We start from the raw sequence: 55,665 nt of genomic DNA on the forward strand, positions 1-55,665 counted from the left end.
CAGCCAGGCAATCAAATCGTCGTCAATCGACGAAAATTGGCTCGAATCTATCCCCGGCTATTTCAGTAACTTCAGTAACCAGGCGACAATTAAGCCCTCTTTCGCGTCGCAAATTGATCCGGCAGCCCCGCGGTAAAACGGTCCAGCCGTTCGCTGACCTCGGTAACTGCCCAAAGCGGAGCGCGGTGCAATTGCTGGTCGTAGTTGGTAGCGATCTGTGCAAATATCGCGAATCCGTTTTCATCGAGCATCCATCTGCCGGTATCTCGTCCGGTGTCGAATACCTTGACTATCGTGCGCTCGGCCTCGCCGAGTTGCTCGCCAGTTGCGGAGCCGAAACCCGATTCGGCCAGAAAACCCGTCAGCAGCATTACTTGCGTCAGTGTCTGAGCATCACCTATCCCGCCGTCGCCTCGTCGCAACGCGTCGAGCGCCAAATGCACGCGCAACGCGAGCTCGTCGGCGGTTTGGCGTGCCATCGGAAGGAGCATCGCCTTGGCATGCCGGGCGCGTGCCGCGCCGGTGTTTCGGGAGAATGGAATAGGTTGTGCCATGAAGGTCCCATGAAGGTGCTGTGCAGATGCAATAACGGCGCGCCCGTCAAAAGGTTGAGCTTTCTTGCCGTCAGGGAGGTGTCAGGAATTTTGTGTGCTGAGGTCGGTTAAAAATCTCAGCTGATGGCGGCGGTGAATCGCTCGCCGAAGAGGATGGCGAACTGATTGACTGCTTGCCGCCAGGTGATAGGTGGCATCTTCCAATCCTTTTCGATGTTGCGCCAGGCCAGGTACAGCAGTTTGCTAGCGGCTTCGTCGCTCGGAAAGTGACCGCGGTTCTTGACGATCTTGCGCAACTGCATGTGCATGCTTTCGATCGCGTTGGTTGTGTATAGGATTTTGCGCACCTCCGGCGGATAGGCCAAGAACGGGATGACTTGCTCCTATTGGCTCTGCCACATGGCAGCCACCGTAGGCAGTTTCCTGCCCCATTCGCTTTGAGAGAAAGCTTGCAGCGCCGCCTCGGCGGCTTCGGCGGTGGCGGCCTGATAGATCGGCTTGAGCGCAGCCGCCAACGGCTTACCGTCCTTCCAGCTCGCCAGATTCAGCGAATTGCGGATCAGATGCACGATGCAGGTCTGGATCCGGGCAGCCGGATATCATTGGGCTGGTGGCGGGGGTGCCTGGAGGAGGCGGCGGCTGACGGCTGTCAATGCCGCGCCCGAGCCTGTCAGAATTTTAGTGTGCCGAGGTCATGAGACGATAACGGAATTACGTCCTATGACCGAAGCAACTGTGACCAGGAAGAGCAAGAGCCCGAAGGCGCCGAAGCTGTTCCCCCGATGAACTGATCGACCAACTACCGGGGCAGATCCAGAACAAGGATGCCGAGTCGGTTCTCGGCGAATCGGGCCTGGCCGGGCAACTGAAGAAGCAACGGGCTGAGCGCATGCTGGCAGCGGAGCTGACGCATCACCTGGAGAACGGGGCGGAGCAAGGCAAGGCGGGCAACCTCGGCCACCGACCTCGGCGACCAACCGTTACCACCAACCTGCACCACCACCAACCCCGCCGTCACACCCCGCCGTCACACCCCGTCACTCCCCGCCATCACCCCCATCGGCCTCCGCATCCACGGGACCAGCACTGCGCGCCCGCACCCGGCGGCGGATCTCCGAGTCGAGAATAAGTCGCCCGCGCAGCTTCCCCTTCATCCGTTTCACATATCGCGGCGCCTCGGTCATATGGACCGTCATCAGCTCGCGCACTTTGTCGACGTCACGCTCACGCGCCGCTTTTGTGATCGCCTTATGAATTTTGACGTTGGCCTGGCCGAACCGCTCGTGCTCTGCCTGCGGCGTATCGTTACGAAACTCGATGAGCTGCCGGATCATCTCGTTGATCAGCTCGCAACTGAAACGCAGGAACGGATTCGGGTTAGCCGCCGCGAGAATGTCGTGGAAGTTCACGTCCTCCTGGCGCTGCCGGACGATGTCCTGCCCGCCGTGCGCCGAAGCCGGCCGATCGCAGCAAGCAATGCTCGCCTCGAGCGCTTCGAAATCCTGCTCTGTCAGGTGCGGCACCGCGCCTGCCGCGAGTTCCGGCTCGAGCAGTTTGCGCACGGTGTAAATGTCGTCAATCGAAACGTCCTTGAAGAACAGATAGTTCTGCAGAAGCTGCAATGTCCGATCGAGCGGCACTTCCACCACCATGCCCCCGCCGGCAGGGCCGGTCGTCACCTTGATGAGCCCTTGAACTTCGAGCGACTTCAGCGCCTCGCGGATCGTGCTCTTACTTACCGAGAAGAGTTGCTGCAACTCGACCTCGCGTGGCAGGCGATCGCCCGGCTTCAGGTCCTTTTCCGTAATCAGTCGCTTGATTTCTTCCGCGACCAGATCGCCGCGTTTCTGCTGCTTGATCTCAATCGCTGCGCCAGCCTTGGTTCGATCCATGGCCATCTTCATGCTCCCATTTGTGTACCGCACCATCGGCGTTCCGCCGGCGCCCACTGCGGCGCAAGCAAAGCTGCGTCGTTGCCCGCCAGGAATTTTGCCTTATTGACACCGGAATTTATTGTACCTACGATCATATTCAACGTATTTATCATGATAAATAGAACAAAGCCGATGTGGTGGAAAGTTCACCGTGGCCAGCAAGCTTTCGCAGTCGTTCAGTGCGTGTCTCTTCCAAGGAGCGTCATTTTGAATCGCCGAAATATGTTGAAGCTGGCCGCGTTGTCGGCCGTTCCGGGCACGTTGGGGTCGCTCGTCGCGCGCAGCGCCTTCGCACAGGCAGGCAGCGTGCAGTTCGCTTGTCCGGTGCCGATGTCGGGTGCGTTCGCCGCCAACGGGAAGTATGCAGACCTCGGTATGAAGCTCGCCATCGAACAATATGGCAAGGTTCTCGGCGAACCGCTCGCCTATTCGGTGCTCGACACGGAAGGCAAGCCGGCAACAGCGGTGCGCCGCGTTCAGGAAATCGCGCAACAGAAGAATGCACGATTCTTTGCTGGCGGTATTTTGTCGTCCGAATCATTGGCGATGGGCAAGGAAGTCCAGAAAGCCGGCGGCGTCTTCATCACCACAGCGGGTGCGGACGAAATCACGGGGAAAGACTGCAACGATGCGACCTTCCGCTGGTCGGTGCCCACGTATGGCGCAATTGAACAGACCGTGCGTCCGCTAATTCAGATGATGCCGAAGGCCAAACGCTGGTACACGATCACGCCGCAATACGTGTTCGGCGACGGCCTGTTGTCCGCCGCAAAAGCCGTCTTCAAGGAGAAGGGCATCGAGCATGTAGGCAACAGTTATCACTCGCTGAACGAGAAAGAGTTCAGTGGTTATTTGACGAACGCAGTCGCCGCCAAGCCGGACGTGTTGCTCATCCTCAACTTCGGTTCGCAATCTTCCGACACGCTGCGCCAGGCGGTCAGCTTCGGCATGAAGAACAACTGCACGATTCTGCTCGCGTGGGCTTCCGGTCTCGAGCAGTTCGAATCGCTCGGTGCGGACTTGTGCGACGGCGTGTATTTCGGCGCACAGTATTGGCACGCAATCGACTCGCCGCTCAACCGCGATCTCGTCAAACGCACGCAGGCGGCCTTCAAGACGAATCCGAACTACAGCCTGGCGGGCTCGTACATCTGCACGAAGATTCTGCTGGACGGCATTGTGAAAGCCGGCAACGTCGATCCGAAGAAAGTGGTCGCCGCGCTCGAAGGCATGAAATACGATGGTTTGACAGGACCCGAAGAGGTTCGCAAAGGCGATCATCAGGTGCTGAAGAACTATTATCTGTTGAAGGGCAAGGCGAAGAGCAAGATGAAAAACGCCGACGACTACGCGGATATCGTCAGTTCAGGGCAATCGTTTCTGCCTCTCGACAAGACCGGTTGCAAGCTGGCGTGATTCGCGCGGGCGCCGCGGTGTCTCGCACACCGCAGCACATACACATGCGAGCGCATGTGAGCACGAAGCGTACGCACAAGCGCACGCACACGCAGTGAATTTCGCCAATTCCTCACACGGACGCCATGAACGTTTATCTCCTGCAGATCGTCAACGGCATCGGGGTCGGGATGCTGTATTTCCTGCTCGCGGTGGGCTTGTCGATCGTGTTCGGCCTCTTGCGCTTCGTGAACTTCGCGCACGGCGCCTTCTATCTGCTTGGCGCCTACTTCTGCTATCAGGCGATGCAGTGGTCGATGAGCTTCTGGACAGCACTGATCGTCGTGCCGATTGCGGTCGGCGCCTTGGCATGGGTCGTCGAAAAGCTGATTTTGCGGCACGTCTACGCGCAGCAGCACGAGTTCCATATTCTCGTGACCGTAGGCCTCGCGCTCGTCGTGCAGGAATGCGCGATCCTCGTGTGGGGGCCGCTCGGTGACAACGTGGCCGTTCCCGACATGCTGAACGGCGTGGTGATCTGGGGCAGTTTTGTTTATCCCAAGTACCGTCTGTTCGTGATCGGCTTCACTGCAGTGCTCGCGGCGTTGCTCTGGTGGGTGCTCGAGGGCACGCGTCTCGGCAGCGCGGTGCGCGCCGGCAGCGAATCGACGGAGATGGTATCGCTGCTCGGCATCAACGTGTTGCGGGTGTTCAGCCTCGTGTTCGCGCTCGGTGCCGCAACCGCCGCGCTCGCCGGCGTGCTCGCCGCGCCGATTCGCGGCGTCGATCCTTTTATGGGCATAGAGGCGCTCGGTGTTGCGTTCGTCGTCGTGGTGGTGGGTGGCATGGGCAATTTCCTCGGCGCGCTGGTCGGTGGCCTGCTGGTTGGCATCGTGCAAAGCGTCATGAGCACGCTGTGGCCCGAAGGCGCGCGCTTGATGATCTACGTCGCGATGGCGGCCGTCCTTCTGCTGCGGCCCAATGGCCTACTCGGGAGAGCCGCGTGATCGATACTTCCAAAGCCGCTGCAACGAAAGCAGTTTCGCGCGCATCGCAGCCCGTTCTGCGACACGCGCTGCATCGCTATCGGTTCCTGTTGCTCGCGCTGCTCGTCGTGTGCATCTTGCCCCTAACGTTGCGCTCCGGCTCGCTCGCGACAGAAGTGCTCGTGTTCGCGCTCGCCGCATTGGGCTGCAATCTTCTGCTCGGTCATACGGGACTGCTGTCCTTCGGGCAGGGCATTTTCTTCGGACTCGGCAGCTATAGCGCGGGGCTCGTGCTGACCAGGGCCGCGTTGCCGGTGCCCGTCGCGCTGCTGGCGGCAATCGCGATCGGCGCGATAGCGGCCGCATTGGTCGGATGGTTTTCGATCAGACAGCGCGGCACATACTTCGTGATGCTGACGCTTGCATTCGGACAACTGTTCTACTTCCTCGCCTACACCACGCCGGACCTGACCGGCGGCGACAACGGACTGCTCGACATTCCGCGACCGGCGCTCGGGTTGCCCGGCAAAGCGCTGATTCCGCTCGCTTCCCCGTGGCAGTACTACGGATTCGTCGCGGTACTTTTCCTCGTCGTGTTCTGGCTGTTGATGCGCGTCTCGCACTCGGTATTCGGCCGCACGCTGCTTGCGATCCGCGACAACGAAGCACGCGCCGCCGCCGTCGGCTACGACGTCAAGCGATTCAAGCTGATGGCGTTCGTCATCTCCGGTGCAGTAACCGGACTCGCGGGCGCACTGCATGCGTTGATGACCGGCATCGCGCCACTGTCCAACATCGATTACCACACGAGCGAGATGATCCTCGTGATGACCGTGATCGGCGGCACCGGCAACCTCTTCGCGTCCGTGCTGGGCGCCGCTTTCTATGTGCTGTTCGCCGACTGGCTCTCGACGTTGTGGCCGCGCTGGCTGCTGTTGCTCGGTATCGTGCTGATGGCGGTGAGCCTGTACATGCAGCGCGGCCTATGGGGACTCGGCGAGCGCATATGGCATGCCATGCGCCGCAATGACGGCGCCGATGCAAACGCAGCAGCCGACGACACCGCAAAGGAGCGCGCATGAGCGAGGCGATTCTGAACGCAAGCGGCCTCGTGAAACGCTACGGTAAATTCACGGCGCTCTCCGAGGTCAACCTGCGCATCATGCCGCGCACCGTGCACTCGGTAATCGGTCCGAACGGCGCGGGCAAGACCACGCTTTTCCATGTTCTGACCGGGACTCTGCCGATCACCGCGGGGACGATTGTCTTCGACGGACACGACGTGACGCACGAGCCCGATCACAAGCGTGTGCGTCGCGGCGTCGCGAGATCGTTTCAGGTGACGAGTCTGTTCGCCAATCTGAGCGTGCAGGAAAACTTGCGGCTCGCTGCGCAAGGTGTCGACTCCGTGCGTGCGCTCAATGCATGGACGCCGCCGCGCGGCGCACTGGCCCACACCGAAACCGTCGACGACATACTCGAACGCCTCGCGTTGCAGCGTTTCAGCAAAGTGTCAGCAGGCGCTCTGTCGCACGGTCAGCAGCGGCGGCTCGAAGTCGGCATGGCACTCGCGGCGCGTCCCAAGGCGATCTTTCTCGACGAGCCGACGTCGGGCATGGGTATCGACGATCTCGACGACATGAAGCAACTGATTCGCGGCCTGCGCGAGGACTACACCGTCGTCCTGATCGAGCACAACATGGGCATTGTGATGGACATCTCCGACACGATCACCGTCATGCAACAAGGGCGCGTGCTGGTGGAAGGGCGGCCCGATGAAATTCGCGGCGATGAGCGCGTGCGCAGCGCCTATCTCGGCAACATGATTACCGGAGGCCGCGCATGATTCTCGACGTGCAGCAGATTCACGGCTTCTACGGCAAAAGTCACATCCTGCAAGGCGTTTCGTTGCAGATCGCGGAAGGTGAGACGGTCACGCTGCTGGGCCGCAACGGCGCAGGAAAATCCACCACGCTCAAGGCGATCGCGGGCGTCGTCGCGCCGAAGAACGGCAGCGTGACGTTCAACGGCGCGACCATAAGCGGGCTGCAGCCGCATAAGATCGCCTCGCGTGGTGTGTGTTTCGTGCCCGAACACCGCGGTGTTTTCCGGTTGCTCACCGTGGAAGAAAACTTGCGGCTCGGCGCGCGCAAAGACTCGCCGTGGCAACTCGACGACATCTACCGCATTTTTCCGCGGCTGAAAGAGCGACGTGCGAACGGCGGCGGACAGCTGTCCGGTGGCGAACAGCAGATGCTAGCGGTTGGCCGTGCGCTGATGAATCATCCGCGCCTTCTGATGCTCGATGAACCGGTAGAAGGTCTCGCGCCGGTGATCGTCGAAGAAATCGTCGCGCAACTCAAGCTCATTCGCGAGGCAGGTGTGGCGATCTTGCTCGTTGAGCAGAACCTCGAAGTCTGCACGCAACTCGCGGATCGTCACTACATCATCGAACAGGGCGTGATCGTTTATTCGGGCGACAATGCGTCGTTCGCCGCCGACGACTCGATCAAGGACCGCTATCTGGGCGTCGGCGTTGTCTGAGTCAGCGCCGACTTCACTATAAGGAAGCACTGATGCAAGTTCATGAATCGCAACCTACGGAGGCAGTGAGTCGTTTGCGCGTCGATGGCGAGCGGCTTTGGAACAGTCTCATGCAGCTCGCGAAAATTGGAGCGACCGAGAAGGGCGGCGTCTGTCGGCTCGCGCTAACGGAACTGGATCGCATCGCGCGCGACCGGGTCGTTAGTTGGGCGAAGGAAATCGGCTGCACGGTTCGCATCGACGCGATCGGCAACATTTTTGTGCGCCGCGCCGGTTTGCGCGACGACCTGCCTCCGGTGATGACCGGCAGCCATATCGATACACAGCCGACCGGCGGCAAGTTCGACGGCAACTACGGCGTGCTCGCCGGCATCGAAGTGCTGCGCACGCTGGCCGGTGCGAACATTACAACGCTCGCGCCGATCGAAGTCGCGGTCTGGACCAACGAGGAAGGCTCGCGCTTCGTTCCTGTGATGATGGGCTCAGGCGTGTTTGCAGGCGCTTTCACGCTCGAACATGCGCTTGCTCAGCGGGATCGGGACGGCGTGTCCGTGCGCGACGCGCTGACCGCAATCGGCTACGTTAGCGAAGACACGAAGCCGCATACCGTTGGTGCGTATTTCGAAGCACACATCGAGCAAGGCCCGGTGCTGGAAGCAAACGATAAAACTATCGGCATCGTGCAAGGCGCACTCGGTCAACGCTGGTACGACGTGACCGTGCACGGCATGGAGGCGCACGCAGGGCCGACGCCGATGGAATTGCGCCGCGATGCGCTGCTCGTTGCCGCCGACCTCATTCACGCCGTGAACCGTATCGCGCTCGATCATGCGCCGCATGGGCGCGGCACCGTAGGCTGGGTCGATGTGCATCCGAACTCACGCAACGTGATTCCGGGCCGCGTCAAATTGACGGTCGATCTGCGCGCCGCCGACGACACCACGCTGACCGCAATGGACAGCGCGCTGCGCAGCGCCTGCACGGTCGCGAGCGAAAAAGCGGGCATCGCGGTTGATGTCGAGCCGGTCGTGTACTTCGCGCCGCAACCGTTCGCGACGGAACTGGTGGCCGCCGTCAAACACGGCGCGGAGATGCTGGGCCTCTCGTCAATGGACGTGATCAGCGGTGCCGGCCATGACGCCGTGTATCTTGCGCGCGTCGCGCCTGCTGCGATGATCTTCGTGCCCTGCAAGGACGGTATCAGCCACAACGAAATCGAGGACGCGCGCGCTGATCATCTGGAAGCCGGCTGCAACGTGTTGCTTCACGCAATGTTGAGAGCGGCGCAAATTGTCCAGACAGCGCCGATGTCGGAGGGTTCGAACGTATGAAAATCCTTATTGCGCGGATGAATCACGAGACCAACACGTTCTCGCCGGTGCCGACGCCGTTGTCCGCTTTCGGCCAGAACGGTGCGAACGCCGGCCCGAGCTTCAACGACGACGCGTTCAACGACAACAACGGCATGCAGACCGCAATGGCCGCATTCATCGACGCCGCTGCGCGCGAAGGCGCGCAGATCGTTACGCCGGTGTCGGCGGCGGCCAACCCGAGCGGGCCCGTCGAAGCGGCCGCATACGACGCAATCTGCGACGCAATTCTGGCAGCCGCGAGCGGATGCGATGCAGTGATGCTAGACCTGCACGGCGCAATGGTCGCGGAAAATTCGAATGACGGCGAGGGCGATCTCCTCGAACGCGTGCGCGCGGCATTGCCCAATGCCCCGATTGCCGTCGCGCTCGATCTGCACGGCAATGTCACGCAGAAAATGATCGACAACGCGGACGTAATCGTCAGCTTCAAGACCTATCCGCACGTCGATATGTATGAAACCGGCGCGCACGCCGCGCGTCTGCTGTTTGCTCTGATACATGGCGAGGCGAAGCCGGTCATCGCCTGGCGCCAGCCGCCGCTGCTCACGCACACGCTGCGCAGCGCAACCGCTGAGGGCGCGATGAAGCGTGCCGTCGACGCCGCGCGCGCCGCCGAGGCCGACGGCATGCTCGCGGTCTCGGTGTTGTCCGGCTTTTCGCTCGCGGATATCGCTGCGCCGTGTATCAGCGTCGTGGTTGTCGGCAATGGAGAGCGCGCGCAAGCGGAAGCAGTGGCCGAGCGAATCGCGCAACAAATCTGGAACGAGCGCGAGGAGTTCGTCTATCGCAGCGCGCCGCTCGCCGAATCGGTTGCCCAAGCCGCCGCTCTAGCGAAAGACGCCGACAAGCCGGTGCTGCTGCTGGATCATGGCGACAACTGCATGTCGGGCGGCACGTGCGACACGATGGATCTGCTCGAAGAAGCGCTCCGGCAGAATCTGGAAGGCATCGTCACTGGGCCGTTGTGCGATCCGCAGGCGGTGGCCGCATTGATGGCCGCGGGCGTCGGCAGCGCGGTGACCGTCACGATCGGCAACAAGGTTGGAAGCAGTGCGGTGACGCCGCGCGCGCCCGTCGCGATGACCGGTGTGGTGCGCGCCTTGACCGACGGCGAATATGTGATCAGCGGTCCGACTTACACCGGACAGCGAGCACACATGGGACGCGCCGCGGTTCTCGATACGGGCACGGTGAAACTGGTCGTGACCGAACACACGCATGAGCCGTGGGACCTCGGCGTGTTCGAAAGCGTTGGTATCGACCCGCGTCGCGCGCGCTTCCTGCTACTCAAATCGCGCATGTATTGCCGTCCGGTTTTCGTGCCGATCTCCGCCGGGCTCGTGGAATGCGATAGCCGGGGCGTGACGAGTTCGGACTACGGCCTGTTCGCTTTCCGGAATATCCGGCGCCCGGTCTTTCCGCTTGATGCAAATACCGAATGGAGCGCGTCGTAATGCGTGGCGCGAGCGTCGACAACAAGAATGCCGTCTGACTCTTGTACAGTTTCGACAGACTCTCTATAATTCGCGCCTCTACAGGCTCGTAGCTCAGTTGGTTAGAGCACCACCTTGACATGGTGGGGGTCGTTGGTTCGAATCCAATCGAGCCTACCAACGCATCAGTGAGGTGGACGAAAGCGGCTCCGCTTTCGTCCACTGTCCTGTCAAAACAGTCGCTGTAACTCCTCGCTTTCTTCTCTCCGCATTCAATACGTCGCGCGTTGCACGGCGGCCGTCGTTGCGGACGCATTCACGACAGACTCAACGTCGAATCCATAGAACGAACGAGCAGTGGTGCGCAAGATCGCGCCGAGAGCGGTCGAATCGAGACCGGCGTCAAGCAGCGTCGACAAGGTGTCGCCATAGCTCGTCACCGCTTCGTATTGCGTGTGCGGCCAGTCGCTGCCCCACATCAAACGGTCCGGGCCGAATTGCTCGATCAATTGCTGTGTTGCATCTGCAACGAACCGCGAATCCGGTGCGGTACAGCGATATGCGCCCGACAGCTTCACCCACACACGCCGCGTCTTGCCAAAGCCGAGCAGCGCTTGGAACCCCTGATCCTGCGTGCCCAAAGCCGGATCGGGCCGGCCGAAATGATCGACGACGACTCGCACGCCGCGCTCCAGAAGCTGGTCGATCAGCGGTGCCAGATCGGCTGCGTTTCTGTGCAACTCGACATGCCAATCCAGTCGCGCAACGTGGTCCAGCAACGACGTCCACGGTCGCGCGCGCAAATCCGGCAGCGTCTGCTCGATAAGGTTAAGGCGAACGCCCGTCACGCAACGCCTATGCAGATCGTCAAGATCATTCGCGCTTATGTCTGGGGCAACGACAGCAACGCCGCGCAGACGCTCGGTGTCCGCGGATAACGCTTGCAACAGATAACTATTGTCGGTGCCGAGAAAGCTCGGCTGCACGAGTACCGCATGCGTCATTCCATGCGCGTTCAGCAGCGGCAGATAGTCGTCGAGCGTTGCGTCGTAGGCGGGCGCGTAGCGGCGGTCGCCGGTCAACGGCAAGCCCTGCTCGAAAACGTGTGCGTGGGTGTCGACGCCAGCGTGTGCAAACGACGGTAAGGATGCGTGTGCGTTCATATTCAACTGCGCGGGGAGTTCAGGTTGAGGCGCGCTGCGTCGGCGGCATCGGCGGCATCTGCGGCCCGCTCCGGCGCGCTATCACGCAGACGCTTGCCGCGCGTTTCCGGAAGCAGCAGTACCGCGGTCATCGCAAGCCCGTAGGCAATGGCTGCGTCGATGCCGATGGCCGCGCCGAGCGACATCGAATGGCTCATGTAGCCGACCAGAACCGGAAAGCCTGCGGATGCAATGCGCCCGAAGTTGTAGCAGAAGCCGACGCCGGTGCCACGCATGTCGGCGGGATACAGTTCGTTGAAGAGCGGGCCGAGGCTCGCCGGAATGCCGGCGGCAAAGAGGCCGAGCGGGAAGCCAAGCACGAGCATCTGCATATTCGTCAACGGCAACATCACGTATGCGAGCACGGTGACGATGCAGCAGAAAGCGAATAACGCGATGTTGCGACGCCGGCCGATCCGGTCGAGCAGGTACGCGCTCAGCATGCAGCCGCACCAGAACGCGACGATTACGACAGCGAGGTAACCGCCGGTATTCAACACCGACAGATGCCGTTCCTTCGCGAGAAACGTGGGCAGCCACGTCATGATCGCGTAGTAGCCGCCGTGAGCGCCCGTGCCGAGCACCGCACCGATGATCGTGGTTCGAAGGACGCGAGGCTGAAACACTTGCAGGATCTGACCGAACGCTGAGACCTTGGGACCGACTCGCGCGCCGGCGGGCTCAATGCGCACCGGCTCTTTCAGATTGCGCCGCACAAATAGCACGAGGCCGGCGGGCAGCAGGCCGACTGCGAACATCACGCGCCAGGCGGTGTCGGCGGGAAGCCATGAGAATACGGCTGCGTAGACCAGCACCGCGGCGCCCCAACCCACGGCCCACGCGCTTTGCACCGCGCCCATTGCCTTGCCGCGATGTTCGGTGCGGATCGTCTCCGCCATGAGCACAGCACCGGCAGCCCATTCGCCGCCGAATCCAAAGCCTTGCAGCGCTTTAAGCAGCAACAGCTGCGGGAAATTCTGAGCGAATGCGCACAGGAAGGTGAAGCCGGCGAACCAGAGAATCGTCATCTGCAAGGTGCGCACTCGGCCGAAGCGGTCCGACAGCGCGCCAGCAATCCAGCCGCCTAGCGCCGACGAGACCAGGGTCACACCGCTGATCGCGCCCGCCTGCGTGTGGTCGATGCCATACGCCGCGATGATCGCTGGAATGGCAAGCGTGAACATCTGCACGTCGAGCGCGTCCAGACCCCATCCCGCGAAACACCCCCAGAAGGTGTTGCGCTCCACAGGCGTGCCCTGCCTGTACCAATTGAACATAGCCATCTCCGTCCGTTCGTCCTGCTGTTCCAGTGATTCATATATATGACTGTATGAATCTTGCGCCCATTCGGACTGCTGGTCATTGGGTAATAACCCTTGCTCGCTTTCGATCGATTCAATGCGGTACAGTAGTTACTCCTCTGCATAACTGTATGAATCCATGAATACGGCGTCTTTCGTGTCCAGGCCGGACGACCGGCTGCCCCGTTATCAGCAATTGCGCGACGACCTCGTGAGCCGCATTGCCGCCGGCGAATGGGCGCCCGAAGAGGCCATCGCTACCGAGGCGGAACTAGGCCAGTTCTACAACGTTTCGACCGGCACCGTGCGCAAGGCGATCGACCTGCTGGTCAGCGACGGCGTGCTTACCCGCACTCAAGGCAAAGGCACGTTCGTGCGGCGGCCGCGCTTCGATTCGTCGCTGTTCCGCTTCTTTCGTTTTGTCTCGCGCGACGGCCAGCCGGTGCGCCCCACCGCGCGCGTCCTGAGGCGCGAGGTGGTGAAGCCCAATGAAGAGATTCGCAACGCTCTGCGGATGAAGGCCTCGGAGAAGGCAATTCATCTGTCGCGCGTGCGAATGATCGAAGGGCAGGCGGTGTTGTCGGAGGAAATCTGGCTGCCGCGCGCCCGCTTCGAAGCGCTTGCCGCGTTGCCGCTCGACAAATTCGAAGACCTGCTGTACCCGCTCTACGAACGGCTCTGCAAGCAGATGGTGGCCTCGGCGACCGAAATACTCCGCGTAGAACAGGCTACCGCCGAAACCGCCTCACTGCTCGGCATGAAAACCGGCAGCCCGGTGATTCTGGTTCACCGCGTCGCCTCCGACTTCGCCGGCACGCCGTTCGAATGGCGCAGCACGCGCGGCGCGGCCGATACGTTCCAGTACCAGGTCGAAATTCGCTAGACCCGCGTTAGCCCGCCGGTTTCCGCCGAACACAGCTTCCCACTCAGGGTGGCGTTGCCCGTCATGCGGGTATCACCCCATGGCGTCCGGCTGAAATTCCTACAATCATATATATGACTGTATCAATTTTTATTTGCCGGGCAGTCGGGCAAGCGGAGAAACCATGTCCACACAACTAACATTCGAGCAGCAGGTCATGAAAAAGATGGCGTGGCGGTTAATGCCGCTGCTCATCGTCATGTTCCTGATTTCGTTCATCGACCGCCAGAACGTCGGCTTCGCCAAGCTGGAGATGGTGCACGACCTCGGCATGACCGAAGCGTCGTACGGATTGGGCGCGTCGCTGTTCTTCATCGGCTATCTGCTGTTCGAGGTGCCCAGCACGCTCGCGCTGCATCGCTTCGGCGCGCGTGCGTGGCTCGCCCGCATTATGATGACGTGGGGCATCGTCACGGTGCTGATGGCGTTTGCCCGTTCGCTGCCGGTGTTTTATTCGTTCCGCTTTGCGTTGGGCGTCGCTGAAGCCGGGTTCTATCCGGGCGTGATCTATTACCTCACGCAGTGGTTCCCGCAGAGCTATCGCACGAAAGTGCTTGGCTTCTTCACGCTCGGCAGTTCGCTCGCCAATATGCTCGGCTCGCTGATCGGCGGCCTGTTGCTCACGTTGGGCGGCACGTGGGGGTTTGCCGGCTGGCAGTGGGTGTTCATCGCGACCGGTCTGCCGGCCGTGGTGATCGCATTTGTCGCGCTGAAGTATCTGCCGAATTCGGTGAGCGACGCACCGTTCCTCTCGCAACAGGAAAAGGATGTGGTGCTCGCCGCGCTCAAGCGCGAAGCAGCGGAGGATGCCAAGGCGACGCATCCGTGGGCTGCGCTGCTCGATCCGAGGGTGCTGATGTTCGCGCTGACCTACATGCTGATGTCGACGTCGCTGTACGGCGTGACCTACTGGATGCCGACGCTGCTCAAGAGCGACGGTGTATCGTCGTCGCTCAATGGCGTGCTCAATATGATTCCGTGGGCGCTCGCCACGCTGCTGTTGCTCTGGCTTCCCGGCAAGCTCAAGCGTGAGCGCGTGGTCTTGAGGGCGATGAGCATTGTTGCAGCGGTTGGCGTGGTGGGCTTCTCGTCGAGCCTCGTGCTGCCCACCGCAACGCTGCGCTTTGCGGCGCTATGCGTGGGCGGGGCATGCATTCCGTTACTGTATCCGTGCTTCTGGTCGCTGCCGCCGCGCTTTTTCTCGGGCGCACGCGCCGCTGCGAGTGTCGCGGCGATCAATGCGATCGGCAATCTCGGCGGCTTCGCGGGGCAGAACCTGATGCCTTATGTCGGCAAAGCGGCGCATAGCCAGATTGCGCCGATGCTGGTGCCCACTGCATGTCTTCTGACGTTGGGAATTGGTACGGGCATCGCTGCTTTGGTCAGCGCCCGCCGTCGCACAACACTTGCAGCAGCAACGGTACGTTAGCGCGACTAGACGCAGTGTGACGCGGCCGTGTCTATGCAGGGCCGCTAGCACGCATTGTTAAGCCCGCCTCAAGGACGAAGCAGGTCGAAGCTCGCCAGCACGAGCACACCGGTCACCGCGATCAGCGCCACCGAATGCTGACCGAAGTAGAGAAGCGCCGCAGCCGACCACGACGCGAGCGTGAATACCGCGAGCTTTTTCATCGGAACCCCAGGGACGCGGCGAGCAGGCCGCTCACTATGCCGCAGACCACCACGGCCAACGCGACGACGGTCAGGACCCGCTTCGGAAACGAGCGACCCAGCATCGCCATAGACGGTACGCTGATTAGCGGCAGCGTCATCAGCAGCGCGCCCGCAGGCCCGGCTGCCATGCCGAAAGACAGCATCGCCTGAATGATCGGCACTTCGCCCGCCGTCGGAATCACGAACAGCGTGCCGGCGATGGACAGCGCGACGATCCACAGCACGCTGTTGTCGATGTCCGGACCAACGTGCGAAAAGAGCCACGCGCGTGCCGCGCCGAGAATCAGCACCAGCACGATGTATTCGGGCACGAGACGCAGCGTCATCGTGCCGAGTATTTTCACCCAGCGGGTGAATGCGGTGCCCGGTTCATCCGTCGTGACCAGTTGCGCGATGGCTTCGCGCGACGCCTCGGCTTCCTTCGGCGTCACCATGCGGTTCACGAGATAGCCGAGGCCGAACACCATCACCAGGCCGAGAGCGAGCCGCAAGCCCATCCACTGCCAGCCGAGCACGAAACCCATGAAGATCAGCGTGGCCGGATTGAGCGCTGTATTGCCGAGCCAGAATGCGATTGCCGCGCCGGGCGCCGCCTGCCGCGCGCGCAGTCCCGCCACCACCGGCGCTGCGCAGCAGGTGCACATCATGCCGGGCAACGACATCAGGCCGCCTTTCACGACGCTGCTGAAGTCGCTGCGACCGAGCGCGCGTGCGACCCATTGCGGCGGAATCAGCGCCTGCACCGCGGAGCCGAGCAACAGACCCAGCACCATTGCCTGCCAGATGGCCTTGCCGTAGGCAAGCGCGTAGTCGATCGCGGACTGCCACGACGCTGCGGGCGCGCTTGCCGACGTACCCATCAGGATCGACTTGCCGATCGAATGCTGGCTTGCGGCGACAAAGGCCCGGTTGTAATACGGAAACCACTTCACATAGAAGAGTCCGACGACGGCGATCGCGAGGAATACGATCCAGCCAAGCGCGACGCGGGGCTGCCGAAGGGTTGATTGCATGTTGTTCGTAACGTTAAGGTTGGGTCAGACTAGCGCGACTGAACGCTTATCGAGTTGCGCGAGGAGCGCTTTAGCCTGATCGACGACGTCTGCGTCGTTCGGCCGGAACCTGATTTTCAGCGCCTGCGGCAGTTGCGTGAAATGCTGATGGCTGCTGCGCGCGTATGCGGGATCGTAGTGCAGTTCAATCAACTCGTTCGCGAGTTCCGCGCGCCGGTTTTCGTCGACGAGTTTTTGCCAACCGGCGACGCGTTCGCGGCTATGCAAGCCGATCAAACGTTCCAGCTGCGCCTTCAACGACTCGCGATCGTCGAACAGTTGCGCGTAGTCGTGAAGCAGAAACGCCGAGCGGTCCTCGCGGCTCGCCGCCACTTCCACACAATCGCCGCGATGAAACGTGTCGAGCAGAGCGAGCGGCAGCGTGATTGCGCCGATGCGACGGCTCTCCGCTTCAACGAACACCGGGCGCGCGGGATCGAAGCTGCGCAGCGCGCTCACGAGCAAGGTGTCAAAGCCCTTTTGTGACGGCTGCGCGACGCCGGCCCATGCGCCGAGCAGCGAGCCGCGATGCGCGGCGAGCGCTTCGAGGTCCAGCGTCTGCGCACCTGCTTCGTGGAGCGCGGCGAGGAGCCGCGTCTTGCCGCTCCCGGTCGGACCCACCAGTGCGACGTAACGGAATTGGCTCGGCAGCGTGGTGAGCGCCTCGACGGTTGCGCGCCGATAAGTCTTGTACCCGCCGTCGAGTTGACGCGCGGGCCAGCCGATCATGTTGAAGAGCGTGGTGACGGAGCCCGAGCGTTTGCCGCCGCGCCAGCAATAAACCAGCGGCCGCCAGTTGCGCGGCCGGTCGGCGAACGTCGTTTCCAGATGAAGCGCGATGTTGCGGGCCACCAGCGCCGCGCCCACCTTCGTGGCTTCGAACGGCGACACCTGCTTGTACATCGTGCCGACCAGCACGCGTTCCTCGTTGCTGAGCACCGGCGCGTTCATTGCGCCCGGAATATGGTCCTCGGCAAACTCGAGAGGCGTGCGTACGTCGATGATTTCATCGAAATCACCTGCTTGATCGAGGCTGACGAGTAGGTTTTTCAAGGGCGTACGGAGGAAAAGCGGACGAAGCGGTGCCGGATAGACCGAAATTATCGCATGCGGCGCGATTGGCGGCAGGGCGCGGCTTTCTGCAACCTTTCACCGCGCCTTGTCAGCCGCCGCCTTCTTTCAGATCACTTCTACGCGCCCTTCGCCTGCAACCATTTCGCCGATCACGCGGGCGTCGCCGAAACCGTCGGCGTGAAAGAGCGCCAGCACGTCGTCCACAGCCTCGGGTGAACATGAAACCAGCAGGCCGCCCGAGGTTTGTGGGTCCGTGAGCAAGGTGCGCGCGCTCGGCTGCAAAGTCGCCGGTAACGAAATATCTTTACCGTAGGCATCCCAGTTGCGCCCGGAGGCGCCTGTGAAAACGCCGGCTTCGGCAAAGTCGACGACGCCCGGCAGCCACGGCAGGTCGGCGTAACGCACGCGCGCGGTGAGCTTAGAGCCGCGCGCCAGTTCCAGCGTATGGCCGAGCAGGCCGAAGCCCGTGATGTCGGTGAGCGCATGCACGCCGTCGAGCCCGGCGAGTTGCGCGCCCGGGCGGTTCAGCTTGGTCGTCGCGCCGATCATGGCGGCGTAGCCGTTCGCGTCGAGCCGGTCTTTCTTCAGCGCGGCGGAAAGCACGCCGACGCCGAGCGGTTTGCCGAGAATCAGCACGTCGCCGGCCTGCGCGCCCGCGTTGCGCTTCACGCGCCGCGGATCGACCACACCGATTGCGACAAGGCCATAGATGGGCTCGACCGAATCGATCGAATGTCCGCCCGCGAGCGGAATGCCGGCGTCCGCGCACACCGACTCGCCGCCCTTGAGCACTGCCGCAATGACGTCGTGCGGCAACACGTTGATCGGCATTCCGACGATGGCGAGCGCCATCAGCGGTTTGCCGCCCATTGCATAGACATCGGAGAGCGCGTTCGTTGCGGCAATGCGGCCGAAGTCGAACGGATCGTCGACGATCGGCATGAAGAAGTCTGTGGTCGCGACGATCGCCTGCTCGTCGTTCAGCTTGTAGACGGCGGCGTCGTCGGCGGTATCGTTGCCGACCAGCAGGTCCGGGAAGAACGGCAGCGGCGCGCTGCGTTTGAGCAGGTCAGCGAGCAGGCCGGGGGCGATCTTGCAGCCGCACCCGCCGCCGTGCGACAGGCTGGTGAGGCGGGGCGAGGAGCTTGCTTGGGCTTGGCGGTCGATCATTGTGGCGCGAATTTGTGGCTTGAATGATCGCATTATGAGGGTTGTGGACTTCGTGCGCTTCGGAGTTCCCCGCAGCCGGACCGCAGCACCGGCGGCATTCAACGCAGGATTCAACGCAGGATGTCGGTCGCTTTTTGATTCCCGTCCACGCCTTCCACGAGAATTACCGGTCCGCGAGCATGCCGCATGCGCAACGGCAGGATGCGCCGATACGCGTCCGACGCATACCAGGCGCGCGCCGTCGGAAGGTCGGGAAACTCGATCGCGATCAGGTCGCCGTGCCACTCGCCTTCCACGACGTGCGGCCGTGCGCCGTGTACGATGAATCGGCCGCCGAATGGCGCAAGGGTTGCGTCGATACCCTCGAGGTATTCGACAATCTCAGCGCACATTTCAACGTCGTGCAAATGGGCAATCGCATACGCAGTCATGTTCACTCCTCCATGCATGAATAAACCGGAACTTGCATGCTGCGTATGATTGCCCTCGCCCGGAGGCGCGTCGATTACCTCGCAGGTAATGGAATCCGCAATGTGCGGACTTAACCGAGCCAGCCCTTGATCGACTCGATCATCGCGGCGGTTGAAATACCATAGCGGTCGTGCAGTGTCGGCAGTGCGCCCGCTGCAAGAAATGCATCGGGGAGCGCCACCTGCCTGAACGGGCACGACACTCCGGCGCGCATCAGTTCGCCCGCAATGGCCTCACCGAGACCGCCGATCGTCGTATGGTTTTCCGCCACCACGACGAGCCTGCCCGAACGCTTCGCTTCGCGCACGATCGTCTGCGTGTCGAGCGGCTTGATGGTCGGCACGTGCAGCACGCCCACGCCGATGTTGTCGCGCTCCAGCGCTTTCGCGACTTCCAGCGCGCGCATGGTCATGATGCCCGACGAGATGACGAGCACTTCCGCGCCGTCGCGCAGCATCTTTGCCTTGCCGAGTTCGAACGTGTAGTCGTATTCATCCAGCACCGCAGGCACGTTGCCGCGCAAAAGACGCGCATACACAGGGCCGTTGTGTGCGGCAATGGCGGGCACCATCTGTTCGATGTCGAGCGCATCGCATGGATCGATAACGGTCATGTTCGGCATCGCGCGCATCAACGCCAGGTCTTCCGCGGCCTGGTGGCTAGGACCGTAGCCAGTGGTCAGCCCGGGCAGCGCGCAGACGATCTTCACATCGAGGTTGTCTTCGGCAATGGCCTGGTGCATGAAGTCATACGCACGGCGCGTCGCGAACACCGCGTAGGTAGTCACGAACGGCTGTGCGCCTTCGTGCGCGAGGCCCGCCGCTGCGCCCATCAGCAATTGCTCGGCCATGCCCATCTGGTAGTAGCGCTCAGGGAATTCCTTCGCGAAGATATGCAGGTCCGTGTACTTGCCGAGATCGGCCGTCATGCCGACAACGTTGGTTTTCTGTCGAGCCAATTCGACGAGTGCGTGACCGAAAGGCGCCGAGCGCGTGAGCTGGCCTTCGCCCGCAATGGACGCGATCATCGCCGAGGTCTTCAGGCGCGGTTTGCTGATGGTTGCGTTGCTCATGCTTGTCTCCCTGCTTCCAGTGCTTCGAGCGCCAATTGCCATTCGTGCGCATCGACGCGGATAAAGTGGTTCTTCTCGCGCTCTTCGAGGAACGGCACGCCGCAACCCATGCGCGTATCGGCCACGATCATGCGCGGCTCCTTGCCGGGATGCTTGCGGGCCGCATCGAACGCGGCGGCCACGGCGCCGATATCGTTGCCGTCCACACGTTGCGTGAACCACCCGAATGCTTCGAGCTTCTCCACTAGCGGTTCGAACGCCATGATCTGTGTCGACGGCCCGTCGGCCTGCTGGTTGTTCACGTCTACAACGGCGATCAGGTTGTCGAGCTTCCAGTGGCTCGCGGACATGATGCCTTCCCAGATCGCGCCTTCGTCGAGTTCGCCGTCCGAGAACAGCGTGTACACGAACGACTTCGAGCCCTTGCGCTTGAGTCCGAGACACCGGCCGACCGCGATCGTCAGGCCGTGTCCGAGCGAGCCGCCGGACATCTCCATGCCGGGCGTGTAGCTCGCCATGCCGGACATGGGCAGACGGCTGTCGTCGCTGCCGTAGGTCTCCAGTTCTTCGGCGGGCAGAATGCCAGCTTCGAGCAGCGCCGCGTACAGCGCGATCGCATAGTGTCCGTTCGAGAGCAGGAAGCGGTCGCGCTCTTCCCACTCAGGATCTTCCGGGCGATAGCGCATTGCGCCGAAGTACGCGACTGCCAGTACATCGGCGATGTCGAGCGCTTGCCCGATATAACCCTGGCCCTGCACCTCGCCCATTAAGAGCGCGTTTCTGCGGATGCGGTAAGCGTGTTCGGCAAGAGATGCCGTCGACGCATTGGATGGACTGTTCATGTCGTCTCCTGAGATTTAAGCGGAATAGTTGGAAAAGGTCAGCGGTTCACGGATTTCGCGGGCACGAGGAAGACCAGGCATGCGCCGAGCGTCACCGCAACCGAGATGAAGATCAGTCCCGCTGTCGAGCGGCCTGTCATGTCGTTGAGCCAGCCCACGATGGCGGGCGAAAAGAAGCCCGCAAGATTGGCGAAGCAGTTCACAGCCGCGATGCCGGCTGCGGCAGACATGCCGCCGAGCAGCGCCGTGGGCAGCGACCAGAACTGCGACGACGACGCGAGGATGCCGGCAGCCGCAATGCTCAAACACACGATCGACGCCGGCACGCTGCCGAGCGTAGGCAGGACCGCAAAGCCGGCTGCCGCGATCAGCATCGGAATGGCCAGGTGAAGTCTGCGTTCGCGCCGGCGGTCTGCGCTCATGCCGATCAGCGGCAACGCGACGATCGCGCAGAGATAAGGAATCGCGGTGAACACGCCCACCCACAGCGGATCCGCGACACCTGATTTACGGATGATCGTCGGCAGCCAGAAAGTCAGCCCGTACTGACCGAGCACGACACAGAAATAGATCGCGGCCATCAGCCACAAGCGACGGTCGCCGATGAACGAGCGAATCGAAATATGGGTAGTGGTGTGCGCGTTATCGCCGGCGACATTGCGTGCCAGCAGATTCTTCTCCGACTCGGTGAGCCATTTCGCTTTGGCAATGCCGTCGTCGAGATACAGAAGAATCGCGACTCCAAGCACGAGCGACGGCAGAGCCTCGAGCATGAACAGCCACTTCCAGCCGGCCATATTCATCGCACCGTGGAGCGAATGCAGGATCCAGCCCGACAGCGGACCGCCGACTATGCCCGCGAGCGGAATCGCCATGAAAAACAGCGACAACGCCTTGGCCCTGCGCGCAGCGGGAAACCAGTACGTCAGATAAAGAATGACGCCGGGCGCAAAACCCGCTTCTGCAACGCCGAGCAGAAAGCGCAATACATAAAACGCGGTGGGCGACTTCACGAAGACGAACGACGCGGAAATCACCGCCCAGGTCAGCATGATTCGCGCGAGCCATTTGCGCGCGCCGACACGGTGAAGCACCAGATTGCTCGGCACCTCGAATAAAAAGTAACCGAGAAAGAAGATGCCCGCGCCCATGCCGTAGACGGTCTCGCTAAAGCGCAGATCGTTCAGCATCTGCAGCTTCGCAAAGCCGACGTTGACGCGATCCAGATACGCGCCGAGATAGCACAGCATCAGAAACGGAATCAGCCTGCGGCTTACCTTGGCGTAGGTGCGCGATTCGAAGCTCGTCGCATCAGAGTGTGCCAACACTTCGCCGTCGATAGCAGAAGCGGTGTATTTCGATTTCATGTTTGTCTCCTTCCATGGGCCCCGGGTTCGCCCGGGTGCCAGGAACACAGCGCCGCCTCGCGGGCGAGCGCTGTCGTCAATGAATGAGCATGCCGCCGTTGACGTCGAGCGTGACGCCCGTCAGATACGTCGAGAGATCGCTCACGAGAAAAAGGCACGCGTTCGCGACATCGGCGGCGTCGCCCAGTCTGCCGAGCGGAATGCCTTTGATGATGTCCACGCGCATTTCCGCAGTCAGCTTGTCGCCGGTGATGTCGGTCTGGATGAGCCCCGGCGTGATCGAGTTGACGCGGATGCTGTCGGGACCGAATTCGCGGGCCATCGCACGCGCGAGACCGAGCACACCGGCTTTCGCCGCGCTGTAATGCGGGCCGCCGAAAATGCCGCCGCCGCGTTGCGCCGACACAGACGACATGCACACGATGCTGCCGTGCTTCTGCTCCCTCATCGCAGGCAGTACGGCTTGCGACATGTAGAGCGTGCCGCGCAGATTCACATCGACGATTGCGTCGAAACCCTCGGCGCTAATGTCTAGGGTGCGGACTGGCTGCGTGATGCCGGCGTTGTTGACGAGGCCGTCTATGCGCCCATAACGTTCGAGCGTGGCGGTTGCGGCTTGCACGCATGCAGCTTTATTAGTGACGTCGCAAGCAAGGCCTAGATGTGCCGCGCCCAGATCGGCGGCGGCCGCTTTCGCGTCTTCTTCGCGCAGATCGAGAATCACGACGCGCGCACCCTGGGCGGCCAATGCCTTCGCCGTCGCCTTGCCGATTCCACGCGGGGAAGCCGCGCCCGTGACGATAACCACCTTGTTCTCGAGCAGCATCACTTGTCTCCTGAATGTTGATGTGATGGAGCCAGTGTCCGGCACGCTGCGCGTCGCATCAACGCAGTACGGCTCAACTATGCTTGAGAAATTTTCAGGTGTTCGGGAGGGCGGCCGCGACGCCCGCTGCGCGGGGGTTGGCGGCCTGCGAAGCAATCCGCCGAATGAGGAGGGTGCTGGAATACCCTGGTGTCGATATGCCGGCGTTTTTAAGCCGCGCGTTCTCTCTGACCGATTTCGCGGTCGATCCATGCGATGAATCGCGCGACCCGTGGCAGCTCCGCATTCTGCGGCGGACACACCAGATGATGCGCGCCGACCTCGACCGCATGCGAGTGATCGAACACCGGCACGAGCGCGCCTTCCTTGATCCGTACCGACGCGAGCATCAGACTTTCGAGCGCGATGCCGAGTCCGAGCGCCGCGGTTTCGAGCGACATGTACGAGCGGTCGAACGAGAAATCGAACGTCTTGTGCGCGGCCGAGACACCGGTACGCCCAAACCATTGCTTCCACTGAACAAGCGGCGTTTCGGAGTAGATCAGACGATGGGCGAGCAGATCTTCCGGCGTCTTCACCGGGTGGCTCTGCAAATAGGCCGGCGACGCAAGCGGCGCAATGAACTCGTTGCGCAGCGTCCGCACTTCGAGATCGCGCCAGTTCGCATAACCGTGACGAATGTCGATGTCGTAATAGCCGCTCGTGAACGCCACATCTTCATATGAGCATGCGAGGTTCAGCTGGATGTCCCCGTTCGCTTCCTGAAACGATGCGAGCCGCGGCAGCAACCACATCAGCCCGAAGCTGGGGCTCGAATGCACGCGCAGAATGTCGACCTCGGTGCGGCTCGATGCGCGCTCGGTCGCGCGGCTCAGGTCCGCAAGAGAACCCGTGACGTCCGACAGATAGCGCTCGCCGGTCGGCGTAAGCACGAGGCCCCGGCCTGAGCGGTAGAACAGCGTCTGGCCGATGATCGACTCCAGATTGCTGATCTGATGACTCACCGCCGAAGCGGTCAGCCCAAGCTCCTCCGACGCACGATTGACGCTCCCAGTTCGAGCCACGCTCTCAAAAGCGATGATGGCTTTGACGGGTGGTATGCGCATGGCGAAGTCTTCCCGGTGCGGTTGTGAAGTGTTCCGATGCTGGCCATACGAAGGCGAGCACAGTAGTACGGTAAGCCGTGAACGCTCTGGCGCAACGCAGCGAGCGCGCAAGACGCAGCCCCGATTATCCGTCAATTGTCGGTGACTGCTTTGCCGGTACGCGCTTTGCTGAATCGATGCAGGCGACGAAGCGGACCCCCGATCGCCGGCGGCAACGGCATGGAGGCGTGGCATGGGATGTGGCGCGAAAGGTGTCATGACGCTCGGGCAGGAAACAGACATTGCCGGCGAGGAAATGCTCAATATGCAGTACCTGGAAGCGAGCCCGGACGGCAAATACGTTTTGCTGGTCGAAACGGAGCGCTCCGAATGGGGCATTCAACAGCAGACCAGTTACCGGATGCCCGCGAAGCGTCTGATCGAGTTGATTCGAACACAAGGGGAGCGCATGGACGGCTAGCCCTTGCCGCGAACCCGTTTGAATGCGGCAGGCAGCGCATGCGGATCAGTTCAGCGTAGGGGCTGTGGTGCGCCGGCCGTGGCGCGCCAGCGTGTCGCGGTAGATGCCCGGCACTTGGGCAAGTTGCGCGGGTGTGCCTTCCTGAACGACGCGGCCGCGGTTCATCACGATGATCCGGTCGAACGACTGCAACGTCGACAGCCTATGCGCAATCGCAATCACCGTGCGATTTTGCATGAGACGTTCGAGCGCGGCCTGAATGACGATTTCCGAAGCGGTGTCGAGCGCCGAGGTTGCCTCGTCGAGCAGAAGTATCGGCGAGTCCTTCAGGATCGCGCGCGCAATTGCTATGCGCTGGCGCTGTCCGCCGGAGAGTTTCGCGCCGCGGTCGCCTGCTATTGCGTTCAAGCCGTCCGGCAATGCCCCGATGAAATCCATGCAGCTGGCGTCTTCGCATGCGCGCCTCACGTCGGCTTCGCTTGCATCCGGACAGCCATAGCGGATGTTGTCGAGCAACGAGCGATGAAGCAGCGTGACGTCTTGCGGCACCACCGAGATCGCCGCTTGCAGGCTTTCCAGCGTCACTTGCGAGATGTCCTGGCCGGAAATGCGTATGCATCCGGTGGCCGGCTCGTAGAAGTGCTGAAGCAGCGCGAGCACGGTCGATTTTCCTGCGCCGGACGGTCCAACCAGTCCCACGCGTTCCCCTGCCTGGATGTGCAGCGTCAACTCGTTCAATACCGGCCTGCGGCCCGGGTAAGCGAACGAGACGTTGTCGAAATCGACTGTCGCTTCACGCACCTCGAGCGGTATTGCTTTGGGCGGTTCCGGCATCGAATAGGGCGTCAGCAAAGTTTGCGATGCTTCCGCGAGGCGCGCCACGTGCTGCGTTAAATCGACGAATGCCACCGCCACGTCGCGCGAACCATGCAGAATCGAAAAGCCCAGAGAGCCGACGAGGACCACGTCGCCGGTGCTCGCTTTACCTTGCGTCCAAAGCCAGACGGTCCAGCCGAGCACGCCCGCCGACAGCACCACGGTGGCGAACGCATGCAGCAGGCGCAGCTTCTCCAGATACAGCAGACTGCGCTTGCGTGCAACGGCCTCGGCTTCGAGATGGCCGTCGAAGCGCCGTTGCTCCGCGTCGACTGCGCTGAAGGCACGCACGAGCCCCATGTTGCCGATTACGTCGACCAGTTCGCCGTCTACGGAAGCCGCCTGGCTTGCGAACGCCTCGTGCCGCGACGTGCCCTTGCGCGCGAGCCAGAACAGACACGCGGTGAGGGCTGCGGAAACGGCGACGAGCGCGACGCTCATGGGAACGCTCACGGTCGCCACCATCACGATCGCGCCGATCACGGTCAGCGTCGGCGGCAACGCGGTCCATGCCACCGTATTCTCGATGATGTACACCGCGTTCGCCGTGGCCGACACACGGCTCGACAGAACGCCCGGCTGTTTGTCCGCGAAAAACGAAGGCGCATGTCCCGTCAGATAATCGAACATGTCCTGGCGGATGTCGCCCGTCACCCGCACGAATGCGCGTGCCGCGACCCAGCCGGCGACGCGCCACATCAGGTTGTCCGCGAAAATGAGGCCGACGAGCACGGCAAACGCGTACATGACCGTCTGGGGATGCGCGCGTCCGCGCGGCAGCGCGTCGATCAGATTGCGGATACCGTATTGCGACGCGAGCGCGAAGCCGACTGCGGCCACGACGCTGACGAGCATGATGACGTGAGCCACTTTGTGGCGCGCGACATAGCGCCAGATGAGACGAACCGGCCGACCCGCATAGCGGGATAAAACGCGTGAGCGCCGCCGTCCGCGCACGCGGCTAGCGCGACTCCGATCGCTCCGATCGACGAGTTCCATGGTGCCTTCCCGAACTGGTGCGCCGGCAGGCGACAGGGGTGCCCTTCCAGGGAGGGAGGCGTGCCATGTGTCCGGCGAAGACGCTGCGCAAGGCCCATGCCTTGCGCAGTCCCGCCAGATTACCGCAGCTTACGTTGGCTCGTTGCCGCTTGCCCTGCGGGCGTCGAACTGTATGACGTGTTCTGCGAGCGAGCCGTTCCTTCGCTCGATGTAGACGGTGCCGCGATACGACACTTGCCAGCCGTCGCGCGCTGCAATCAACGGCATGTTTCCGCCGGCGCGGCTGTCTATGCCGCCCAGGCCCATTGCGGGCGCGGGAACGTTGTTCTCGAGCGTCGCGTTCGACGAAATGACGTTGTCGTGCCACGGCGACAGTCCTCGCTTTGCTTCAAGACCTTTGCCGTCGGTGTCGACGGTGTTATCGGTCGACGCCGTGTTGGCCGCGTCCACCGAGACCGTGCGGCTGCTCGCCCGGTGCACGGGGTCAGGCGAATCGGCGGTCAGCGCGTCGAGATCGATAGGCGGCAGATTCTGCGCGTTGTCGTTGCGCCGCGTCGGCTCGGCCGCGCCCGCGTTACTCGAGCTGCCAAACTCTTTCGCTTGCGTATGAGCGTCTGGAGAAGCCGTTCCGGCTGCAGGGGTATGCACCGGACTCTTTGCGGCCATTTCGTTCTGCTGTTTCTGCGTGGGATTGTCTTCCGCGTTTTGCATGTCGCTACTCCTGCCGTTGGGGACTCCGCGGTCGGGGGCGCGCAATGTCTGCCGCTCTTTCCGTTCCGCGAAGTCCGCTGCAACCCTCCTGTAAACGCATCGTATGAAAGGGTTACTTGAAGCGTTGAAAAAAATGACCGGCGTCGGTCTCGCGTATGACGTATGTCTCCGCGATGGCAGGCGCCTCGCTATACAGTCGCAGCGAACGTTCCCGGCAGGGGAGAAGCCCGATCATCGACACGAATCATGCGATCCGGAGCGCACACTCGGCGCTGCGCGCCCACGCCAAAGCGCGCCGGCAAATAACGTTATCGAAATCGATTCATTCCCATGCCTCGCGCGGCTCGGTACGCTCACGTATCGACCTGACGTGAGGGCTTATGGCTCATTCCGCTCCAACCTCGTTTTCAACGCGACGGCGCATGCTGAAACTGCTGGGTGCCGTGCCCGCCCTCGCGGCGACCGGCGCTTTGCATTCGCAACATGCGCTGGCTGCGGATGTTGCATCGACCACGCTCGTACTCGGTGACCAGGCCGGCGGCACGCGCGCGCTCGTCGAGGCGGCCAAAGTGCTCGACGGTGCGCCATACGCTTTTCGCTGGGCGAATTTTCAGGGGGCTGCGCCGCTGTTCGAAGCGCAACGCGCTGGCGCCGTCGATCTCGCGCCGGCAGGCGATTTGCCGGTACTCGCAGCGGCGGTCGGCGATCCGACGCTGAAGATCGTCGCAACCCGCGTCGGCTCGGGCGCGCAACTCGGCATCCTTGTCCCGCCGAACTCCGCGATACGCAAGGTTGCCGATCTGAAAGGGCGCACCGTGTTTGTGTCGTCGGCACGCGGCAGCATTTCGCAATTCCAGTTGTATGGCGCGCTCGCCGAAGCGGGTTTATCGAAAGACGACGTGACGGTGCGCTTCATCTTGCCCGTCGATGCATTTGCGGCGTTCGCTTCCGGATCCATCGAAGTGTGGGCGACATTCGATCCGTACTACGGCATTGCCGTGCAACGCGGCGCCCGCATTTTGCGCGACGGCACTGGCATCAATAGCGGGCTAGGCTTTATTACTGCGTCAGGGGCGTCGCTTGCGGACGCGGGCAAACGCGCGGCTATCGCCGACGTGCTGTTGAGGCTGCAACGTGCCGGTGACTGGGCGTTGGCAAACCCCGATGCGTACGCGCAAATCTATGCAACGTTGACGCGCTCTCCGCTCGATGCCGCGAAAACGATCACGCGGCGCGCGTCGCTCAAACAGCATTTCGTCAACGATAAGGATATTGCCGCGCTTCAGAAAGTGGCCGACAGTGCGAATCGCGACGCGATTTTGCCGCGCCGCGTGGACGTTCGCGCGATATCGGAGACACAGATCGCTCGACTGGCGAGCAGTTAGGGCATCACTGCGTTAGGGCTTTAGGGGTTTAAGGAAGCAATGGCACGTCTTCAATCAAATCTGCTTTCACCGCGCGAATTCTGCGATCGACAAAATAGCCGCCGCCTTCGGTGTAGTGCAGATAGAGACGTCCGCATAAGACGCACTTCCACACTGCACAGCGGTTGTACGGAAAATAGCGCGGCGCAATGGGCGCTTCGGCCGACCAATAGGTTGTCTTGTCCGGCAAGTACTCGCTGAAAGTCGGCTCGGCATAGTCTTGCGGCAGCAGCGTGCCGATTTCCTCGAACTGCGTTTCGTCGAGAGAAAGCGGTTGCGACTGCCAGCCGTCGAGCGGCGTTTTCATGCACGCGCATGGCCCGGCGGCGCGTGCCTCTGCGGCACGCGCCAGTTCAACAAGCATTTCAGCGTTCAGATATTGCGCCATGAGGCTCACGTTCAGGGGTTCATCATCCTGTCGCGTTGAGGTGCAACCCACGAGCGGTCGAAGTTGCCTTCGGCAATCGACTTCAAGGCTGCCATCTCTTTCGCTTGTTGTCGGCGCGCGCCTTCGATAACAGCTTCGGCGTCGGCGGGCGCGATCGCGAGCAGGCCGTCTTCATCGCCGACAATGATATCGCCTGGATGGACCACCATGCCGCCGACGGTGACAGGCACGTTGATTTCGCCAGGTCCGTTCTTGTACGGACCACGATGCGTGACGCCGCGTGCATACACCGGAAAGTCGCGCTGACCTAGCGCGCCGACGTCGCGTATCGCACCGTCTATCACGAGTCCCTCCACGCCCAGACTCTCAGCGAAGCTCGCCATGATCTCGCCCATCAGCGCTTGCGTCAGGTCGCCGGCGCCGTCGATCACCAGCACGTCGCCGGGTCTGCAGAAATCGAACGCCCGATGAATCGCCAGGTTGTCGCCAGGCCGGGTATGCACCGTGACCGCGGTGCCCGCAAGCGGCTTCGGCCGATGATACGGTCGCAATCCGAGCATGCCACTCGCGCGTGCCATGTTGTCGCTGAGAAGGGACACCGCAAGTTCACGCAATGCACCGAGAGTCGCCGCTCCAGCCTGGGGTGCCGACTCATACTCCCGCCATCCGATTGGGTTCATACAATAGCTCCTTGCGCCGCGAGTTGCCGGTCGAGCTGACGCGAAAGCCGCGGATACACGGCACGCGCGTTGTCCTCATATATACGTTGGCGATCCGCGTCGCTAAGCCATTCGATTGCATCGATATAGCGGCGCGTATCGTCGTAATGGTGTCCGGTCTCCGGATCGATGCCTTGCACCGCGCCTATCGTTTCCGATGCAAACAGGATGTTTTCAACGGGAATTACTTTCGCGAGCAACTCAGCGCCCGGTTGGTGATAGACACAGGTATCGAAGAACACGTTCTTTAGCAGGTAATCACGCAGCAGTGGACGCTTCATGTCCTGCGCGAGACCGCGATAACGTCCCCAGTGATAAGGCACTGCGCCGCCGCCATGCGGAATGATGAAACGCAGCGTGGGGAAGTCCGCGAACAGGTCGCCAGTGAGCAGCTGCATGAATGCGGACGTGTCGCCGTTGATGTAATGCGCGCCGGTTGCATGGAAGTTGGGGTTGCACGACGACGACACGTGGATCATCGCGGGCACGTCTAGTTCGACCATCGTTTCATAGAGCGGATACCACGAGCGATCCGTGAGCGGCAGACCCGACCAGTGTCCGCCGGATGGATCGGGATTCAGATTGCAGCCGATAAAACCGAGTTCTTCGACACAGCGCCGCAATTCGTCGATACAGTTCGCGGGCGGCACTCCTGGCGCTTGCGGCAACTGGCATACGCCCACGAAGTTGCGCGGAAACAGCGAACACACGCGATGCACGAGGTCGTTGCACTCGCGTGACCAGTGCGCGTTTGCTTGCGCGGTGGCGAGATGGTGGCCCATGCCCGCAGCACGTGGCGAAAATATCGTGAGGTCGGTGCCGCGTTCCCGCTGAATGCGCAACTGGCCCGTTTCGATGCTCTCGCGGATTTCATCGTCGCTGATGCTTGGGCGCGCGGGCGGCGTGTGGCCGTGCTTTAACGCGGCAATCTGCTGCGTGCGCCAGGCTTCGTGCTGCGGCGGCGAGGTCGTGTAATGCCCGTGACAATCGATGATCATGGTTTGCAATGCCTTTGCTTGTGGTGGCGATGTCCGTTACGAACGCGGCGCGGCGTCGCCTGTGACGAGCGATTGTGTTTCTTCTTCCGATGCCGTGACGCGCATCACCAGTGCGATGACCGTCGCCACGAGCAGGAACGCTGCGATCGTCAGCAACGCGAGCTTGAAGTTGCCGGTTGCGCTGCGCACGAGACCGATACTCCATGGTCCGACCAGGCCGCCGAACTGCGCAATGGTGTTGATGAGCGCGATGGTCGCAGCGCCTGCCGCACCGGTTCTGAACGACGATGCAAGGCTCCAGAACAGTGGATTGCCCGCATAGATAAACAGGCCGGTCACGCACAACAGCACGTAGGCGATCACCGGATTCGGCGCATACGCGCTGCCGGCGATGGCAAGCGCACTCATCCCGTACACGAAAGCAAGGTGCTTCTTCCGGTCGCCGGTGCGGTCCGAGCTGCGGCTGATCAGAAATGTGCCGAGCACGCCAAGTAAAGGCGGCGCGGCGGACAGAAAGCCGACTTCGAGATTAGTAAGGTGTCCAAGGCTTTTGACGATCTGCGGCAACCACAGGAACAATCCATAAATGCCCACCAGTGCGCAGCCGAACAGGCAAGCCAGACTCCACACACGAATGTCGCCCGCCACGCGCAGAAGCGGAAAGTGCGTGTTGCCGCCCAAGGCCTCTCGTTCTGCGGCGAGCGTGGATTCGAGCCAGCGCTTTTCGTCGGCGGAGAGCCACTCGGCGTCGGCCGGGCGCTCGGTCATGATGCGCAGGGTGACGAGACCGAGCAGCATTGCCGGCACGCCTTCGAGAATGAACATCCACTGCCAGCCGTGCAAACCGAGAATGCCGTCCGCGTAGGTCATGAGCGCCGTGGAAATAGGTCCGCCCAGCACTGCCGAAAACGACCCGGCGATGATGTAGCCGCCCACCGCTCGCGCCCGGTAGCGCACCGGAAACCACTTCGTCAGATACACCGCGACGCCCGGCAAAAAGCCTGCTTCCATGACGCCGAGCAAAAAGCGCAGCACGTAGAAGCTCGTGTCGTTGAACACGAACGCAGTCACCGCGGCCACGGCGCCCCACGTCAGAAGAATGCGTGCGATCCAGCGCCGTGCGCCGACGCGATGCAACAGCAGGTTGCTTGGCACTTCCAGCAACATGTAGCCGACAAAGAAAATGCTGCCGGCGAAACCGAACACAGCGGGACTGAAGCCCAACTGCTTGTTCATGTCGAGTGCGGCGAAACCGATGTTGATGCGGTCGAGGTAATTAAAGAACATCATGGCGAAAAGCAGGGGCATCAGACGCCCATATACCTTTCGCATGGTTGCGGCTTCGTCAATCGGGTTCATGCTGTCTCCTACCTTGCGGCGACGGCGAGTGCGCCGTCCCTGCGTTCTTGTCATATGTGCAAGCAATGATAAGAACGGGCGGGTGAGCAGTCCAAGACCGGTTGCTTATGCTTCTATAGGATTTTGCTTATAGTGCGGAGTTCTCAAGGGGCGGCGGAAGGCAGGCGAGGAATGCACGCAAGTGCGGCGACGCGTCGTCCGAGCGGAAAGTCGCGGCAAGCGTCGAACGATATCTGGACGCCGGCCCTGTCAGGTGGCGATAGACAACGTCGCTGCGGCCCAGACGCGCTACCGACTCGCCAATGAACGTGACACCCAGCCCAGCGGCCACGAGCGCGATAGCGGTTTGAATCTCATACGCCTGATGAGCGACGAACGGCGTCAGACCGGCATCGCGATACAACGATAGAACCGAGCGCTTGAATTGCGCATTCTGATGCTTCGGGTAAAGGATCAAAGGCGTATCGGCGAGATCTGCGATCTTCACGCTCTTGTGGGCGGCGAGCGGATGGCCCGGCTCCAACACGGCCACCACCCGTTCGCGCAGCAGCGGGTACGACGTGCATCCTTCGATTGCCAGCGGCTGACGGCCAATGCCGATGTGAATCCGCATGTCGCGAAGCGCATCGGTCTGTTCTTCAGTGAGCATTTCGAAGAGCTTCAGTTCCACCTGCGGATACGCTTGGTGAAACGCTTTGAGCGCGGGCGGCAGAATGCTGTACATCGCCGAGCGAGTGAAGCCAACGCTGAGCCAGCCGCGCCGGCCTATGCCGATTTCCTGCGTCGCGAGGCTCGCCTGCTCCAGAGCACCGAGTATCTGGCGAGCCTCCGTACATAAGTAGAGTCCCGCTTCGGTCAGCGTGAGCGGACGTCGAGCGCGGTCGACCAGTTGGGTGCCGAGCCGTTCTTCGAGCGAGCGGATCTGTTGGCTCAGCGCGGGCTGCGCAATGTGAAGCCGTTCAGCAGCACGGCTGAAATTAAGCTCCTCGGCGAGAATCACGAAGCACTGTAGAGCCCTAAGATTCATAGCGGTTCTGTTTGACGTCGGTACGCGCAGAATACCCTACACTGTCGCCTACGATCCGCGAAAATGAGGAGCGCAATCAATGCGACTGACTGACTTCGACACGTTGACGTTCGATTGCTACGGCACGCTAATCGACTGGGAAACAGGCATTTTCGAAGGCTTGCGGCCGCTTCTCGAACGCGTCGAGCAAATGCTGACGCGCGACCAGGTACTCGAAGCACACGCGCGACACGAGTCGTCGCAGCAAAAGTACACGCCTTACCGGCGATACCAGGAGTTGTTGCCGATCGTCTATAAGCGCCTCGCTGAAGAATGGCGCGTGCCGTACACGTTCGACGACTGCATGGCTTATGGCAGATCAATTGAGAACTGGCCGGCATTCGACGATTCAGCCGCGGCGTTGCAGTACCTGAAGCAGCACTACAAGCTGGTCATTCTTTCGAACGTGGACAATGAGAGCTTCAGCTATAGCAACGCAAAGCTGCAGGTCGAATTCGACGCAATCTTCACCGCCGAAGATATCGGTTCATATAAGCCGTCGCCGCGCAATTTCGAGTACATGCTGGAGAAGCTGGGCGAACGCGGCGTCTCCAAGGACAAGATTCTTCACACGGCGGAAAGTCTCTTTCACGATCACAAGCCGGCGAATGAGTTCGGACTTGCGTCGTGCTGGATCTATCGCCGGCATGCCAAAGAGGGCTTTGGCGCGACGATGGACCCGGGCTCCCAGCCGAAGATCGACTTTCGCTTTAACAGCATGGCCGAACTGGTGGAAGCCCATCGCAACGCTTTGGTTTAACGCGAACCGATTGCTTACTGGTCGAAGCCGCCCTGGCACAGGTACTTGATCGACAGATAATCGTCGAGTCCGTACTTCGAGCCTTCGCGGCCATAGCCCGATTCTTTCACGCCTCCAAACGGCGCCGCTTCGCTCGACACCGCGCCTTCGTTGATACCGATTACGCCTGCTTCCAGTCGAGCGGCGACACGGTCGATACGCCGCACATCCTGCGTAAAGAAGTAAGCGGCGAGGCCGAACGGCGTGTCGTTCGCGAGACGCACCGCTTCGCCTTCGTCGCTGAAGCGGAACAGCGGCGCAACTGGTCCGAAGGTTTCTTCGCAGCACACCAGCATGCCGTCTTTCGCGTCGGTCAGCACAGTCGGCGCATAGTAGTTCGGGCCCAGCTCCGTTAGGCGTTTGCCGCCGGTCAACACTTTCGCGCCTTGTTTTACGGCGTCTTCCACATGACGCGCGATCTTGTCGATTGCGCGTTCGTTGATCATCGGGCCGATCTGCGCGCTCGCGTCCGTTGCAGGTGCAACCTTCAGGGCCGCCACGCGTTTCGCGAGCAGATCGGCGAAACGCTCATAGACCCCGGCTTGCACATACACGCGATTCGGGCACACGCAGGTTTGCCCGCCATTGCGGAACTTCGCTGCGATCAGACCGGTGACGGCGGCGTCGAGGTCGGCGTCGTCGAATACGATGAAAGGCGCATTGCCGCCCAATTCGAGCGAGAGCTTTTTCAACGTGGCGGCGGACTCGCGCGCAAGATGCTTGCCGACCGGCGTCGAACCGGTGAACGTGATTTTGCGGACGCGAGCATCCGCGAGCCAATCGGCCACCGCTTCGATGCCCTGGTCGCGCGAAGCGGACAGCATGTTCAGCACACCGTCGGGCACGCCGGCTTCCTGTGCGAGGGCAGCGAGTGCCAGTGCGGTGAGCGGCGTGTCTTCGGCGGGCTTGGCGACCACCGTGCAACCAGCCGCGAGGGCCGGCGCGATCTTGCGGGCGATCATTGCGAGCGGGAAATTCCACGGCGTGATCGCGGCCACGATGCCGATGGCTTCCTTCACTGCGCTCATGCGTTTGCCGCGCTGCTGTTGCGGAATGATATCGCCGTAGATGCGCGTCGCCTCGTCTGCGAACCACGCGACGTATGACGCGCCATACGCGACTTCGCCGCGGCTTTCCGCCAGAGGCTTGCCTTGTTCCGTCGACATCAGCTTGGCGAGGTCTTCGGTGTTCTCAACGATGAGCGCGTGCCAGCGGCGCAGAATCTCAGCACGTTCGCGCGGCAGCTTACCGCGCCATGCGGGCAACGCGCTGGCCGCAGCGTCGGTGGCGGCGCGTGCGTCTGCGGCACTGCTGTTCGCCACTTCGACGATGGTGTCGCCGGTCGCGGGATTAGTGACGGGAAAGCGCGCGCCGTCCGCGGCGGCGATCCATTTTCCGCCGATGAAATTCAGCGGGCGAATCAGTTCATTGCGCGTCAATGCGAGAGACATTGCGTTGCTCCTTGGATTGCCATTTTCACAGTTTCGGGCGTACGGTTTCTGTAAGCGCGCAGCGGGTGTAGAGCGGCGCGAATCTCGTTCCATAAGCCGATGCTACGCGCGTCCGGCAATCAATGAATCGCCTCAAAAAGCGGCCCGCGGTGTGCGCATTGTTTTTTTCGGGCGCCTACAGCATATTCTGCTGATTGCACTGGGGAGTTGGCGCCTACGACACGGACTGCCGACGCGCGCACGACAAGTTCCGGCGACCGCCCGGGCAGCATTGACGGTCGCAGGCGTTAGCGCGCTAACGCCTGCTCGTTGCGCGCCGTCGCGCAGTCGGACGTGAACGCCATGCTGGCCTGATCCGGCGTCATGCGCGGCGCGTTCGGCGCATAGATTTTCTCGATGATGGCAGCAAACGTCTGGCGGTCTGCATCGTCGCGATAGTACTTTGCGGCCTGATCGAGCGCCTGCGCTTTGGTCTTCTTGTGCGCGCGCCACGAAGCGACCTGGCCGGCGATGTCGCCAATCGCAAAGCACTGATTGCTGACCGTTTGTGCTACGGCCTGGACGGCCGTTTGAGCAAGGCATCCCGCAAGCAATGCCGATATCACCACGCGTTTCATGACGACGAATCCTGTTGGGCGCAAAGGCCGCAGTTTACGCGGTAGCGAAGCCTTGCTGCCCGCGTCGATTCGTCGCTGTGGGCGTTTACTTCTTGTCGGGCTCGGCTTCGGTGTCGGTGCCTGTTTTGCCGTTGCTCCTGTTGGTGACCGCGCCCGTTTCGTCGAGCTCGTCATCCAGGTCGTCGTCGTTTTCTCCGGCCGGTGGATCGAATTGCGCCGCCATGCCGATAACTGGAACATGGCGAACGGGCAGCGAATAGGCAAGAGAGCCGGCAAGAGAGCCGGCAAGAGAATCGAGGTGCATGTCGTGTGCTCCAAAAAATGGTCAGCATCACTTGAGCAATCCCCGAACCCGGCAGCGCAGGTTGCGGCTTCAAATGAAAAAGCCGCCTCGAAAGGCGGCTTGTCTGGATCAGCAACGCACTTCCGTGCGATGCGCTCAGTGTCCGAACGACTCCGCTTTAGGCACCGATGCATTCGCCACATGCGGCCGCGCCGCCTGCTTGATCAGCAGCGCGATGCATGCGATCACGCCGGCTACGGCGATCGTTGCGAAGATGCCGGCGAACGTGAAGTGACGGCGCGCGAGTTCCGCCACGAGGAACGAACCGGCAATGCCGCCGAAGCGTCCAATGCCAAGCATCCACGCGACGCCCGTGCCGCGGCCTTGCGTCGGGTAGAAAGCGGCAGCGAGTGCGGGCATCGACGATTGCGCGGTATTCATCAGCACCCCTGCAACGAACACGATAAACACGAGCGCGCCGACATTGCCCACCGCCTGGCCGATGAAATACACGCTCACGGCGGTCAACGCATAGCAGGCCGCGATGATGCGGTTCGCGTTGAAGCGATCCATCAGCACGCCGCACACAACCGCGCCTACGCCGCCGAGCGGGAATAGCGCGGAAATCAGCGTCGCGCGTTGCGGCGTGAGGCCGGCGTCCTTCAGCAGAATCGGCATCCAGTTGATCGACGCGTAAAAGATTACGAGGCCCATGAAGTACGTGATCCACAGCATCAGCGAGCCGACGATGTACGCGCGCGACAGCACTACACCCGCGCCCTTGCCGCCCGTTTGCGGCGCGGTCTCCGTCATCATGAACGAGTCCGCCTGCGCGGCTTCGCTCGAAATGCGCGACAGAGCGGCGCGAATGCGCGCAACCGGCTGATTGTTGGCGACCATGTAGCGAACCGACTCCGGCATCTTGATCACCAGCAGGACGAGCAGGAGAAGCGGGGCGATACCGCCGAGCATCAGCACGCTGCGCCAGCCGAAATGCGGAATCATCCACGCGGCGAGGAAGCCGCCGAATGCCGCGCCGAGCGGGAAGCCACAAAACATCAGATTGATCACGGTCGCGCGGCGGCTGTCCGGGCAGTACTCGCCCATCATCGTGACGGCGTTCGGCATGGCCGCGCCGAGGCCGACGCCGGTGATGAAGCGCAGCACCGTCAGATATTCGATGCTCGTCGAAAACGCCGAACCGAGGCAGGCGGCGCCGAACAGCAGCACCGACCCCAGCAGCATTCCCCGCCGTCCGAGCCGGTCGGACAACGGCCCCGACACCAGCGCGCCGCATGCAAGGCCGAACAGCGCCGCGCTCAGTACGGGTGCGAGCGCCGGTTTCGCAATGCCCCATTCCGCGAGTAGCGACGGCGCAATGAAACCGATGGCGGCCGTGTCGAAACCGTCCAGCAGGACGATCACGAAACACATGAAAAAGACCAGCCACTGGAACGGTGAAAATGGATGTTCGTTGAGGAAGGTCTGAACGTTCACCGCGTTGCTGCGATTCATGATGCGTCTCCTGACTGCAAAAAGGCTCGTCGCAGCGAGCCTTGTCTTACCTTACGATCGCGCGCCGTTTGGCGGCGCGCAATGCCTGCGCCTGCGACTCTGCCGGCTTCATCCATGCATGGTATGCGGACAGGGTTGCCGTCGCTATCAATTTATTTGTTCGTATATAGAACTACGATTCTTTCTGCGAACAAGCGCCACTGTAAGTAATTTGATAACGGCAGGTCAACGCGGGATTACCCGACACTGTGGCCGGGCACGTCGAAAGGAAGGGCGGTGAGGAAGCAGAGAATAGCGCGGGGGCCGCGGCGCGTGTGAGCGCGACGGGGTAGCAACTGGAAGAGTCGATCAGAGGATCACGTAGACCTTGCGCATAGTCTCGTCCACTTCCCAAAGACCTTCGGTATTAGCTTCGAAAAACAGCGTGTCGCCGCTTGCGAAGTGGACCGTCTCCTCGTTGTCGGGCGTAAAGCGCCCATGCCCGGCGATGATGTGCATTACTTCGGCCTGCTTGACCGAGCGGCGGTAAGTGCCGGCCGAGCATTCGAAGATGCCCGTGTCGATGGTTTCCGTTCCTTTGATCACCCGTTGCACGCCCGAGACGCGGATCGGCGTGGTGCCGGGCAGTCCAGCCGTGCCCCAGTCCTCCAGATCCTGCAGATTCACGCTTTGTTTGATTTGTTGAACCTTCATGGCTTAGTTGCCTTATATAAATGCACGCGCCCGCTCACTGGCCGCTGGTTGAAGTGTTGGCAATGGTCTGTTCGATCTTGCCGAGGCGCACGACCGTCACGCCGGGGCGCAGTTGGCGCAGCGAAGGCATGACGAGCATGCAGTTGTCGTAAGGCGTGGTGACGGCTTCGCCGTTGGACCAGCCGATGACAGCGCCGGCTTCAGGGAAGATTTCGAGTCCGGTGTACGGCCCGGCGAAACGAAAGTCCATGCTCGTTGCGACGACCGGTTCCGTTACGCGCACGATGTGCTGCACAGGCGGCAACGGCGCGAGCCAGTCGGGCGGCAGATCGCTCTCGTCGACCACACCGGCGAGCAGCAGGAAACGCGCAGTCGTGTCGCGCGCCACTGCCACGGCAGTCTGTTCCCAGTGCTGCCCGCATTCGATCAGCAGCGCGTTCTTCGGGCTGGCTGCATCGCCAAAGCCTTCATAGTCGCGCATGCGGCGGCCTTCCGGATGGCCTTCGTCACAAATCACGGTGGCCGGTGTGCCGAGTCGCGTGGCGAGATCGATGCCTTTTTGCAGCGGCCCGGCCACGATCAGCGGCTTGCTCTTCTCGTGCATCGAGTGCAGGTCGAGCAACAGGTCGACGCTGTCGATAACCGGCCGCATCGCCCGGGCGCGCGTTAGTTCGCTGGAGGTTCGCGACACATCGTCGAGGATGGCGGCGGTCCAGACGCGGTTGAAATCCTGATCGACGAACCGGGCGGCGTCCGGCTTCGCGGGATCGAAGCTCAGGTAAGCCGCGACGTTCGCGAACGCGAGCGTGAGGCGCCCGCGGCGCGGGCGCAACGCGCGGCGCAGCAGGTCGTCTACGACAATCGCGCCGCACACTTCGTTGCCGTGCGTGAGCGCGTTGATCATGACGTGCGGGCCGGGCACGCCGGAGTCGAACGTATGAACGTATGCAATGCCCGACGGCGATTGTTCGTGTGCCGAGATGTCGGGGAACTCGACCTCGATGGGATAGGTTTCCATGCTCATGCGAGAGTGTCCTGGCGAAAAGATTAGTGAGCTTCAGCCGAGTTTCGCGGCAATGGCCTGACCGACTTCGGTGGTGTTCGCCTTACCGCCAAGGTCGCCGGTATGCGGGCCTTCAACCAGTGTCGCTTCGATCGCAGCCAGAATCGCGTCGTGCGCCTCACGCTCCTTGCCCTCGTGATTGCCGAGGAAGTCGAGCATCATCGCGGCGGACCAGATCATCGCGATCGGATTGGCGATGTTCTTGCCGGCGATGTCCGGCGCCGAGCCATGCACCGGCTCGAACAGCGAAGGAAACTTGCGGTCCGGATTCAGATTGCCCGACGGCGCGAGCCCAATCGTGCCGGTGCATGCGGGACCGAGATCGGACAGGATGTCGCCGAACAGATTGGTGGCCACCACCACGTCGAAGCGATCCGGGTTCAACACGAAGCGCGCGCAGAGAATGTCGATGTGCTGCTTGTCCCACGTAACGTCCGGGTACTGCGCCGCAATGCCGGCCGCGCATTTGTCCCACCACGGCATGCTGATCGCGATACCGTTGCTCTTTGTCGCGACGGTGATCTTCTTGCGCTCGCGGCGTTGCGCGAGATCGAACGCGAACTTCAACACGCGTTCGCTGCCGTGCCGCGTGAATACCGATTCCTGCAGTACGAACTCGCGCTCCGTGCCTTCGAACATCACGCCGCCTACCGACGAATACTCGCCTTCGGTGTTTTCACGCACGATCCAGAAATCGATGTCGCCGGCCTTGCGCCCCGCGAGCGGCGACGGCACGCCGGCGAAAAGACGCGCCGGGCGCAGGTTGATGTACTGGTCGAATTCGCGGCGGAACTTGAGCAGCGAGCCCCACAGCGAAATATGGTCGGGCACCGTGTCGGGCCAACCCACCGCGCCGAACAGAATCGCGTCCGCCGATTGCAGTTGCGCCTTCCAGTCGTCGGGCATCATCTGGCCGTGCTTGGCGTAGTAGTCGCAGCTCGCCCATTCGATGTGCTGATACTCGAGTTCGATGCCAAAGCGCGCTTTCACCGTGTCGAGCACGCGAAGCGCTTCGGGCATGACTTCGACGCCGATGCCGTCGCCGGGAATGACAGCGATCCGATATTTTTTCGACATGTTGTGCTCCTCCATTAGGGCTAGTACTGATTCGATAACGGTTATTCTATTCCTGCAGTTTGGCTCTAAAATGATCGCTTTAGTTAAGCCACTGTGCACGAATCGTGTACAAACCTCTACGCCAGTGAGCGACCTATGAACGCCGCCCCGTCACCCGATCTCGGCGATTTGCGCGTGTTTTGCGAAGTCGCGCGCAAAGCCAGTTTCAGCGCGGCGGCGGAGGCGTTGTCCGTGTCCGCAGCTTATGTGAGCAAGCGGATCAATGTGCTGGAGACTACGCTCGGCACGCGTTTGTTGCACCGGTCCACGCGGCGCGTGGCGATCACGGAAGCCGGCGAGCGTGTCTATACGTGGGCCGAGAAAATTCTCGACGACGTCGATCAGCTGGTGGAAGACGTTTCGACCACGCGCCGTATTCCTGGCGGCAAGTTGCGTATTTCGAGCAGCTTCGGTTTCGGCCGGCGCTTCGTTGCACCCGCGCTTGCGGGGTTTTCCGAGCGTTATCCGCAGTTGAGCGTGCGCCTCGACCTGTTCGACCGGCTCGTCGATGTGGCCGGCGAGGGCTTCGATCTGGACATTCGTATTGGCGACGACATCGCGCCGCATCTGATCGCGCGGCGGCTTGCGTCCAATCATCGCGTGCTATGCGCGTCGCCCGACTACCTCGCGCGGCAGGGCGCGCCGCGTCAGCTAGCCGATCTGTCGTCGCATGCGTGTCTCGCGATCAAGGAGCGCGATCATCCGTTCGGATTGTGGCGCTTGACCGTGCGCGGCGAAGCGGTGTCGATCAAGGTCACGGGACCGTTGTCGACCAATCATGGCGAGGTGGCGGTGCAATGGGCGCTGGCCGGACGAGGCATCGTGCTGCGTTCGATGTGGGACGTGCGGCCGCTGCTGGAAAGCGGGCAGTTGCAGCAGGTGTTGCCGGAGGTGACGCAGCCTGCGAACTTGTGGGCGGTGTATCCGGCGCGGCTCGCGCAGTCGGCGAAAGTGCGGGTCTGCGTGGACTTCCTCAGCGAGGAGTTCGCCCAGTGGAGCCCGCCGGATCACAGCGCCTGACTTTGCCTAATGATGATTCTGCGAGAACAACGTTTCGAGCGGATAGTGGCTCTTCACGAACGGCGACTTGATGATCACGTAGCTGAAGTACTTCTCGATGCCGATGTCGCGTTCCAGTAAGCCTTCAATAATGCTTTGGTAATGGCTCACGCTGCGCGTGACGAACTTGAGCAGGTAATCGTAGCCGCCGCTTGCGAGATGGCACTCCACGATCTCATCGACGTCGCGAATCGCATTCACGAACTTGGTGAAGTCTTCACGCCGGTGATCGGCGAGCGTGACTTCGGTGAAAACGATCTGCACGTCGCCCAGCTTTTCGAGCTGGATTTGCGCACCATAGCCGATGATGTAGCCGGCTTTCTCCAGGCGCTTGACGCGAATCAGGCAGGGGCTGGGCGAAAGGCCAACCGCATCGGCAAGCTCGACGTTGGTTATGCGGCCTTTCTTCTGCAACTGCGAAAGTATGCGCAGGTCAATACGGTCCAGCTTGCAATCGCTGCTCATCGTAACGTTGTAGCTCCGGCGGTTGGGGTAAAGGGGCTTAAGGCGCCCTCTACTCTAGCATGCAGCGGCAGTACTTTTGACCTGGTTGTTAGCCGCGTTTTTGCCGCTTAGCGCGGCCCGGACGTCGGGTTGCGCGAGCACGTCGTCCAGGGTTTTTTCGAGCCGCTCGAACATCATGTCGAAGTCCGATTCGGTGTACGAGAGCGCCGGTGCAAAGCCGAGAATGTTGTCGCCGAACGCGCGGAAAATCAGGCGGTTTTCATACGCCGCGGCGGCAATGCGCTCCGACAGCTTGAGTGCCGGGTCGAATTGCGCCTTGCTGTCCTTGTCGGTGACGAGTTCGAGCGCGCCGAGCAAGCCGCGGTGACGCGAGTCGCCCACCAGAGGATGCTCGAGCAACGCGTCGAGACCGCGCGCAAAACGCGGTGCGCGCGCTGCGCCGTTCGCAAGCAGCCCGCCCTCGTGATAAAGCCGCAGCACTTCGAGACCGATTGCCGCGCTGACCGGATGCGCGGAATACGTGTGACCGTGGCCGACAATCGCTTCGGCGTCGCCATCGGCAATGCCTTGATAGATTTCGTCAGACATCAGCACGGCGCCCATCGGCGCGTAACCGGCGGTCAAACCCTTCGCGACGGTCATCAGGTCCGGCTCGACGTTCTCGCCCTGGCATGCGAAGAGCGGCCCCGTGCGGCCGAAGCCCGTGATCACTTCATCCGCCAGGAACAGAATGCCCAACTTGCGGCAGCTTTCGCGCATCGCCTTCAGCCAGCCGACCGGCGGCACGATCACGCCACCCGAGCCTTGAATCGGCTCGCAGAAGAACGCGGCGACATTGTCCGCGCCGAGTTCCACGACCTTCGCTTCGAGCGCGGCGACCGAGGCGGCGATCAGCGCGGCGTCGTCGGCGAAATTGCTGCGATATGCATACGGTGACGGCAGGTGATGCTGGTTCGGCAACGGCAGATCGAAATTGCGGTGGAACGCGGGCAATGCAGTGAGCCCGGCGCCCATGCTGGACGACCCGTGATAGCCGCGTTGCAACGCGATGATGTGCTTCTTCGACGGGCGGCCCGTCGCGTTGAAGTAATGCGTGATGAAGCGGATTGCCGAGTCGACCGCGTCCGAGCCGCCGAGTGTGAAGTACACATGTTGCAGCGACGCCGGTGCCACGCTCGCCAGTTTCTGCGCGAGTTCGATGGCAGGCTCAGAGCCGAAATGGAAATAGCTGGTCGCGTAGGGCAGCTTTTTCATTTGCGCGGTGGCGGCTTCGACAATGCTCTGCTGGCCGTAGCCCACGTTCACGCACCACAAGCCGGAGAAGGCGTCGAGCAGTTCATTTCCGGCCGCGTCGCGCAGAAACGCGCCGCTGGCGGATTCGAGAACCGTGACGCCGCGAGCTTCGTGCGCACGATAGTTGATGACAGGGTGAATCAGATGCTGGCGGTCGGCTTCAATGAGCGATTGAATCGGCATGGTGGGTTCTCGTCGCGGGAAAGGGCTGTTGACGGTTCCATACTACTGATCCGGGGCGATTGCCCGCTTGCCTAAACAATTGCCTGAAAAGCGCGCGCGCCGCGTTTTGATGCATGCCCTTAGCATTTTGTGCTGCGGACGTTGAAAAGTGCCGTTGGGCATGTATTCGATGACATGTGTGCCGCTTAATAGCCGCGCGTACGGTCGATCTGACCGAGCATCGGCAGACCTTCGCGATGACGGCGCAGGTTGTCGAGCACCACGTCGACGGCGGTATCGGGCCGCGTGGCGCTGGCGATATGCGGCGTGATCCGCACGCGTGGATGCGTCCACAACGGATGGCCGGCCGGCAAAGGCTCGGGATCCGTCACGTCGAGAATCGCGTTGAGGAGTTGGCCGCTGTCGAGTGCTGCGAGCAAATCGGGCTGGTTCAGTTGCGGGCCGCGCCCGGTTTGAATCAGCGATGCGCCGCGCGGCAGCCTGGCAAACAGGCTCGCGTCGAGCAGCCCGCGCGTGGCGGACGTGAGCGGCAACAGGCAAACGAGTATGTCGGTGCGCGCGAGGAACGCGTCGAGCGAGCCTTCGCCCGCATAACATTCGACGCCTTCAATCTCACGCGACGAGCGGCTCCAGCCCGCGCACGCAAAACCAAAAAGCCGCAGCCGTTCCAGAACCGCGGTGCCGAGCACGCCCAGTCCGAGTACGCCGATGCGCCGTTGCGCAGCCGGCTTCAGCGGCAATTCGCGCCACACTTGCTGTTGTTGCTGAAGACCGTAGTCGAACAGATCGCGATGAATCGTCAGCGCGGCCTGTGCGACGTATTCCACCATTCCTTCCACGATCCCCGGTTCGATCATCCGCACGACCGGCACATGCGCCGGCACGCCCGACAGATCGAATTGATCGATACCCGCGCCCACTGAAAACACGACTTCCAGATTGGGAAACGTGAGCGTGGGATTGGCAGGCGGCTGCCAGGCGGCGAGATAGCGAATCGCAGCCGGATCGCCGTGATCGGGCCAGATATGAAACGGTAGGTCGGGCGCCTTTTCGGCGAAGAGTTTCGCCCATTGCGCCCCGCGCGCCGGGTCTGCTTTATAGAGGAAGGCCATGACGGGTCAGAAAATTGCCTGATTGACGATGCCGTACTGCACGCAACCTGTCGCCTTGGCCGCCACGCTTTCCGGCGCTGCGTTGCGCACCATTCTGACGACGGTGTCCACGCGCGGCAGGCCAAGCTGTTCCAGCCATTCGGTCAGACCGCTATCGCCCGGAGTATCGACGCGCACGAACACGCCCTCATTGAGCGCGAGCCAGTGGCTGATGAGCGCCTTCGCGCGGCTCGCATCGCCGGAAAGAGGCGCGACCACCGGGCCGATCGCAAAGCCGCGTCCGAAGCGGCGAAAGAGCGCGAAGCCGACGAGTTCGCCGTCGCGGTCGAGCGCAATGCCGTCGGCGTTCTCGAGCAGCGCGGGCAGGACCTCGCTGCGATCGAGGCCGCTTGCCTGCGAAGCCAGTTCCACGAGCCGCGCGGTGTCGCTTGAACCTAACGGACGCAGACGCTCGCCGGGCGGCAACGACACGAGCGGCGGCTGAAATGCCGCGCCCTGATGCTGGTCGAGCGTGCCGGCCGCGCGGAAGCCGAGCTTTTCGTAAAGCGGCTGACCGGCGGGGGTTGCGTGCAGGAACGTGATCCGGCCGCCGAGCTCTTCGAGCAGAAGCTCCATCAGCTTTCTGCCGATGCCGCGTCCTTGCTGCGCCGGCGACACGATCACCATGCCGAGCGACGCACGGTCCGCTCCGTACTTCCAGCAGAGCGCCGTGCCGATCACGCCGCTCGCGTCTTCCGCGACGAAACCCACGCCGAGTTGCACGACGAATCTCCAGTCATCCGCGCGATGCGGCCATTTGAGTGCGACCGTCAACGCATGAGCGGCGTCTATGTCGTCGAGGGTAAAGCGTCTATAGGTAATCGAATCGGGCACGCCGCACTCCCTGAATGGCTAAAGGCTTACGCGTCACTTTGTCATCCGGGGCGCGGTGTGACTAGGACGATCTTTCTATGTAACGCGCTTCAGAGGGCCGCATTGCAATTCGATGCAAAACACCAGGTCTGGACATGCATTACAGGCGGGTTCTGCTGCGCGGCGAATTTTGTCGGCGACATATGCCGGGCGCGCGGCTCTACGATTTTGTCATTGCGATGACCTGCTACCAACGCATCGCAGGCGTTTTTATCCAGTCAACACTCAGGACCCTTTCTCATGGACAGCTTCAATCCGGACGATGTCGCCATTCGCAGCGGCCATTTCATCGGCGGCGAGTACGTGGAAGGCGGGCAGCACGGCGCGCGCCGCATGGACGTAGTGCGGCCGTCGGACGGCGTGGTCTACGCGAGCGTGCCGGTGGCCGATGCGGACATGGTGGACCGCGCGGTAGAGAACGCGTGGCAGGCGTTTCGCACCAGCGGCTGGGCGCGCATGGCGCCGCGTGAGCGCGCGAAAATCATGCGCCGTTTTGCCGATCTGGTCGAAGCCGACGCGCCCGCGCTTGGCCGCCTTGAAGCGCTCGGCTCGACCCGTCCGGTCGCGCAAGCTGTGTCGTGGGACGTGCCCTTCACCGCGGAAGGCATCCGCTTTTACGCGGAGTTCGCCGACAAGCTTGGCGGCGATGTCGCGGCTACCGACCACGATCATCTCGGCATGACGATCGCCGAGCCATACGGCGTGATCGGCGCAATCGCGCCGTGGAATTTCCCGCTCGTGATGGCTTCGTGGAAGATCGCGCCAGCGCTTGCCGCGGGTAATGCCGTCGTGTTGAAACCATCGGAAATGACACCGTTCTCGGTGCTGCGCCTCGCCGAGCTGGCCGTGCAGGCGGGCGTGCCGGCGGGCATGTTCAATGTGGTGCAGGGCGACGGACGCACGACCGGCGACGAGCTGGTGCGTCATCCGAAAATCAGCAAGGTCACGTTCACCGGCTCGACTCGCACTGGCGCGTCGATCATGTCGGCGTGCGCGATGAGCGGCACTAAGCCCGTCACCCTCGAACTGGGCGGCAAGAGTCCGCAAATCGTATTCGCCGATGCGCCGCGCCTTGACGACGTGGCACGCCGTATCGCCGGCGCGATTACCGGCAACGCGGGGCAGGTGTGCGTGGCCGGTTCGCGGCTGCTCGTCGAGCGCAGCCTCGCCGAACCGCTTGCCGAGCGTATCGGCAAAATCTTCGCCGAATTGAAACCGGGTGCGACCTGGGCCGCGGGCACGACGCTCTCGCCGATCATCTCCGAGCCGCAGGCGGCGCGCATTGAAAGCATCGTGGGCCGCACGGTCGACGCGGGCGCAACGCTGCGCTACGGCGGCGTGCGTGCCCAGGCTGGCGGCGCGTCTTCCGGCGCGTTCTACACGCCGACCTTGCTGACCGATGTCACCGCCAGCTCCGATGCCGTGCGCGAAGAAGTATTCGGCCCGGTGCTCACGCTGCAAACCTTCGACACCGAAGAAGAAGCGCTCGCGCTCGCGCAGCATCCGGAATACGGGCTCGCGGCCGGCGTGCATACCGCCGACCTCGGCCGGGCGCTGCGTTTCGTGCGCGGGCTCGAAGCGGGCACCGTGTGGGTTAACCGGTATGGCCGCACGTCCGACTTCATGATCCCGACGGGCGGCTACAAGCGTTCGGGCATCGGCAAGGATCTGGGACGCCAGGCTTACGAGGCCAACCTGCGCTTCAAGAGCGTGCTGATCGATCTGCGGCAATGACGGGCGCCGGCGTGCACGCTCGGCCCACGCGAGCCAAGCCTGGCAAGGCTTCCAGCCGGTAACCGCAGACTGTGCTGCGCAACGGCCTCAAAACGAATGGTTTGTGTCACAAGCAGCGCGCGAATCAGGAACATCTATGTTTTTGCGCTGATTAAATCTTTTACAGGAATGAGCTTTCCCTGTTTTCGCCAATGAGCTCGACGCGAGTTCACTATCACGATAGGACTGCACCATGATCGAATTCGAACCGAAATACATTACCTTCGACTGCTACGGCACGCTGACCAAATTCCGCATGGCCGACATGACCCGCGAGCTGTACGGCCACATTCTGAAGGCCGACGACCTCGAAAAGCTGGTCGCGTTCTACGCCGGCTATCGCCGCGACGAAGTGCTGGGCGCATGGAAGCCGTATCGCGATGTCGTGGTGAATGCGCTGCGCCGTGCGTGCGCGCGCATGAATGTCGAATTCAATGAAGCCGGTGCGCAGAAGATCTATGAAGCAGTGCCGACGTGGGGTCCGCATCCGGACGTGCCCGAAGGTCTGTCACGCCTTGCAAAGAAGTACAAGCTCGTGATTCTGTCGAACGCGTCGAATGACCAGATCCAGAGCAACGTCGACAAGCTCGGCGCGCCGTTCCATGCAGTGTTCACGGCAGAGCAGGCGCAATCGTACAAGCCGCGCATGCAAGGCTTCGAGTACATGTTCGACAAGCTCAACTGCAATCCGGAAGACGTGTTGCACGTGTCGTCTAGCCTGCGCTACGACCTCATGACCGTGCACGACATGGGCGTCAAGCATAAGGCGTTCATCAACCGTGGTCATGAACCGTCGACGCCGTACTACCAGTACTACGAAGTCGACGGCATTCCGGGGCTGGCCGCCGAACTCGGCCTGTAAGCATCTGCCGAACAAGGGACACACCGGATGAAGCTCGAATCCTATTGGCTCGACACCGCGCCGCCGTTCGCCACGGCGTGCGAAGGCCCGGTCGACGGCCTCGCCGACGTGGTGGTGATCGGCGCGGGTTTCACCGGCTTGTCGGCGGCGCTGGCGCTGGGTAAGCGCGGCGCGTCGGTAACGGTGGTGGACGCTGGGCGCATTGGCGGCGGTGCATCCGGCCGCAACGGCGGACAGGTGAATACGGGCGTCGCGCAAGACTTCGTCGCGCTCGCCGCGCAACTCGGTATCGAGCGCGCCAGCGCGTGTTACCGCGCCTTTGCCGATGCCGTCGACACGGTGGAGCGTTTGATCCGCGAAGAGCAGATCGACTGCGACTACTTGGCGACCGGCAAGCTGAAGCTTGCGTCGAAGCCGCATCATCTCGCGCATCTGGAGAAGACCGCCGATCTGATTCGCCGCACGGTAGATACCGACATTGAACTGATCGACGTAGACCGTATTCGCAGCGAGGTTCAGTCCGACAGCTTTCATGGCGGATTGCTGCAGCGTCACGGCGGTCAGATGCATATGGGCAAGTTCACGGTCGGGCTCGCCGAGGCTGCGGTTCGTCGCGGTGCGAAGCTGTATGAAAACGCGGCGGTCACGTCGATTGTGAAAGACGGCGGCGCTCATCGCGTCGTCACCACGCGCGGCGAAGTGCGCGCGAAGCAGGTGTTGATCGCAACCGGCCCGTCGCGCCATGGACCGTTCGGCTGGTATCGGCGGCGTCTTGCTCCGGTCGGGTCGTTCATCGTGGTCACCGAGCCTTTGCCGCCCGAACTGTTGGCGAAGGTGTTGCCGAACCGGCGCGCTTATACGACCACGCGCCTGATGCACAACTACTTCCGCGTGACGCCCGACTCGCGTCTGCTGTTCGGCGGACGCGCGCGTTTCACGGCGTCGGAACGTCCGTCCGATGCGAAGAGCGGGCGCATCCTGCAACAAGGTATGGCCGCGATGTTTCCGATGCTGTCGAGTGCGCGCATCGACTATTGCTGGGGCGGTCTGGTGGACATCAGCGCCGACCGTCTCCCGCACGCCGGGCAACACGACGGCATTTATTTTTCGATGGGTTACAGCGGCCACGGCACGCAGATGTCCACACACATGGGGCAGGTGATGGCGGACGTTATGGACGGCCGCGAAGACCGCAACCCGTGGGGCGAGTCGGAATGGGCCGCGATACCGGGCCACACCGGCAAGCCCTGGTTCCTGCCGCTCGTGGGGACGTACTACCGTATCAAAGACATCTTTTATTGAAGTCCTGTTCTTGTGTTTGTTATTGAGCCCCACGCAGTCATCACAACTGCCCACCCTTGCGGAGAAGTTCGATGGATAAGGAAAACTCGAAACATGGCGCTTATGACCTCGGTAACGGGTTGGAGCAATTGACAGCCCGGGGCGCCTCGCGACGCGATGTGCTGCGCGCGATGGCCGCGGCCGGGATGATGTCGATGACGGGCGCCGGGCTGCTGAGCGCAAGCGGCGCTGCACTCGCGCAGGCGGCGCCCAGGCAGGGCGGCAAGATTCGCGTGGCGACACAGTCGGCGTCCGCGGCTGACACGCTCGACCCCGCGAAGGGGGCGCTCGCCACCGACTACGTTCGTTGCAACATGTTCTACAACGGCTTGACCGAACTCGACTCGCATCTCGGCGCGAAGATGGCACTCGCCACGTCGCTCGATACGAAAGACGCGACCGTGTGGGTCGTCAAGCTGCGCAGCGGCGTGCAGTTTCACGACGGCAAGTCGCTCGCGCCCGCCGACGTCGTTTATTCGATCATGCGCCATAAGGACCCGGCGACAGCGTCGAAGGCCAAGACGCTCGCCGATCAGATCAAGGAAGTGAAGGCCACGGGTCCGGACGAAGTGACGATCACCCTCGAAGGCGCGAACGCCGACTTGCCGGTGATCCTCGCGACGTCCCACTTCCTCATCATCAAGGACGGCACCAAGGACTTCAAGACGGCTGTCGGCACCGGTCCGTTCAAGGTCAAGGAATTCTCGCCGGGCGTTCGCACCGTCGGCGTGAAGAACGAGAAATACTGGAAGCCGGGCCTGCCACATCTTGACGAGGTCGAGCTGATTGGCATCGGCGACGAATCGGCACGCGTGAACGCGCTGCTTTCCGGCGACGTGCAGTTGATCAACGCGGTCAGCCCGCGCTCGGCGCCGCGCATCAAGAGCACGGGCGGCTTCTCCGTGCTCGAAACGAAAACCGGCCAGTACACGGACCTGATCGTTCGCGACGAAGGCGGCATTACCGGCACCGACGATTTTCGGCGAGGCATGATGTACCTGCAGGATCGTGAGCAGATTCGCCGCGCGATCTTTCAGGGCTACGGCGCGATCGGCAACGACCAGCCGATCGATCCGACCAACAAGTACTACCTGGCCGGTTTGCCGCAACGCAAATTCGATCTGGACAAGGCGAAGTATCACTTCCAGAAGGCGAAGGTCGGCAGCACGCCGATCCAGATTTTCGCTTCGCCGGCGGCTGAAGGTTCGGTCGAAATGGCAATGTTGCTTCAGCAGGTCGGGCCGCAAGCGGGCTTGAACCTGCAGGTAACGCGCGTGCCGGCGGACGGCTACTGGTCGAATCACTGGATGAAGCATCCGCTCGGGTACGGGTCCGTCAACGCGCGCCCGAGCGCCGATGTGCTGCTCACGCAGTTCTTCAAGTCGGATGCGCCATGGAACGAGGCGAACTGGAAGAGTGCGAAGTTCGACCAGTTGCTGGTTGCGGCGCGTGGTGAACCGGACGACGCCAAGCGCAAGCAGATCTACGGCGACATCCAGGTGCTCGTGCATGAAAACGGCGGCATCGGCATTCCGCTGTTCCAGAGTTCGCTCGACGCCTATACGAGCAAGCTCAAGGGCCTCGGCTCGATTCCGCTTGCAGGGCTGATGGGTTTTGCATTTGCTGAAAACGTCTGGCTAGAGGCGTAATGTAAAGGCGTTCCGGTTCGATGAACCGGAACGCCGTTTCCCCCGCGATACGCAATACGCGCAATGCGCGTCATACGCGCCAAACGTGCACCGGCTAGCCGTTGCGACGCGGCGCGCATGCTGCAAAAAAGGAGGCGACTTTCAATGAAAGCACACGCGCAACGACTCATTGCCGCGCGCCTCGGCCTCGCGCTGCTCACGCTCCTGCTGGTCTCGGCAATCGTGTTCGGCGTCACGGGGCTGCTTCCCGGCGACGCCGCGCAACAGGCGCTCGGCCAGGCGGCCACGCCGGAGGCCGTCGCCGCCCTGCGGCATCAGTTCGGGCTCGATCAGCCCGCGCTGCAACGCTACTTCGAGTGGCTCCTTCATATCGTGACCGGCAACTTCGGCACGTCGTTGTCGAACAATCTGCCCGTTAGCCAGTTGATCGCGACGCGCCTGCCGAACTCGCTCGTGCTCGCCGGCTTGACCGCGGTGGTGTCGGTGCCGGTCGCGCTGGTAATCGGCATCGCGTCGGCGATGTTTCGCGGCTCGCTGCTCGACCGTGCGCTCAATGTGCTGACGCTGTCGACTGTGGCCGTTCCCGAGTTTCTCGTCGCGACGGTCGCGGTGCTGATTTTCGCCGTGAAGCTGCGCTGGCTGCCCGCGCTGTCGTACCTGTCCGAGGTGAATTCGTTCGGCGCGCTGCTGCGCATCTACGCGATGCCGGTCATGACGCTGTGCTGCGTGATTGTCGCGCAGATGGCACGCATGACGCGCGCCGCGGTGCTCGATCAGCTCAACTCGTCGTATGTGGAAATGGCGTTGCTCAAGGGCGCGTCGCCGGGCCGCGTGGTGTTGCGGCATGTGCTGCCGAACACCATTGGGCCGATTGCCAATGCGGTTGCGCTGAGCCTTTCGTATCTGTTCGGCGGCGTGGTGATCGTCGAGTCGATCTTCAATTATCCGGGCCTTGCGAGCCTGATGGTCGACGCCGTGACGAATCGCGACATGCCGCTCGTGCAAGGCTGCGTGATGGTGTTTTGCGCCGCGTATCTGGCGCTCGTGCTGATCGCGGATCTGTGTCAGATCGTATCCAACCCGAGGCTGCGTCGATGATGAGCCGACCCAACAATCCCCACGTTCCTCACGCCGGCACCGAGCTACACGACGTCAGCCGCGATGAACCCGTCGCCGGGACGCCACCCGTCGAAGTGGCGGGCACGAAGCACAACGTGTTGCAACGCCTCGTGCAGCGCTTTTCGGTGCTCGGCCTGCTTGGCCTGCTCATGGTCCTGTTCTGGCTGCTGGTCGCTTTCGTCGGACCGCTGGTCGCGCCATACAAAGGCGGCGCGCTGACGTCGACGGAAATCTTCGGCCGCTATAGCGCAGCCTATCCGCTCGGCACGGATTATCTCGGCCGCGACATGCTGAGCCGCATCCTGTACGGCGCGCGCTATACGGTGGGCCTCGCGCTCGCGGCCGCGTTGCTCGCGAGCGTAATCGGCACGTTCTTCGGTCTGCTCGCGGCAGTGTCGGGCAAATGGCTGGATGAAGTGCTGAGCCGCCTGTTCGATGCGCTGATTTCGATTCCGAGCAAGGTGCTCGCGCTCGTCGTGATCGCGGCGTTCGGATCGTCGATCACGATGCTCACCACGGTTGCCGCGCTCGCATACATTCCAGGCGCGTTTCGAATCTCGCGTTCGCTCGCGTTGAACCTGATGGGCCTGGAATACGTGCAGGTGGCCCGCGCGCGGGGCGAAGGCCTGCTGTATATCGCGCGCGTCGAGGTGCTGCCGAACATGATCCATCCGATGCTCGCGGATTTCGGGCTGCGCTTCGTGTTCATCGTGCTGCTGTTGAGCGGCCTGAGCTTCCTCGGCCTCGGCGTGCAGCCGCCTAACGCGGACTGGGGTTCGCTCGTGCGCGAGAACATCGGCGGCTTGTCGGAAGGCGCGCCCGCAGTGCTGATGCCGGCGGTGGCGATTGCCACGCTAACCATCGGCATGAATCTGCTGATCGACAACTTGCGGCGTCGCAGCCGTAGCCACGGAGACGCATGATGGCCGACCGGCACATGATTGAAGTGAAGGGGCTGCGTGTCGTCGCGGGCGCGGCGCACGGGCCGATGACGGAGATCGTCAAAGGCGTCGACTTTTCGGTGGCGAAGGGCGAGGTGCTCGCGCTGATCGGCGAGTCCGGCTCGGGTAAGACGACCATTGCGCTGTCGCTGCTCGGCTATGCTCGCGCGGGCTGCTCGATCAGCGGCGGCTCGGTGCGGATCGGCGACGTCGACGTGCTGTCGCTCGACGCCCGGGGACGCCGCGCGTTGCGCGCGCGCACCGTCGCGTATGTCGCGCAGAGCGCGGCGGCCGGCTTCAATCCGGCGCGCACGATCATGGATCAGGTCACCGAGCCTGCGCTGCTGCATCAGTTGATGACCAAAGACGCCGCGCGCACCAAGGCAATCGGGCTCTTTCGCGCGCTCGCATTGCCTGCGCCGGAGACCATCGGCGAACGCTATCCGCATCAGGTGTCCGGCGGGCAATTGCAGCGCTTGATGGCCGCGATGGCGTTGATTACCGATCCGGCGGTCGTCGTGTTCGACGAACCGACTACCGCGCTCGACGTCACTACGCAAATCGAAGTGCTCGCCGCCTTCAAGAAAGTGGTGCGCGAACTCGGCACGACTGCTGTGTATGTGTCGCACGATCTTGCCGTGGTCGCGCAGATGGCCGATCGCATCGTCGTGCTGAATGGTGGTGCGGTCAAGGAGAACGGCGCGGTCGCCCAGGTGCTCGACGCGCCCGTCGACGCCTATACGCGCCAGTTGCTCGCCGCGACGCGCCGCCCCGAAGCGTCATTCGACACACCGCCAGAAGAAGCAAAGCGCGTCGCGCCGCTGCTGGAAATCCGCGGACTGTCTGCGGGTTATGGCCGCATCGACCGTTCCGGCGTGCCCGCCGTGCGGGTGCTCGACGACGTGAGTCTTACCATTGCCCGCGGTAGCGCGCTGGGTGTGATCGGCGAGTCCGGCTCGGGCAAGACGACGCTCGCGCGCGTGGTCGCGGGTCTCGTCGACCGCGCACGCGGCGACGTGCTGTTCAATGGCGAGCCGTTGCCGGCGCAACTGTCGCGGCGCACCCCCGAGCAGTACCGGCAAATCCAGATCGTGTTCCAGAACGCGGACACCGCGCTGAATCCGAGCCATTCGATTGCGGACATCCTGGGCCGGCCGCTCGCGTTCTATCACCATCTGCGTGGCGCTGCTGCAAAAAAACGCATGCTCGCGCTGCTCGATCTGGTGAAGCTGCCGGCTTCCATCGCGACTCGCACGCCTGCCGGTTTGTCCGGCGGCCAGAAGCAGCGCGTCAATCTGGCGCGCGCGCTCGCCGCCGATCCCGCGTTGATTCTCTGCGACGAAGTGACCTCCGCGCTCGACACGGTGGTCGGCGCGGCGATTCTCGATCTGCTCGCCGAATTGCGGCGCGAGCTTGGCGTGTCCTACATGTTCATCAGCCACGACATTTCCACCGTGCGCGCGATTTGCGACGAAGTGATCGTGTTGTACGCGGGCCAGCGCGTCGAAGCAGGACAGCGCGACGTGCTCGCCGCGCCGCCGTATCACCCGTACACGGAGTTGCTCGTGGATTCGGTGCCCGAACTGAGGCCCGGCTGGCTCGACGCGCGCCGTCACGTGGCTGCTTGCGCATTGCCCGCGATGGGCGAGAGCGCCGACGTGCCCGAACTCTGTTCGTTCCGGTCACGCTGCCCCGTGCGAATCGACGGTATGTGCAATATGACCGCGCCGTCACTCAAGAAACTTCCTTCCGGCGCAGAGATTCTTTGCCACCATTCGGCGGCCGAGCTAAGCCGTTTGCAAACCCTGGAGACGATCCCGGCATGAAGCAGCGATTTGTGCGGCTCGCGGAAACCGGTCGCAAGACCTTCCCGATTACCGTCGACGGTGTGCTACGCGAAGCCGCCGAAGGCGACACGCTGATGGTCGCGTTGCTCACGAGCGGAAGCACGTTGCGCGATTCCGAATTCGGCGATGGCCGCCGCGCCGGCTTCTGTCTGATGGGCGCGTGTCAGGACTGCTGGGTGTGGACCGCGCAAGGCGAGCGTGTGCGCGCATGCAGCACGCCGGCGGCGCCCGGCATGTCGATCGTGACGAAACTCGCCGAAGCCGGGGAGGGCGT

General features: G+C 62.3%; 53 protein-coding genes, 1 tRNA gene and 2 pseudogenes (1 of these 56 only partly in view). 23 read left to right on the forward strand and 33 right to left on the reverse strand.

The window, feature by feature from the left end:
- Window positions 1-89 precede the first annotated feature (89 nt).
- Together BCA01S_RS39290 and BCA01S_RS35765 are read right to left on the reverse strand one after the other, a co-directional pair.
- Window positions 90-554 (reverse strand): hypothetical protein, encoded by a 465-nt coding sequence (locus BCA01S_RS39290; RefSeq protein WP_027780279.1) that lies wholly within the window; start codon window positions 552-554, stop codon window positions 90-92.
- A gap of 116 nt (window positions 555-670) precedes the next feature.
- Window positions 671-1,153: pseudogene (locus BCA01S_RS35765) on the reverse strand (transposase); the annotation flags it as partial.
- A 121-nt stretch (window positions 1,154-1,274) separates the two neighbouring features.
- Between BCA01S_RS35765 and BCA01S_RS39295 the strand changes: the two are divergent.
- Window positions 1,275-1,542 (forward strand): annotated as a pseudogene (locus tag BCA01S_RS39295) (IS256 family transposase); the annotation flags it as partial.
- A 49-nt stretch (window positions 1,543-1,591) separates the two neighbouring features.
- Here BCA01S_RS39295 and BCA01S_RS31380 read toward each other — a convergent pair.
- Entirely contained in the window at window positions 1,592-2,452 is an 861-nt protein-coding gene (locus BCA01S_RS31380) for a FadR/GntR family transcriptional regulator (RefSeq protein ID WP_042320080.1), read from the reverse strand.
- Between the two features lie 243 nt (window positions 2,453-2,695).
- Between BCA01S_RS31380 and BCA01S_RS31385 the strand changes: the two genes are divergently transcribed.
- From BCA01S_RS31385 to BCA01S_RS31420, 8 genes are all read left to right on the forward strand, one after another.
- A complete protein-coding gene (locus BCA01S_RS31385; RefSeq protein WP_027780284.1) occupies window positions 2,696-3,904 on the forward strand; it encodes an ABC transporter substrate-binding protein in 1,209 nt (402 codons plus the stop codon).
- Window positions 3,905-4,029: 125 nt separating this feature from the next.
- Window positions 4,030-4,890, forward strand: a complete 861-nt coding sequence (locus BCA01S_RS31390) for a branched-chain amino acid ABC transporter permease (RefSeq protein ID WP_027780285.1) — start codon at window positions 4,030-4,032, stop codon at window positions 4,888-4,890.
- Window positions 4,887-5,951: a branched-chain amino acid ABC transporter permease gene (locus tag BCA01S_RS31395; RefSeq protein ID WP_027780286.1), complete on the forward strand. Its 1,065-nt coding sequence runs from the start codon at window positions 4,887-4,889 to the stop codon at window positions 5,949-5,951. Before BCA01S_RS31390 ends, BCA01S_RS31395 begins: the two co-directional genes overlap by 4 nt.
- Entirely contained in the window at window positions 5,948-6,715 is a 768-nt protein-coding gene (locus BCA01S_RS31400) for an ABC transporter ATP-binding protein (RefSeq protein WP_027780287.1), read from the forward strand. The genes BCA01S_RS31395 and BCA01S_RS31400 overlap by 4 nt, the downstream gene beginning before the upstream one ends.
- Window positions 6,712-7,413 carry an ABC transporter ATP-binding protein gene (locus BCA01S_RS31405; RefSeq protein WP_027780288.1) on the forward strand — a complete coding sequence of 234 codons (702 nt, stop codon included), beginning with the start codon at window positions 6,712-6,714 and terminating at the stop codon, window positions 7,411-7,413. The genes BCA01S_RS31400 and BCA01S_RS31405 overlap by 4 nt, the downstream gene beginning before the upstream one ends.
- A gap of 32 nt (window positions 7,414-7,445) precedes the next feature.
- Window positions 7,446-8,744, forward strand: a complete 1,299-nt coding sequence (locus BCA01S_RS31410; protein WP_027780289.1) for a Zn-dependent hydrolase — start codon at window positions 7,446-7,448, stop codon at window positions 8,742-8,744.
- Complete coding sequence (locus tag BCA01S_RS31415) at window positions 8,741-10,240, forward strand: M81 family metallopeptidase (protein ID WP_027780290.1); 1,500 nt, start codon at window positions 8,741-8,743, stop codon at window positions 10,238-10,240. The genes BCA01S_RS31410 and BCA01S_RS31415 overlap by 4 nt, the downstream gene beginning before the upstream one ends.
- Window positions 10,241-10,322: 82 nt before the next feature.
- Window positions 10,323-10,399, forward strand: a tRNA-Val gene (locus BCA01S_RS31420).
- A gap of 92 nt (window positions 10,400-10,491) precedes the next feature.
- On the opposite strand, the gene BCA01S_RS31425 is transcribed toward BCA01S_RS31420, so the two are convergent.
- Together BCA01S_RS31425 and BCA01S_RS31430 are read right to left on the reverse strand one after the other, a co-directional pair.
- Complete coding sequence (locus BCA01S_RS31425; RefSeq protein ID WP_027780291.1) at window positions 10,492-11,382, reverse strand: amidohydrolase family protein; 891 nt, start codon at window positions 11,380-11,382, stop codon at window positions 10,492-10,494.
- A gap of 2 nt (window positions 11,383-11,384) precedes the next feature.
- Entirely contained in the window at window positions 11,385-12,698 is a 1,314-nt protein-coding gene (locus BCA01S_RS31430) for an MFS transporter (protein ID WP_027780292.1), read from the reverse strand.
- A gap of 163 nt (window positions 12,699-12,861) precedes the next feature.
- On the opposite strand from BCA01S_RS31430, the gene BCA01S_RS31435 reads away from it, so the two are divergent.
- Together BCA01S_RS31435 and BCA01S_RS31440 are read left to right on the forward strand one after the other, a co-directional pair.
- Window positions 12,862-13,605 (forward strand): GntR family transcriptional regulator, encoded by a 744-nt coding sequence (locus tag BCA01S_RS31435; RefSeq protein ID WP_027780293.1) that lies wholly within the window; start codon window positions 12,862-12,864, stop codon window positions 13,603-13,605.
- A gap of 163 nt (window positions 13,606-13,768) precedes the next feature.
- Entirely contained in the window at window positions 13,769-15,073 is a 1,305-nt protein-coding gene (locus tag BCA01S_RS31440; RefSeq protein ID WP_027780294.1) for an MFS transporter, read from the forward strand.
- Window positions 15,074-15,141: 68 nt separating this feature from the next.
- Here the strand turns inward: BCA01S_RS31440 and BCA01S_RS39300 are convergent, their stop codons facing one another.
- From BCA01S_RS39300 to BCA01S_RS31490, 10 genes are all read right to left on the reverse strand, one after another.
- Complete coding sequence (locus tag BCA01S_RS39300) at window positions 15,142-15,276, reverse strand: hypothetical protein (RefSeq protein ID WP_006049077.1); 135 nt, start codon at window positions 15,274-15,276, stop codon at window positions 15,142-15,144.
- Window positions 15,273-16,331 carry a permease gene (locus BCA01S_RS31450; RefSeq protein ID WP_027780295.1) on the reverse strand — a complete coding sequence of 353 codons (1,059 nt, stop codon included), beginning with the start codon at window positions 16,329-16,331 and terminating at the stop codon, window positions 15,273-15,275. Before BCA01S_RS31450 ends, BCA01S_RS39300 begins: the two co-directional genes overlap by 4 nt.
- 24 nt (window positions 16,332-16,355) lie before the next feature.
- A complete protein-coding gene (gene mnmH, locus BCA01S_RS31455) occupies window positions 16,356-17,423 on the reverse strand; it encodes a tRNA 2-selenouridine(34) synthase MnmH (RefSeq protein WP_027780296.1) in 1,068 nt (355 codons plus the stop codon).
- Window positions 17,424-17,549: 126 nt separating this feature from the next.
- Complete coding sequence (gene selD / locus BCA01S_RS31460) at window positions 17,550-18,614, reverse strand: selenide, water dikinase SelD (protein ID WP_027780297.1); 1,065 nt, start codon at window positions 18,612-18,614, stop codon at window positions 17,550-17,552.
- A 110-nt stretch (window positions 18,615-18,724) separates the two neighbouring features.
- Window positions 18,725-19,045, reverse strand: coding sequence for a DUF1330 domain-containing protein (locus BCA01S_RS31465; protein ID WP_027780298.1), 321 nt, complete (start codon window positions 19,043-19,045; stop codon window positions 18,725-18,727).
- Window positions 19,046-19,155: 110 nt separating this feature from the next.
- Entirely contained in the window at window positions 19,156-20,157 is a 1,002-nt protein-coding gene (locus tag BCA01S_RS31470; RefSeq protein ID WP_027780299.1) for a transketolase family protein, read from the reverse strand.
- Window positions 20,154-20,999, reverse strand: coding sequence for a transketolase (locus BCA01S_RS31475; RefSeq protein WP_027780300.1), 846 nt, complete (start codon window positions 20,997-20,999; stop codon window positions 20,154-20,156). Before BCA01S_RS31475 ends, BCA01S_RS31470 begins: the two co-directional genes overlap by 4 nt.
- A 38-nt stretch (window positions 21,000-21,037) precedes the next feature.
- The gene (locus BCA01S_RS31480; RefSeq protein WP_027780301.1) at window positions 21,038-22,366 is read right to left on the reverse strand and encodes an MFS transporter; all 1,329 of its coding nucleotides are present in this window, start codon (window positions 22,364-22,366) and stop codon (window positions 21,038-21,040) included.
- 76 nt (window positions 22,367-22,442) lie between these two features.
- Window positions 22,443-23,192 carry an SDR family NAD(P)-dependent oxidoreductase gene (locus BCA01S_RS31485; RefSeq protein WP_027780302.1) on the reverse strand — a complete coding sequence of 250 codons (750 nt, stop codon included), beginning with the start codon at window positions 23,190-23,192 and terminating at the stop codon, window positions 22,443-22,445.
- A 209-nt stretch (window positions 23,193-23,401) separates the two neighbouring features.
- Window positions 23,402-24,298: a LysR substrate-binding domain-containing protein gene (locus BCA01S_RS31490; RefSeq protein ID WP_027780303.1), complete on the reverse strand. Its 897-nt coding sequence runs from the start codon at window positions 24,296-24,298 to the stop codon at window positions 23,402-23,404.
- Between the two features lie 232 nt (window positions 24,299-24,530).
- Here BCA01S_RS31490 and BCA01S_RS31495 point away from each other — a divergent pair, with 232 nt between their 5' ends.
- Window positions 24,531-24,758 carry a hypothetical protein gene (locus tag BCA01S_RS31495; RefSeq protein WP_027780304.1) on the forward strand — a complete coding sequence of 76 codons (228 nt, stop codon included), beginning with the start codon at window positions 24,531-24,533 and terminating at the stop codon, window positions 24,756-24,758.
- A gap of 45 nt (window positions 24,759-24,803) precedes the next feature.
- Here the strand turns inward: BCA01S_RS31495 and BCA01S_RS35770 are convergent, their stop codons facing one another.
- A complete protein-coding gene (locus BCA01S_RS35770) occupies window positions 24,804-26,633 on the reverse strand; it encodes an ABC transporter ATP-binding protein (protein WP_052369552.1) in 1,830 nt (609 codons plus the stop codon).
- Window positions 26,634-26,762: 129 nt separating this feature from the next.
- Window positions 26,763-27,344, reverse strand: coding sequence for a DUF3005 domain-containing protein (locus tag BCA01S_RS31505; RefSeq protein WP_027780305.1), 582 nt, complete (start codon window positions 27,342-27,344; stop codon window positions 26,763-26,765).
- 422 nt (window positions 27,345-27,766) lie between these two features.
- Between BCA01S_RS31505 and BCA01S_RS31515 the strand changes: the two genes are divergently transcribed.
- Window positions 27,767-28,729, forward strand: a complete 963-nt coding sequence (locus BCA01S_RS31515) for an ABC transporter substrate-binding protein (protein WP_425176931.1) — start codon at window positions 27,767-27,769, stop codon at window positions 28,727-28,729.
- 28 nt (window positions 28,730-28,757) lie between these two features.
- Here the strand turns inward: BCA01S_RS31515 and BCA01S_RS31520 are convergent, their stop codons facing one another.
- The 5 genes from BCA01S_RS31520 to BCA01S_RS31540 form a co-directional block, all read right to left on the reverse strand.
- Window positions 28,758-29,156 (reverse strand): hypothetical protein, encoded by a 399-nt coding sequence (locus BCA01S_RS31520; RefSeq protein ID WP_027780307.1) that lies wholly within the window; start codon window positions 29,154-29,156, stop codon window positions 28,758-28,760.
- An 11-nt stretch (window positions 29,157-29,167) separates the two neighbouring features.
- Window positions 29,168-29,836, reverse strand: a complete 669-nt coding sequence (locus tag BCA01S_RS31525) for an RraA family protein (RefSeq protein ID WP_027780308.1) — start codon at window positions 29,834-29,836, stop codon at window positions 29,168-29,170.
- Complete coding sequence (locus tag BCA01S_RS31530; protein WP_027780309.1) at window positions 29,833-30,873, reverse strand: amidohydrolase family protein; 1,041 nt, start codon at window positions 30,871-30,873, stop codon at window positions 29,833-29,835. The genes BCA01S_RS31525 and BCA01S_RS31530 overlap by 4 nt, the downstream gene beginning before the upstream one ends.
- 36 nt (window positions 30,874-30,909) lie before the next feature.
- Window positions 30,910-32,232 carry an MFS transporter gene (locus BCA01S_RS31535; RefSeq protein ID WP_027780310.1) on the reverse strand — a complete coding sequence of 441 codons (1,323 nt, stop codon included), beginning with the start codon at window positions 32,230-32,232 and terminating at the stop codon, window positions 30,910-30,912.
- A 127-nt stretch (window positions 32,233-32,359) separates the two neighbouring features.
- On the reverse strand, window positions 32,360-33,259 hold the full coding sequence (locus tag BCA01S_RS31540) for a LysR family transcriptional regulator (protein WP_027780311.1): 900 nt from the start codon (window positions 33,257-33,259) through the stop codon (window positions 32,360-32,362).
- A 79-nt stretch (window positions 33,260-33,338) separates the two neighbouring features.
- Here BCA01S_RS31540 and BCA01S_RS31545 point away from each other — a divergent pair, with 79 nt between their 5' ends.
- Window positions 33,339-34,058, forward strand: coding sequence for a haloacid dehalogenase type II (locus tag BCA01S_RS31545; protein WP_027780312.1), 720 nt, complete (start codon window positions 33,339-33,341; stop codon window positions 34,056-34,058).
- 14 nt (window positions 34,059-34,072) lie between these two features.
- Here the strand turns inward: BCA01S_RS31545 and BCA01S_RS31550 are convergent, their stop codons facing one another.
- From BCA01S_RS31550 to BCA01S_RS31585, 7 genes are all read right to left on the reverse strand, one after another.
- Window positions 34,073-35,548 carry an NAD-dependent succinate-semialdehyde dehydrogenase gene (locus tag BCA01S_RS31550; protein WP_027780313.1) on the reverse strand — a complete coding sequence of 492 codons (1,476 nt, stop codon included), beginning with the start codon at window positions 35,546-35,548 and terminating at the stop codon, window positions 34,073-34,075.
- Between the two features lie 287 nt (window positions 35,549-35,835).
- Entirely contained in the window at window positions 35,836-36,165 is a 330-nt protein-coding gene (locus BCA01S_RS31555; RefSeq protein WP_027780314.1) for a hypothetical protein, read from the reverse strand.
- A gap of 85 nt (window positions 36,166-36,250) precedes the next feature.
- A complete protein-coding gene (locus tag BCA01S_RS35775; protein WP_042320070.1) occupies window positions 36,251-36,469 on the reverse strand; it encodes a hypothetical protein in 219 nt (72 codons plus the stop codon).
- A 135-nt stretch (window positions 36,470-36,604) separates the two neighbouring features.
- Entirely contained in the window at window positions 36,605-37,963 is a 1,359-nt protein-coding gene (locus tag BCA01S_RS31565; protein ID WP_027780315.1) for an MFS transporter, read from the reverse strand.
- A gap of 348 nt (window positions 37,964-38,311) precedes the next feature.
- Window positions 38,312-38,656: a cupin domain-containing protein gene (locus BCA01S_RS31575; RefSeq protein ID WP_027780316.1), complete on the reverse strand. Its 345-nt coding sequence runs from the start codon at window positions 38,654-38,656 to the stop codon at window positions 38,312-38,314.
- 34 nt (window positions 38,657-38,690) lie between these two features.
- Window positions 38,691-39,680: a M14 family metallopeptidase gene (locus tag BCA01S_RS31580; RefSeq protein ID WP_027780317.1), complete on the reverse strand. Its 990-nt coding sequence runs from the start codon at window positions 39,678-39,680 to the stop codon at window positions 38,691-38,693.
- A gap of 33 nt (window positions 39,681-39,713) precedes the next feature.
- Window positions 39,714-40,796, reverse strand: a complete 1,083-nt coding sequence (locus tag BCA01S_RS31585) for a tartrate dehydrogenase (RefSeq protein WP_027780318.1) — start codon at window positions 40,794-40,796, stop codon at window positions 39,714-39,716.
- 135 nt (window positions 40,797-40,931) lie between these two features.
- On the opposite strand from BCA01S_RS31585, the gene BCA01S_RS31590 reads away from it, so the two are divergent.
- Window positions 40,932-41,855 (forward strand): LysR substrate-binding domain-containing protein, encoded by a 924-nt coding sequence (locus BCA01S_RS31590; protein ID WP_027780319.1) that lies wholly within the window; start codon window positions 40,932-40,934, stop codon window positions 41,853-41,855.
- Window positions 41,856-41,861: 6 nt separating this feature from the next.
- Here BCA01S_RS31590 and BCA01S_RS31595 read toward each other — a convergent pair whose 3' ends face one another.
- From BCA01S_RS31595 to BCA01S_RS31610, 4 genes are all read right to left on the reverse strand, one after another.
- Window positions 41,862-42,359 (reverse strand): Lrp/AsnC family transcriptional regulator, encoded by a 498-nt coding sequence (locus BCA01S_RS31595; protein WP_020071324.1) that lies wholly within the window; start codon window positions 42,357-42,359, stop codon window positions 41,862-41,864.
- A gap of 54 nt (window positions 42,360-42,413) precedes the next feature.
- The gene (locus BCA01S_RS31600) at window positions 42,414-43,835 is read right to left on the reverse strand and encodes an aspartate aminotransferase family protein (protein ID WP_027780320.1); all 1,422 of its coding nucleotides are present in this window, start codon (window positions 43,833-43,835) and stop codon (window positions 42,414-42,416) included.
- Window positions 43,836-44,020: 185 nt separating this feature from the next.
- Window positions 44,021-44,947 carry a 2-hydroxyacid dehydrogenase gene (locus tag BCA01S_RS31605; protein ID WP_027780321.1) on the reverse strand — a complete coding sequence of 309 codons (927 nt, stop codon included), beginning with the start codon at window positions 44,945-44,947 and terminating at the stop codon, window positions 44,021-44,023.
- Window positions 44,948-44,953: 6 nt separating this feature from the next.
- A complete protein-coding gene (locus BCA01S_RS31610; protein ID WP_027780322.1) occupies window positions 44,954-45,820 on the reverse strand; it encodes a GNAT family N-acetyltransferase in 867 nt (288 codons plus the stop codon).
- A gap of 279 nt (window positions 45,821-46,099) precedes the next feature.
- On the opposite strand from BCA01S_RS31610, the gene BCA01S_RS31615 reads away from it, so the two are divergent.
- The 8 genes from BCA01S_RS31615 to BCA01S_RS31650 all read left to right on the forward strand — a co-directional run.
- Window positions 46,100-47,593 carry an aldehyde dehydrogenase family protein gene (locus BCA01S_RS31615; protein ID WP_027780323.1) on the forward strand — a complete coding sequence of 498 codons (1,494 nt, stop codon included), beginning with the start codon at window positions 46,100-46,102 and terminating at the stop codon, window positions 47,591-47,593.
- Between the two features lie 232 nt (window positions 47,594-47,825).
- Complete coding sequence (locus BCA01S_RS31620; RefSeq protein ID WP_027780324.1) at window positions 47,826-48,494, forward strand: haloacid dehalogenase type II; 669 nt, start codon at window positions 47,826-47,828, stop codon at window positions 48,492-48,494.
- Between the two features lie 27 nt (window positions 48,495-48,521).
- Entirely contained in the window at window positions 48,522-49,796 is a 1,275-nt protein-coding gene (locus tag BCA01S_RS31625; protein ID WP_027780325.1) for an NAD(P)/FAD-dependent oxidoreductase, read from the forward strand.
- A gap of 71 nt (window positions 49,797-49,867) precedes the next feature.
- Window positions 49,868-51,484: an ABC transporter substrate-binding protein gene (locus tag BCA01S_RS31630; RefSeq protein WP_027780326.1), complete on the forward strand. Its 1,617-nt coding sequence runs from the start codon at window positions 49,868-49,870 to the stop codon at window positions 51,482-51,484.
- 144 nt (window positions 51,485-51,628) lie between these two features.
- The gene (locus tag BCA01S_RS31635; RefSeq protein ID WP_020071316.1) at window positions 51,629-52,582 is read left to right on the forward strand and encodes an ABC transporter permease; all 954 of its coding nucleotides are present in this window, start codon (window positions 51,629-51,631) and stop codon (window positions 52,580-52,582) included.
- Window positions 52,579-53,526, forward strand: coding sequence for an ABC transporter permease (locus BCA01S_RS31640; protein ID WP_027780327.1), 948 nt, complete (start codon window positions 52,579-52,581; stop codon window positions 53,524-53,526). Before BCA01S_RS31635 ends, BCA01S_RS31640 begins: the two co-directional genes overlap by 4 nt.
- Window positions 53,526-55,370, forward strand: a complete 1,845-nt coding sequence (locus tag BCA01S_RS31645) for an ABC transporter ATP-binding protein (RefSeq protein ID WP_027780328.1) — start codon at window positions 53,526-53,528, stop codon at window positions 55,368-55,370. The genes BCA01S_RS31640 and BCA01S_RS31645 overlap by 1 nt, the downstream gene beginning before the upstream one ends.
- On the forward strand, window positions 55,367-55,665 hold the 5' portion of the coding sequence (locus tag BCA01S_RS31650) for a (2Fe-2S)-binding protein (RefSeq protein ID WP_027780329.1). 16 nt of this gene lie beyond the right edge of the window; 299 of the gene's 315 nt are visible here — the first part of the coding sequence; the start codon lies at window positions 55,367-55,369; its stop codon lies off the right edge, out of view. Before BCA01S_RS31645 ends, BCA01S_RS31650 begins: the two co-directional genes overlap by 4 nt.

It is taken from the genome of Paraburkholderia caledonica NBRC 102488 (assembly GCF_000685095.1).
GTDB lineage: Bacteria > Pseudomonadota > Gammaproteobacteria > Burkholderiales > Burkholderiaceae > Paraburkholderia > Paraburkholderia caledonica.

What these genes read in the sequence shown, in the direction of transcription:
- BCA01S_RS31535 (WP_027780310.1), bottom strand. Translation starts at nt 32,232, where the DNA reads ATGAACCCGATTGACGAAGCCGCAACCATGCGAAAGGTATATGGGCGT.
- BCA01S_RS31505 (WP_027780305.1), bottom strand. Translation starts at nt 27,344, where the DNA reads ATGCAAAACGCGGAAGACAATCCCACGCAGAAACAGCAGAACGAAATG.
- selD (WP_027780297.1), bottom strand. Translation starts at nt 18,614, where the DNA reads ATGATCGACCGCCAAGCCCAAGCAAGCTCCTCGCCCCGCCTCACCAGC.
- BCA01S_RS31450 (WP_027780295.1), bottom strand. Translation starts at nt 16,331, where the DNA reads ATGCAATCAACCCTTCGGCAGCCCCGCGTCGCGCTTGGCTGGATCGTA.
- BCA01S_RS35775 (WP_042320070.1), bottom strand. Translation starts at nt 36,469, where the DNA reads ATGCACCTCGATTCTCTTGCCGGCTCTCTTGCCGGCTCTCTTGCCTAT.
- BCA01S_RS31475 (WP_027780300.1), bottom strand. Translation starts at nt 20,999, where the DNA reads ATGAACAGTCCATCCAATGCGTCGACGGCATCTCTTGCCGAACACGCT.
- BCA01S_RS31525 (WP_027780308.1), bottom strand. Translation starts at nt 29,836, where the DNA reads ATGAACCCAATCGGATGGCGGGAGTATGAGTCGGCACCCCAGGCTGGA.
- BCA01S_RS31515 (WP_425176931.1), top strand. Translation starts at nt 27,767, where the DNA reads ATGCTGAAACTGCTGGGTGCCGTGCCCGCCCTCGCGGCGACCGGCGCT.
- BCA01S_RS31470 (WP_027780299.1), bottom strand. Translation starts at nt 20,157, where the DNA reads ATGAGCAACGCAACCATCAGCAAACCGCGCCTGAAGACCTCGGCGATG.
- BCA01S_RS31490 (WP_027780303.1), bottom strand. Translation starts at nt 24,298, where the DNA reads ATGCGCATACCACCCGTCAAAGCCATCATCGCTTTTGAGAGCGTGGCT.
- BCA01S_RS31495 (WP_027780304.1), top strand. Translation starts at nt 24,531, where the DNA reads ATGGGATGTGGCGCGAAAGGTGTCATGACGCTCGGGCAGGAAACAGAC.
- BCA01S_RS31630 (WP_027780326.1), top strand. Translation starts at nt 49,868, where the DNA reads ATGGATAAGGAAAACTCGAAACATGGCGCTTATGACCTCGGTAACGGG.
- BCA01S_RS31380 (WP_042320080.1), bottom strand. Translation starts at nt 2,452, where the DNA reads ATGGCCATGGATCGAACCAAGGCTGGCGCAGCGATTGAGATCAAGCAG.
- BCA01S_RS31585 (WP_027780318.1), bottom strand. Translation starts at nt 40,796, where the DNA reads ATGTCGAAAAAATATCGGATCGCTGTCATTCCCGGCGACGGCATCGGC.
- BCA01S_RS31605 (WP_027780321.1), bottom strand. Translation starts at nt 44,947, where the DNA reads ATGGCCTTCCTCTATAAAGCAGACCCGGCGCGCGGGGCGCAATGGGCG.
- BCA01S_RS39300 (WP_006049077.1), bottom strand. Translation starts at nt 15,276, where the DNA reads ATGAAAAAGCTCGCGGTATTCACGCTCGCGTCGTGGTCGGCTGCGGCG.
- BCA01S_RS31575 (WP_027780316.1), bottom strand. Translation starts at nt 38,656, where the DNA reads ATGAAGGTTCAACAAATCAAACAAAGCGTGAATCTGCAGGATCTGGAG.
- BCA01S_RS31530 (WP_027780309.1), bottom strand. Translation starts at nt 30,873, where the DNA reads ATGATCATCGATTGTCACGGGCATTACACGACCTCGCCGCCGCAGCAC.
- BCA01S_RS31440 (WP_027780294.1), top strand. Translation starts at nt 13,769, where the DNA reads ATGTCCACACAACTAACATTCGAGCAGCAGGTCATGAAAAAGATGGCG.
- BCA01S_RS31425 (WP_027780291.1), bottom strand. Translation starts at nt 11,382, where the DNA reads ATGAACGCACACGCATCCTTACCGTCGTTTGCACACGCTGGCGTCGAC.
- BCA01S_RS31405 (WP_027780288.1), top strand. Translation starts at nt 6,712, where the DNA reads ATGATTCTCGACGTGCAGCAGATTCACGGCTTCTACGGCAAAAGTCAC.
- BCA01S_RS31555 (WP_027780314.1), bottom strand. Translation starts at nt 36,165, where the DNA reads ATGAAACGCGTGGTGATATCGGCATTGCTTGCGGGATGCCTTGCTCAA.
- BCA01S_RS31590 (WP_027780319.1), top strand. Translation starts at nt 40,932, where the DNA reads ATGAACGCCGCCCCGTCACCCGATCTCGGCGATTTGCGCGTGTTTTGC.
- BCA01S_RS31640 (WP_027780327.1), top strand. Translation starts at nt 52,579, where the DNA reads ATGATGAGCCGACCCAACAATCCCCACGTTCCTCACGCCGGCACCGAG.
- BCA01S_RS31615 (WP_027780323.1), top strand. Translation starts at nt 46,100, where the DNA reads ATGGACAGCTTCAATCCGGACGATGTCGCCATTCGCAGCGGCCATTTC.
- BCA01S_RS31390 (WP_027780285.1), top strand. Translation starts at nt 4,030, where the DNA reads ATGAACGTTTATCTCCTGCAGATCGTCAACGGCATCGGGGTCGGGATG.
- BCA01S_RS31520 (WP_027780307.1), bottom strand. Translation starts at nt 29,156, where the DNA reads ATGGCGCAATATCTGAACGCTGAAATGCTTGTTGAACTGGCGCGTGCC.
- BCA01S_RS31620 (WP_027780324.1), top strand. Translation starts at nt 47,826, where the DNA reads ATGATCGAATTCGAACCGAAATACATTACCTTCGACTGCTACGGCACG.
- BCA01S_RS31465 (WP_027780298.1), bottom strand. Translation starts at nt 19,045, where the DNA reads ATGACTGCGTATGCGATTGCCCATTTGCACGACGTTGAAATGTGCGCT.
- BCA01S_RS31565 (WP_027780315.1), bottom strand. Translation starts at nt 37,963, where the DNA reads ATGAATCGCAGCAACGCGGTGAACGTTCAGACCTTCCTCAACGAACAT.
- BCA01S_RS31485 (WP_027780302.1), bottom strand. Translation starts at nt 23,192, where the DNA reads ATGCTGCTCGAGAACAAGGTGGTTATCGTCACGGGCGCGGCTTCCCCG.
- BCA01S_RS31635 (WP_020071316.1), top strand. Translation starts at nt 51,629, where the DNA reads ATGAAAGCACACGCGCAACGACTCATTGCCGCGCGCCTCGGCCTCGCG.
- BCA01S_RS31600 (WP_027780320.1), bottom strand. Translation starts at nt 43,835, where the DNA reads ATGCCGATTCAATCGCTCATTGAAGCCGACCGCCAGCATCTGATTCAC.
- BCA01S_RS31410 (WP_027780289.1), top strand. Translation starts at nt 7,446, where the DNA reads ATGCAAGTTCATGAATCGCAACCTACGGAGGCAGTGAGTCGTTTGCGC.
- BCA01S_RS31580 (WP_027780317.1), bottom strand. Translation starts at nt 39,680, where the DNA reads ATGAGCATGGAAACCTATCCCATCGAGGTCGAGTTCCCCGACATCTCG.
- BCA01S_RS35770 (WP_052369552.1), bottom strand. Translation starts at nt 26,633, where the DNA reads ATGGAACTCGTCGATCGGAGCGATCGGAGTCGCGCTAGCCGCGTGCGC.
- BCA01S_RS31625 (WP_027780325.1), top strand. Translation starts at nt 48,522, where the DNA reads ATGAAGCTCGAATCCTATTGGCTCGACACCGCGCCGCCGTTCGCCACG.
- BCA01S_RS39290 (WP_027780279.1), bottom strand. Translation starts at nt 554, where the DNA reads ATGGCACAACCTATTCCATTCTCCCGAAACACCGGCGCGGCACGCGCC.
- BCA01S_RS31415 (WP_027780290.1), top strand. Translation starts at nt 8,741, where the DNA reads ATGAAAATCCTTATTGCGCGGATGAATCACGAGACCAACACGTTCTCG.
- BCA01S_RS31645 (WP_027780328.1), top strand. Translation starts at nt 53,526, where the DNA reads ATGGCCGACCGGCACATGATTGAAGTGAAGGGGCTGCGTGTCGTCGCG.
- BCA01S_RS31480 (WP_027780301.1), bottom strand. Translation starts at nt 22,366, where the DNA reads ATGAAATCGAAATACACCGCTTCTGCTATCGACGGCGAAGTGTTGGCA.
- BCA01S_RS31400 (WP_027780287.1), top strand. Translation starts at nt 5,948, where the DNA reads ATGAGCGAGGCGATTCTGAACGCAAGCGGCCTCGTGAAACGCTACGGT.
- BCA01S_RS31430 (WP_027780292.1), bottom strand. Translation starts at nt 12,698, where the DNA reads ATGTTCAATTGGTACAGGCAGGGCACGCCTGTGGAGCGCAACACCTTC.
- BCA01S_RS31545 (WP_027780312.1), top strand. Translation starts at nt 33,339, where the DNA reads ATGCGACTGACTGACTTCGACACGTTGACGTTCGATTGCTACGGCACG.
- BCA01S_RS31595 (WP_020071324.1), bottom strand. Translation starts at nt 42,359, where the DNA reads ATGAGCAGCGATTGCAAGCTGGACCGTATTGACCTGCGCATACTTTCG.
- BCA01S_RS31435 (WP_027780293.1), top strand. Translation starts at nt 12,862, where the DNA reads ATGAATACGGCGTCTTTCGTGTCCAGGCCGGACGACCGGCTGCCCCGT.
- BCA01S_RS31550 (WP_027780313.1), bottom strand. Translation starts at nt 35,548, where the DNA reads ATGTCTCTCGCATTGACGCGCAATGAACTGATTCGCCCGCTGAATTTC.
- BCA01S_RS31540 (WP_027780311.1), bottom strand. Translation starts at nt 33,259, where the DNA reads ATGAATCTTAGGGCTCTACAGTGCTTCGTGATTCTCGCCGAGGAGCTT.